This is a genomic window from Pseudomonas sp. KK4 (assembly GCF_001984065.1).
Lineage (GTDB): Bacteria > Pseudomonadota > Gammaproteobacteria > Pseudomonadales > Pseudomonadaceae > Aquipseudomonas.
The window spans coordinates 1-55859 of the sequence record NZ_LYVP01000005.1 but is presented as its reverse complement, the minus strand read 5'-3'; the positions used below and the strand labels follow the sequence as shown (position 1 = coordinate 55859).

The 55859-nt window shown below is 61.2% G+C and carries 56 protein-coding genes (1 of these 56 running past the window's edge); 23 read left to right on the top strand and 33 right to left on the bottom strand.

The features are described from left to right. Positions 1-847, top strand: the 3' portion of a protein-coding gene (locus tag B0W55_RS03310) for a DEAD/DEAH box helicase (RefSeq protein WP_077044603.1). The gene continues 827 nt to the left of window position 1, outside the view; the window shows 847 of its 1674 coding nt (coding positions 828-1674); its start codon lies off the left edge, out of view; the stop codon is at positions 845-847. Between the two features lie 83 nt (positions 848-930). Here the strand turns inward: B0W55_RS03310 and B0W55_RS03305 are convergent, their stop codons facing one another. Further along, positions 931-1698, bottom strand: coding sequence for a class III extradiol ring-cleavage dioxygenase (locus B0W55_RS03305; RefSeq protein WP_077044602.1), 768 nt, complete (start codon positions 1696-1698; stop codon positions 931-933). A 103-nt stretch (positions 1699-1801) separates the two neighbouring features. Between B0W55_RS03305 and B0W55_RS03300 the strand changes: the two genes are divergently transcribed. After that, positions 1802-2458, top strand: a complete 657-nt coding sequence (locus B0W55_RS03300; RefSeq protein ID WP_077044601.1) for a thiopurine S-methyltransferase — start codon at positions 1802-1804, stop codon at positions 2456-2458. Between the two features lie 175 nt (positions 2459-2633). Here the strand turns inward: B0W55_RS03300 and htpX are convergent, their stop codons facing one another. Next, positions 2634-3524, bottom strand: coding sequence for a protease HtpX (htpX, locus tag B0W55_RS03295; RefSeq protein ID WP_077044600.1), 891 nt, complete (start codon positions 3522-3524; stop codon positions 2634-2636). A gap of 318 nt (positions 3525-3842) precedes the next feature. Beyond that, entirely contained in the window at positions 3843-5054 is a 1212-nt protein-coding gene (locus B0W55_RS03290) for a pyridoxal phosphate-dependent aminotransferase (protein WP_075948173.1), read from the bottom strand. A gap of 226 nt (positions 5055-5280) precedes the next feature. Here B0W55_RS03290 and msrB point away from each other — a divergent pair, with 226 nt between their 5' ends. The 3 genes from msrB to B0W55_RS03275 all read left to right on the top strand — a co-directional run bounded on the left by msrB (position 5281) and on the right by B0W55_RS03275 (position 6763). Beyond that, positions 5281-5676 (top strand): peptide-methionine (R)-S-oxide reductase MsrB, encoded by a 396-nt coding sequence (msrB, locus tag B0W55_RS03285; RefSeq protein ID WP_077044681.1) that lies wholly within the window; start codon positions 5281-5283, stop codon positions 5674-5676. 143 nt (positions 5677-5819) lie between these two features. After that, complete coding sequence (locus B0W55_RS03280) at positions 5820-6305, top strand: glutathione peroxidase (protein WP_077044599.1); 486 nt, start codon at positions 5820-5822, stop codon at positions 6303-6305. After that, the gene (locus B0W55_RS03275; RefSeq protein WP_077044598.1) at positions 6302-6763 is read left to right on the top strand and encodes a MarR family winged helix-turn-helix transcriptional regulator; all 462 of its coding nucleotides are present in this window, start codon (positions 6302-6304) and stop codon (positions 6761-6763) included. The genes B0W55_RS03280 and B0W55_RS03275 overlap by 4 nt, the downstream gene beginning before the upstream one ends. Here the strand turns inward: B0W55_RS03275 and B0W55_RS03270 are convergent. Beyond that, the gene (locus tag B0W55_RS03270; protein ID WP_175645461.1) at positions 6747-9068 is read right to left on the bottom strand and encodes a response regulator; all 2322 of its coding nucleotides are present in this window, start codon (positions 9066-9068) and stop codon (positions 6747-6749) included. The genes B0W55_RS03275 and B0W55_RS03270 overlap by 17 nt on opposite strands. 178 nt (positions 9069-9246) lie before the next feature. Here B0W55_RS03270 and B0W55_RS03265 point away from each other — a divergent pair, with 178 nt between their 5' ends. Both B0W55_RS03265 and B0W55_RS03260 read left to right on the top strand, forming a co-directional pair. After that, positions 9247-10137, top strand: coding sequence for an ATP-binding protein (locus B0W55_RS03265; protein ID WP_077044596.1), 891 nt, complete (start codon positions 9247-9249; stop codon positions 10135-10137). Further along, on the top strand, positions 10134-10616 hold the full coding sequence (locus B0W55_RS03260) for a GAF domain-containing protein (protein WP_077044595.1): 483 nt from the start codon (positions 10134-10136) through the stop codon (positions 10614-10616). The genes B0W55_RS03265 and B0W55_RS03260 overlap by 4 nt, the downstream gene beginning before the upstream one ends. A gap of 8 nt (positions 10617-10624) precedes the next feature. On the opposite strand, the gene B0W55_RS03255 is transcribed toward B0W55_RS03260, so the two are convergent. The 9 genes from B0W55_RS03255 to B0W55_RS03215 all read right to left on the bottom strand — a co-directional run bounded on the left by B0W55_RS03255 (position 10625) and on the right by B0W55_RS03215 (position 22469). Further along, positions 10625-13576 (bottom strand): HD domain-containing phosphohydrolase, encoded by a 2952-nt coding sequence (locus B0W55_RS03255; RefSeq protein ID WP_077044594.1) that lies wholly within the window; start codon positions 13574-13576, stop codon positions 10625-10627. Between the two features lie 48 nt (positions 13577-13624). Beyond that, on the bottom strand, positions 13625-17266 hold the full coding sequence (locus B0W55_RS03250; RefSeq protein ID WP_077044593.1) for a transporter substrate-binding domain-containing protein: 3642 nt from the start codon (positions 17264-17266) through the stop codon (positions 13625-13627). A gap of 8 nt (positions 17267-17274) precedes the next feature. Then, entirely contained in the window at positions 17275-17901 is a 627-nt protein-coding gene (locus B0W55_RS03245; RefSeq protein ID WP_077044592.1) for a response regulator transcription factor, read from the bottom strand. Between the two features lie 230 nt (positions 17902-18131). Then, positions 18132-18536, bottom strand: coding sequence for a response regulator (locus tag B0W55_RS03240; RefSeq protein WP_077044591.1), 405 nt, complete (start codon positions 18534-18536; stop codon positions 18132-18134). 203 nt (positions 18537-18739) lie between these two features. Beyond that, positions 18740-20068 carry a deoxyguanosinetriphosphate triphosphohydrolase gene (locus B0W55_RS03235; protein WP_077044590.1) on the bottom strand — a complete coding sequence of 443 codons (1329 nt, stop codon included), beginning with the start codon at positions 20066-20068 and terminating at the stop codon, positions 18740-18742. A gap of 69 nt (positions 20069-20137) precedes the next feature. Next, positions 20138-21301 (bottom strand): EAL domain-containing protein, encoded by a 1164-nt coding sequence (locus tag B0W55_RS03230; RefSeq protein WP_077044589.1) that lies wholly within the window; start codon positions 21299-21301, stop codon positions 20138-20140. 126 nt (positions 21302-21427) lie between these two features. After that, positions 21428-21769: a hypothetical protein gene (locus B0W55_RS03225; protein ID WP_077044588.1), complete on the bottom strand. Its 342-nt coding sequence runs from the start codon at positions 21767-21769 to the stop codon at positions 21428-21430. After that, positions 21766-22152 (bottom strand): phage holin family protein, encoded by a 387-nt coding sequence (locus B0W55_RS03220; protein ID WP_077044587.1) that lies wholly within the window; start codon positions 22150-22152, stop codon positions 21766-21768. Before B0W55_RS03220 ends, B0W55_RS03225 begins: the two co-directional genes overlap by 4 nt. A 2-nt stretch (positions 22153-22154) precedes the next feature. Next, entirely contained in the window at positions 22155-22469 is a 315-nt protein-coding gene (locus B0W55_RS03215; RefSeq protein WP_077044586.1) for a YqjD family protein, read from the bottom strand. A gap of 324 nt (positions 22470-22793) precedes the next feature. Between B0W55_RS03215 and B0W55_RS03210 the strand changes: the two genes are divergently transcribed. The 5 genes from B0W55_RS03210 to B0W55_RS03190 all read left to right on the top strand — a co-directional run bounded on the left by B0W55_RS03210 (position 22794) and on the right by B0W55_RS03190 (position 26181). After that, complete coding sequence (locus B0W55_RS03210; RefSeq protein WP_077044585.1) at positions 22794-24002, top strand: ammonium transporter; 1209 nt, start codon at positions 22794-22796, stop codon at positions 24000-24002. Positions 24003-24080: 78 nt separating this feature from the next. After that, complete coding sequence (locus B0W55_RS03205; protein WP_077044584.1) at positions 24081-24317, top strand: glutaredoxin family protein; 237 nt, start codon at positions 24081-24083, stop codon at positions 24315-24317. A 166-nt stretch (positions 24318-24483) separates the two neighbouring features. Next, positions 24484-24801 (top strand): transcriptional regulator, encoded by a 318-nt coding sequence (locus B0W55_RS03200; RefSeq protein WP_077044583.1) that lies wholly within the window; start codon positions 24484-24486, stop codon positions 24799-24801. 70 nt (positions 24802-24871) lie between these two features. Continuing rightward, positions 24872-25762 (top strand): pseudouridine synthase, encoded by an 891-nt coding sequence (locus B0W55_RS03195; RefSeq protein ID WP_077044582.1) that lies wholly within the window; start codon positions 24872-24874, stop codon positions 25760-25762. Positions 25763-25902: 140 nt separating this feature from the next. Then, on the top strand, positions 25903-26181 hold the full coding sequence (locus B0W55_RS03190; protein WP_077044581.1) for a hypothetical protein: 279 nt from the start codon (positions 25903-25905) through the stop codon (positions 26179-26181). Positions 26182-26252: 71 nt separating this feature from the next. On the opposite strand, the gene B0W55_RS03185 is transcribed toward B0W55_RS03190, so the two are convergent. Further along, the gene (locus B0W55_RS03185) at positions 26253-26474 is read right to left on the bottom strand and encodes a YgdI/YgdR family lipoprotein (RefSeq protein ID WP_077044580.1); all 222 of its coding nucleotides are present in this window, start codon (positions 26472-26474) and stop codon (positions 26253-26255) included. 78 nt (positions 26475-26552) lie between these two features. Beyond that, positions 26553-27152 (bottom strand): molybdenum cofactor guanylyltransferase MobA, encoded by a 600-nt coding sequence (mobA, locus tag B0W55_RS03180; protein WP_077044579.1) that lies wholly within the window; start codon positions 27150-27152, stop codon positions 26553-26555. A 90-nt stretch (positions 27153-27242) separates the two neighbouring features. Here mobA and moaB point away from each other — a divergent pair, with 90 nt between their 5' ends. Both moaB and glp read left to right on the top strand, forming a co-directional pair. After that, positions 27243-27782 carry a molybdenum cofactor biosynthesis protein B gene (gene moaB / locus B0W55_RS03175; RefSeq protein ID WP_077044578.1) on the top strand — a complete coding sequence of 180 codons (540 nt, stop codon included), beginning with the start codon at positions 27243-27245 and terminating at the stop codon, positions 27780-27782. Between the two features lie 22 nt (positions 27783-27804). Continuing rightward, positions 27805-28992, top strand: a complete 1188-nt coding sequence (glp, locus tag B0W55_RS03170; RefSeq protein ID WP_175645463.1) for a gephyrin-like molybdotransferase Glp — start codon at positions 27805-27807, stop codon at positions 28990-28992. Between the two features lie 21 nt (positions 28993-29013). Here glp and B0W55_RS03165 read toward each other — a convergent pair whose 3' ends face one another. After that, positions 29014-29253, bottom strand: a complete 240-nt coding sequence (locus B0W55_RS03165; RefSeq protein ID WP_256576178.1) for a hypothetical protein — start codon at positions 29251-29253, stop codon at positions 29014-29016. Between the two features lie 225 nt (positions 29254-29478). Here B0W55_RS03165 and yegS point away from each other — a divergent pair, with 225 nt between their 5' ends. Then, positions 29479-30396, top strand: a complete 918-nt coding sequence (yegS, locus tag B0W55_RS03160) for a lipid kinase YegS (RefSeq protein WP_077044576.1) — start codon at positions 29479-29481, stop codon at positions 30394-30396. Here yegS and B0W55_RS03155 read toward each other — a convergent pair. From B0W55_RS03155 to B0W55_RS03145, 3 genes are all read right to left on the bottom strand, one after another. Next, on the bottom strand, positions 30380-31036 hold the full coding sequence (locus B0W55_RS03155) for a response regulator transcription factor (RefSeq protein ID WP_077044575.1): 657 nt from the start codon (positions 31034-31036) through the stop codon (positions 30380-30382). The genes yegS and B0W55_RS03155 overlap by 17 nt on opposite strands. After that, positions 31033-31926, bottom strand: a complete 894-nt coding sequence (locus B0W55_RS03150) for a sensor histidine kinase (protein WP_077044574.1) — start codon at positions 31924-31926, stop codon at positions 31033-31035. The genes B0W55_RS03155 and B0W55_RS03150 overlap by 4 nt, the downstream gene beginning before the upstream one ends. Before the next feature lie 498 nt (positions 31927-32424). After that, complete coding sequence (locus tag B0W55_RS03145) at positions 32425-32895, bottom strand: hypothetical protein (RefSeq protein ID WP_077044573.1); 471 nt, start codon at positions 32893-32895, stop codon at positions 32425-32427. A gap of 465 nt (positions 32896-33360) precedes the next feature. Here B0W55_RS03145 and B0W55_RS03140 point away from each other — a divergent pair, with 465 nt between their 5' ends. Further along, positions 33361-34296 carry a chemotaxis protein CheV gene (locus B0W55_RS03140; protein WP_077044572.1) on the top strand — a complete coding sequence of 312 codons (936 nt, stop codon included), beginning with the start codon at positions 33361-33363 and terminating at the stop codon, positions 34294-34296. 156 nt (positions 34297-34452) lie between these two features. Then, positions 34453-35259, top strand: a complete 807-nt coding sequence (locus B0W55_RS03135; RefSeq protein ID WP_077044571.1) for an MOSC domain-containing protein — start codon at positions 34453-34455, stop codon at positions 35257-35259. A gap of 68 nt (positions 35260-35327) precedes the next feature. Here B0W55_RS03135 and B0W55_RS03130 read toward each other — a convergent pair whose 3' ends face one another. The 8 genes from B0W55_RS03130 to B0W55_RS03095 form a co-directional block, all read right to left on the bottom strand. Next, positions 35328-35612, bottom strand: a complete 285-nt coding sequence (locus B0W55_RS03130; RefSeq protein WP_003183665.1) for a pyrimidine/purine nucleoside phosphorylase — start codon at positions 35610-35612, stop codon at positions 35328-35330. A 61-nt stretch (positions 35613-35673) separates the two neighbouring features. Then, positions 35674-36225, bottom strand: coding sequence for an exonuclease domain-containing protein (locus B0W55_RS03125; protein ID WP_077044570.1), 552 nt, complete (start codon positions 36223-36225; stop codon positions 35674-35676). Between the two features lie 70 nt (positions 36226-36295). Further along, entirely contained in the window at positions 36296-38251 is a 1956-nt protein-coding gene (locus tag B0W55_RS03120; RefSeq protein ID WP_077044569.1) for an acetyl/propionyl/methylcrotonyl-CoA carboxylase subunit alpha, read from the bottom strand. 111 nt (positions 38252-38362) lie between these two features. Continuing rightward, complete coding sequence (locus B0W55_RS03115) at positions 38363-39160, bottom strand: enoyl-CoA hydratase/isomerase family protein (RefSeq protein ID WP_077044568.1); 798 nt, start codon at positions 39158-39160, stop codon at positions 38363-38365. Further along, positions 39157-40314, bottom strand: a complete 1158-nt coding sequence (gene atuD / locus B0W55_RS03110; protein WP_077044567.1) for a citronellyl-CoA dehydrogenase — start codon at positions 40312-40314, stop codon at positions 39157-39159. Before atuD ends, B0W55_RS03115 begins: the two co-directional genes overlap by 4 nt. Positions 40315-40342: 28 nt before the next feature. After that, a complete protein-coding gene (gene atuC, locus B0W55_RS03105) occupies positions 40343-41959 on the bottom strand; it encodes a geranyl-CoA carboxylase subunit beta (protein ID WP_077044566.1) in 1617 nt (538 codons plus the stop codon). Positions 41960-41962: 3 nt separating this feature from the next. Beyond that, a complete protein-coding gene (locus B0W55_RS03100) occupies positions 41963-42832 on the bottom strand; it encodes an SDR family oxidoreductase (RefSeq protein WP_077044565.1) in 870 nt (289 codons plus the stop codon). A gap of 12 nt (positions 42833-42844) precedes the next feature. Next, entirely contained in the window at positions 42845-44641 is a 1797-nt protein-coding gene (locus B0W55_RS03095; protein ID WP_175645460.1) for an acyclic terpene utilization AtuA family protein, read from the bottom strand. Between the two features lie 185 nt (positions 44642-44826). Here B0W55_RS03095 and B0W55_RS03090 point away from each other — a divergent pair, with 185 nt between their 5' ends. The 3 genes from B0W55_RS03090 (at position 44827) to B0W55_RS03080 (ending at position 47302) form a co-directional block, all read left to right on the top strand. Continuing rightward, positions 44827-45453 carry a TetR/AcrR family transcriptional regulator gene (locus tag B0W55_RS03090; protein ID WP_077044564.1) on the top strand — a complete coding sequence of 209 codons (627 nt, stop codon included), beginning with the start codon at positions 44827-44829 and terminating at the stop codon, positions 45451-45453. A 91-nt stretch (positions 45454-45544) separates the two neighbouring features. Then, a complete protein-coding gene (locus tag B0W55_RS03085) occupies positions 45545-46357 on the top strand; it encodes an ABC transporter substrate-binding protein (protein ID WP_175645459.1) in 813 nt (270 codons plus the stop codon). A gap of 120 nt (positions 46358-46477) precedes the next feature. Then, entirely contained in the window at positions 46478-47302 is an 825-nt protein-coding gene (locus B0W55_RS03080; RefSeq protein WP_077044562.1) for an alpha/beta fold hydrolase, read from the top strand. Between the two features lie 104 nt (positions 47303-47406). Here the strand turns inward: B0W55_RS03080 and dsbG are convergent, their stop codons facing one another. The 3 genes from dsbG to dsbD are packed head-to-tail and all read right to left on the bottom strand — an operon-like array spanning position 47407 to position 50740. Continuing rightward, a complete protein-coding gene (gene dsbG, locus B0W55_RS03075; protein ID WP_077044561.1) occupies positions 47407-48174 on the bottom strand; it encodes a thiol:disulfide interchange protein DsbG in 768 nt (255 codons plus the stop codon). Further along, positions 48150-49004, bottom strand: coding sequence for a TlpA disulfide reductase family protein (locus tag B0W55_RS03070; protein ID WP_077044560.1), 855 nt, complete (start codon positions 49002-49004; stop codon positions 48150-48152). The genes dsbG and B0W55_RS03070 overlap by 25 nt, the downstream gene beginning before the upstream one ends. Further along, a complete protein-coding gene (gene dsbD, locus B0W55_RS03065; RefSeq protein WP_077044559.1) occupies positions 49004-50740 on the bottom strand; it encodes a protein-disulfide reductase DsbD in 1737 nt (578 codons plus the stop codon). Before dsbD ends, B0W55_RS03070 begins: the two co-directional genes overlap by 1 nt. A 154-nt stretch (positions 50741-50894) precedes the next feature. Between dsbD and B0W55_RS03060 the strand changes: the two genes are divergently transcribed. The 3 genes from B0W55_RS03060 to B0W55_RS03050 all read left to right on the top strand — a co-directional run bounded on the left by B0W55_RS03060 (position 50895) and on the right by B0W55_RS03050 (position 53468). Further along, the gene (locus B0W55_RS03060; RefSeq protein WP_077044558.1) at positions 50895-51575 is read left to right on the top strand and encodes a response regulator; all 681 of its coding nucleotides are present in this window, start codon (positions 50895-50897) and stop codon (positions 51573-51575) included. Then, a complete protein-coding gene (locus tag B0W55_RS03055) occupies positions 51572-52897 on the top strand; it encodes an ATP-binding protein (protein ID WP_077044557.1) in 1326 nt (441 codons plus the stop codon). Before B0W55_RS03060 ends, B0W55_RS03055 begins: the two co-directional genes overlap by 4 nt. A 91-nt stretch (positions 52898-52988) precedes the next feature. After that, positions 52989-53468, top strand: a complete 480-nt coding sequence (locus tag B0W55_RS03050; RefSeq protein ID WP_077044556.1) for a GNAT family N-acetyltransferase — start codon at positions 52989-52991, stop codon at positions 53466-53468. A gap of 67 nt (positions 53469-53535) precedes the next feature. Here the strand turns inward: B0W55_RS03050 and B0W55_RS03045 are convergent, their stop codons facing one another. From B0W55_RS03045 to B0W55_RS03035, 3 genes are read right to left on the bottom strand one after another with little or no spacing between them, the layout of a single operon-like run. Next, positions 53536-53865 carry a hypothetical protein gene (locus B0W55_RS03045; protein ID WP_077044555.1) on the bottom strand — a complete coding sequence of 110 codons (330 nt, stop codon included), beginning with the start codon at positions 53863-53865 and terminating at the stop codon, positions 53536-53538. After that, a complete protein-coding gene (locus B0W55_RS03040; RefSeq protein ID WP_077044554.1) occupies positions 53862-54404 on the bottom strand; it encodes a thiamine pyrophosphate-binding protein in 543 nt (180 codons plus the stop codon). The genes B0W55_RS03045 and B0W55_RS03040 overlap by 4 nt, the downstream gene beginning before the upstream one ends. After that, complete coding sequence (locus tag B0W55_RS03035) at positions 54401-55594, bottom strand: PepSY domain-containing protein (protein WP_077044553.1); 1194 nt, start codon at positions 55592-55594, stop codon at positions 54401-54403. Before B0W55_RS03035 ends, B0W55_RS03040 begins: the two co-directional genes overlap by 4 nt. Positions 55595-55859 lie beyond the last annotated feature (265 nt).

Below are 55859 nucleotides of genomic sequence, written 5' to 3'. Positions count from 1 at the left end.
CGGTGACATTGCCCAGAACCAGCGTGAGCGCGTGATCGACTCCCTCAAGGATGGCCGTCTGGACATCGTTGTGGCGACCGACGTTGCGGCGCGTGGCCTGGACGTTCCGCGCATCACTCACGTGTTCAACGTCGACATGCCGTACGATCCGGAATCCTACGTTCACCGTATCGGCCGTACCGGCCGTGCCGGTCGCGAAGGTCGTGCGCTGCTGCTGGTGACTCCTCGCGAGCGCCGCATGCTGCAAGTGATCGAGCGCGTAACCGGTCAGAAGGTTGCTGAAGTTCGCCTGCCGGACGCTCAAGCCGTTCTGGATGCACGCATCAAGAAACTGACCAATAGCCTGTCGCCGCTGGTCGCCGATGCCGAATCGACCCACGGTGAGTTGCTCGACCGTCTGACCGCCGACATCGGTTGCAGCCCGCGCGCCCTGGCCGCAGCCCTGCTGCGCAAGGCGACCAACGGTCAAGCGTTGAACCTGGCCGCTATCGAGAAAGAGCGCCCACTGGTGCCGAATAACGCACCGCGTGGCGATCGTCCAGAGCGTTCCGGTGATCGTCCTGAGCGTGGTGATCGCGAGCGTCGTGCTCCGATTCCATTGGCCGAAGGTCGTGCTCGTTGCCGTACCGCGCTGGGCGCGCGTGATGGCATCGCTGCCAAGAACTTGCTGGGCGCCATCCTCAATGAAGGTGGCCTGGCCCGTGAAGCCATCGGTCGCATCCAGGTGCGTGACAGCTTCAGCCTCGTCGAGCTGCCGGAAGACGGTCTTGAGAAGTTGCTGACCAAGCTGAAGGACACTCGCGTTGCCGGCAAGCAGTTGAAGCTGCGTCGCTACCGCGAAGATTGATCCGCTCTCGAGCTGATTGATCGAACATTAAAAATCCCCGACTGGTTCGGGGATTTTTTTTGCCTGCAATTCAGGGTGACCTTTCAGCCGAAGCGGTAGATGTCCATCCCCAGCGCGCCCATGGTGAAGCCTTTGTGGGCCACGCTGAACGCTCCGCCGGCACTGCGGGCAAAGTATAGCGGCAGCAAATGCTCGTCGCTGGGGTGGTTGCGCACGGCATTCGGTGCCTGTTGACGGTAATCGTGCAGCGCCGCCTCGTCGTCTGCTTCCAGTTTCTCGATCATCCAGTCACGAAACACCTGCGCCCAGGTTTCGACGCGCTCGGGCCCTGCATGCCAGTCCAGTTCCCTGAGGTTGTGGGTGATGCTGCCGGAGCCGATCAACAGTACATCCTTACCCCGCAGGCTGGCCAGGGCATGGCCGACGCGGGTTTGCAGGGCTGGGCCGCCGCGGGTTGGCAGGGAAACCTGGACAATCGGAATATCGGCTTGTGGATACATCAACGACAACGGCACCCAGACACCATGGTCGAAGGGGCGTTGGCTATCGATTCGTGCCGGCAGATCGGCGGCGTTCAATAACTCGACCACCTGCTCCGCCAACTGCGGATCGCCCGGGGCGGGGTATTGCACCTCGAACAACGCCTTGGGAAAACCGCCGAAGTCATGCCAGGTCTGCGGCCGTGGATTGGCGCTCACCAGCAGTTCATGGCTTTCCCAGTGCGCGGAGACGATCACGATGGCTTCGGGTTTGGGCATTTGAGCTGCCAGACGGGCCAGCGCCGGCCCGCTGGCCCCGGGTTCGAGGGCGAGCATCGGGGAGCCATGGGATATGTACAGGCTGGGGAACATGGATGAGCTCCAGAGGGTTAAGATGGCACCATCTTCAGTCAGATCATTGATCTAAATCTAATATAAGTTTTAGGGTGTTTTGATCGAATTTTCGGGGTTATTTATGCAGCCGGAGTTTTGGCACAAGAAGTGGGCGTCGAATCAGATCGGCTTTCACCTGCCGCAGGTGAACCCTTATCTGCAACGGTTCTGGCCGCAGCTGGAACTGGAGGAGAGTGCGCGGGTGCTGGTGCCGCTGTGTGGGAAAAGTCTGGATCTGCTGTGGCTGGCACACCGCGGGCATGAGGTGCTGGGTATCGAATTGTCGGAGAGGGCCGTCGAGGACTTCTTCAGTGAGCATGGCTTCGATCCCGTCATCAGCGAGCAAGGACCGTTCAAGGTTTATCGGGCGGGTTCCATCGAGATCTGGTGTGGCGATTTTTTTGCGTTGACCCCAGGCGATGCCGCTGATTGCTCCGCGATTTATGATCGTGCTGCGCTGATTGCATTGCCGCCACCGATGCGCGAGCAATACGCGACCCATCTGCACCGGGTTCTGCCCAAGGGTTCTCTGGGGTTGCTCATCACCCTGGATTACGATCAGACAGAAATGTCTGGCCCGCCCTTTGCCGTGCTCGATGATGAAGTGCAGCGGTTGTTCGGGGCTTCGTGGACCTTGAAGATCCTGGAGGACCAGGACGTGCTGAGCGAGAGCGGGAAGTTTCTGGAGGCTGGGGTTACGCGGCTTGAGGAACGGGTATATCGGGTTTCCACCCGGTAATTTGCAGCGACCATTACGGCCTCTTCGCGAGCAAGCCCGCTCCCACATTGAGCGGTGTACACCGGTCAATGTGGGAGCGGGCTTGCTCGCGAAGAGGCCCTGAAAATCACCGCCATATTCGAGTAGTAAAAAAGGCCCGCATCGCTGCGGGCCTTCCTGTTTACTTCGTAGCCTCTCAGCCCCGACGACGCGCCAGTGCGTCGATGCGCTCTTCCAGCGGCGGGTGGCTCATGAACATCCGGGCAAAGCCCTGTTTGAGGCCACCGTTGATGCCGAAGGCATTCAGGGTGTCGGGCATGTGCACCGGCAGGCCTTGTTCCGCGCGCAGGCGTTGCAGGGCACCGATCATCGCGGCGGTACCGGCCAGGTTCGCACCGGCTTCGTCCGCACGGAATTCCCGTTTGCGCGAGAACCACATGACGATGGCGCTGGCCAGGATGCCCAGGACCAGTTCGGCGAAGATGGTCGCCACGTAGTAGGCGATGCCCTGGCCTTCTTCATTCTTGAAGATCACCTTGTCGACGAAGTTGCCGATGATCCTCGCGAAGAACATCACGAAGGTGTTCACCACGCCCTGGATCAGCGCCAGCGTCACCATGTCGCCATTGGCCACGTGACCGATCTCGTGGGCCAGAACGGCTTTCACTTCATCCGGCGAGAAACGCTCGAGCAAGCCCTGGCTGACCGCGACCAGTGCGTCGTTCTTGTTCCAGCCAGTGGCGAAGGCGTTTGCCTCGTAGGCCGGGAAAATACCGACTTCGGGCATCTTGATCCCGGCTTCCCGGGACAGTTGCTCGACGGTTTGCAGCAGCCATTGCTCGTGACGAGTGCGCGGCTGGGTGATGATCTGGGTGCTGGTGCTCATCTTCGCCATCCACTTGGAGATGAACAGCGAGAACAGGGAACCGGCGAAACCAAAGACCGCACAGAAAATCAGCAGCTGATTGAGGTTCAGATCAACCCCGTTGGCCGCCATGAACCCGTTGAAGCCGAAAAGGCTCAGGGTGATGCTGGCAATCAGCACGACCGCCAGGTTAGTGGCCAAAAACAGCAGGATGCGCATCATGGTTGTAGAAATCTCCTTATGCTAAAGATGTAGCGTACTGCGAGGGTATATAAGGTGCAGCACCGGGGTATTCAACCGAGTGACTATTTCAAACTGTGTCCTACAGCAAAAGCTTAGCTGTTTGCAGGACATTTCCGATGTTCATCGGGGAAGTGTTTGTCGTCCGAAGCGCGCGTCGACCCCCGTCGTCGCTGGATGGAAACGGGCAGCGTGTTTCAGGTCGGCATCGGGTGCGACAGCGAGGGGTAGGGTGTAAGCAGGTGTTGCTGAATCAATCACCGTGCGACAGGCGCTGGCCGCCGCACGGTGACCGGTCACCTATTGGCGATAGGACTTGAGGAAGTTGCCGATGCGTCCGATGGCCATCTCCAGGTCATCGACCCGTGGCAGGGTCACGACGCGGAAGTGGTCAGGCCAAGGCCAGTTGAAGGCCGTGCCTTGCACCACCAGCAGCTTCTCGGACAGCAGCAGGTCGAGGACGAATTTTTCGTCATTGTGGATCGGGCAGACCTTCGGATCGATGCGGGGGAACGCGTACAGCGCACCCATCGGCTTGACGCAGCTGACGCCCGGGATGTCGTTGAGCAATTCCCAGGTGCGGTTGCGCTGTTCCAGCAGGCGTCCTGGCGGCAGCACCAGATCATTGATGCTCTGATAGCCACCCAGCGCCGTCTGGATCGCATGCTGGCTCGGCACATTGGCGCACAGGCGCATGTTGGCCAGCATGTCGATGCCTTCGATGTAGCTCTGGGCGTGGTGTTTCGGACCGGAAATGGCAATCCAGCCGGAACGGAAACCGGCGACGCGATAGGATTTGGACAGGCCGTTGAAGGTCAGGCACAGCAGGTCCGGCGCCAGGGAGGCGGTGCAGATGTGCACTGCATCGTCGTAGAGGATCTTGTCGTAGATCTCGTCGGAGAACACCACCAGGTTGTGCTGTCGCGCCAGTTCGAGCATGCCCAGCAGGACTTCTTTGGAATACACCGCGCCGGTGGGGTTGTTCGGGTTGATGATCACCAGCGCCTTGGTGTTGGGGGTGATCTTGGCCTTGATGTCGGCCAGGTCTGGCCACCAGTTGGCCTGCTCGTCGCACAGGTAGTGCACCGGGTTGCCGCCGGACAGGCTCACCGCCGCGGTCCACAGCGGGTAGTCGGGCGCCGGTACCAGCACTTCGTCACCGTTGTTGAGCAGGGCCTGCATCGACATCACGATCAGTTCGGACACGCCGTTGCCCAGGTAGATGTCTTCAATGCCGACACCCTCTACCTGCTTTTGCTGGTAGTACTGCATGACGGCCTTGCGTGCGCTGAACAGGCCCTTGGAATCGCTGTAGCCCTGGGCGGTCGGCAGGTTGCGGATCACGTCCTGGAGGATTTCGTCCGGCGCTTCGAAACCAAAGGGCGCCGGGTTGCCGATGTTCAGCTTGAGGATGCGATGGCCTTCCTCTTCCAGGCGTTTGGCGTGCTTGAGCACTGGGCCGCGAATGTCGTAGCAGACGTTGGCGAGCTTGTTCGATTTGCTGACCTGCATGGCGATGTGTTCCCGAAAATGAACGATCCAGGCGGCGTGTGAACAACCGTACTGGGAATCCTGCGTAATCACACAGGCCTGACGCCTTGAGAGGCAGCACCCATAAATCCGTTTGAATGCGCGTGGTCTGGCTGCCAGACTGGCGTTTGACGAGGCGCAATCATACGTGCCGCCCGATCCGTGGAAAAGGTACAGATCGGGCTTTTTCAGCCGCCGAGGTGTGATGATGGAAAAGTTGGAAAAAACCCTGGAAGAATGGAAAGCCATGCTCGACCCCGAGCAGTACAACGTGTGCCGCCTGAAGGGCACCGAGCGCCCGTTCTCCGGCAAATACAACGACAGCAAGGTCGATGGGATCTACCATTGCATCTGCTGCAACGAGCCGTTGTTCGACTCGAAAACCAAGTTCGATTCCGGCTGCGGCTGGCCGAGTTTCTACGCGCCGATCGGCGACAATGCCATGACCGAAATCCGCGATGTCAGCCACGGCATGATTCGCACCGAAGTGGTCTGCAGCAAATGCGATGCGCACCTGGGGCACGTATTCCCCGACGGCCCGCCGCCCACTGGCCTGCGCTACTGCATCAACTCGGTGTGTCTGGACCGGGTTCCCCGCGGGTAACGCTATACCGTTGGAGCAAGGCTTGCCGGACACCGTTTCGGGCAAGTCTTGCTCCTACGAAGCGATGGTTCCGATGATTTAAATTGCACACAATTCAATTGCACTCTATTTTGTATCATCTCCTATCCAACAGAGCGCACACCATGAGCGACAACCTGCTGAGCATCCCCTGCACCACCATCAAGGGTGAGCAAAAGACCCTGGCGGATTTCGCCGGCAAGGCCGTGCTGGTGGTCAATACCGCCAGCAAATGCGGTTTCACCCCGCAATACAAAGGCCTCGAACAGCTGTGGCAGACCTATAAGGACCAAGGCCTGGTGGTGTTGGGCTTTCCCTGCAACCAGTTCGGCAAGCAGGAGCCAGGCAATGAAGGCGCCATCAGCGAGTTCTGCGAGTTGAACTACGGCGTCAGTTTCCCGCTGTTCAAGAAGATCGACGTCAACGGCGCCGGTGCCCATCCGCTGTTCGTGCAGTTGAAAAAGCGCGCACCGGGCGTGCTCGGTTCCCAAGGCATCAAGTGGAACTTCACCAAGTTCCTGATCGGCAAGGACGGCCAGTTGGTCAAGCGCTTCGCCCCGGCGACCAAGCCGCAGGACCTGAGCCGCGAGATCGAAGCCCTGCTCAAATGAACACCTTGTCCGTCGATTCCCTGAGCCTGGACAACCAGCTGTGCTTCAAGCTGTACGCCGCTTCCCGAGCGGTGATCCGCGCCTACAAGCCGATGCTCGATCAACTGGGCCTGACCTACCCGCAATACCTGGCCATGCTGGTGTTATGGGAGTGGCAGGCCAGTGCGCCGGACCAACCCACTGTCAAGGCGCTGGGCGAGCGGCTGGCGCTGGACTCCGGCACGCTGACGCCGTTGCTCAAGCGCCTCGAGCAGTTGCAACTGGTTCAGCGCCAGCGTTCGGCCCGGGATGAGCGTGAGGTGCACCTGAGCCTGTCGCCGAGCGGACTGGCGTTGCGCGATCAGGTCGCGCCGCTGAAGGCTCGCCTGTTGTGCGACAGTGGGGTGGATCTGGATCGCCTCAATGAACTGCGCGATGGTCTGGATCACCTGCTGGGACAGATCAAGGCGCTGTCGTGACCGGGATCCAAGTATCCAGCAGGGCCGCCAGCTCCTCGCGACGGAAGGGTTTGGCCAGGTAGTCGTTCATGCCCGCCGCGCGGCAACGTTCGCGCTCTTCGGACATCGCATTGGCGGTCAGGGCGACGATGGGCAATTGCGGCCAGCGTCCACTGCGGCGGATCTGCCGACTGGCCTCATAACCGTCCATCACCGGCATGTTGCAATCCATCAACACCAGATCGAAAGCGCTGCTCTCCAATTGATCCAGCGCCTCGACACCGTGGGCGGCGACGATCACCTCGCAGCCAAGCTTGCCGAGCATGCCCTTGGCCACCAACTGATTGACCGGATTGTCCTCCACCAGCAACACCCGAGCGCGGCGTTGCGGTAAGTGGCGGTCAACCAGGGCTTCGCTGATCGTGGTCAGGTCCGGTTGCAGGACACGCCGCAGGTTCTGGTGCAGCGCATTGCGGGCCAGGGGCCGTGCCTGCTGTTGCAAGGGCGCGAGGGCGTTGACCTGTTCACTGGGCAGGAAGCTGCCATAGGCGGTCACCAGCAGTATCGGCGCGGTGATGGCGGGGCGCAGGTTGAACAGGCATTCAGGGCAATCGGTGATCAGTACATCAGGGTCCAGCCCGATCAACGGGTCATCGATCGAACGCTGCTGATACGCCAGCCCCCAGCCGGGCAACACGCCGGCCAGCAGTTCTGCCAGGCCGCTGCTGGCGGACGTAATGGCGATGACCTTGCCCTTCAGGGGGGGCGGAACCAGGGCGCGGGTATGCCGAGGCAGCGGCAACTCTGCACAGAACTGGCTGCCGAAGCCTGCCTCCGAGCTGATGGTCAGGCGGCCTTTCATGGCTTCGCAGAGGTTGTAAGTCAGCGCCAGGCCCAGCCCGGTGCCACCGAATTGCCGGGTGATGCCGGCGCCGGCCTGGGTGAAGGGCTGGAAGATCTTGACCTGAGCGTCCTGGGGAATGCCGATGCCGGTGTCGCAGACCTCGATCCTGACCCCTTCACCAAAGGTCGACAGGCGCACATCGACGCGGCCGAAACGGGTGAACTTGAGCGCGTTGGACAGCAGGTTGCTGACGATCTGCCGCACTCGGGTCGGGTCACCGAGCACCAGCGCCGGAAACTGCGGATCGATCAGGCAGGTCAACTCGACACTGGGCGCCGCGTTTTGCGACAACAGGTTGGCGGTGTCCTCGACCAGCGAACCGAGATCGAACGGAATGTGTTCGAGCTCCAGTTGCCCGGCATCGAATTTCGACAGGTCGAGAATATCGTTGAGCAATTCCACCAGCACCTTGCCCGAGTCGTGGGCGATCGACAGCTGTTGCTGTTGCTCGGCGGTCAAGGGGCCATCCAGCGACAGTGCGATCATGCCCAGCAGGCCATTGAGCGGTGTGCGGATTTCATGGCTCATGTTGGCCAGGAACACCGAACGCGCCTCGGCCATGTCCAGGGCGGTGCTGCGGGCGACTTCCAGTTCCTGATTGGACTGGCTGAGCCGGGCGTTGATGGCTTTGAGTTCAGCGGTGCGCGCCGAAACAATGTTTTCCAGTTCGCTGAGGTAATCGGTCAGGCGGTTTTCCGCGTTGCGGCGCTGCTGGATTTCCGTGGCGACATTTTCGAATTGCTGGTTGGCGACGGTCACCAGTACGCCAATCTCATCATTCTCGTGCCCGGGCGGACATTCCAGCGAGGTCGGTTCAGTGCTGCGCGAATCGCGGCCGCTGAGTTCACGGATCACCCGCACCAGTGGCTTGGTCAGCATCACGTAGAACAGCGCCAGCAGGATGCCGGTGAGGATCAGGCTGCGGGCGAAACCGTTGAGCAGGGTGACTTCGGCGCGACGCAGGAAGCGGTAACCGAAGGAATAGGTATCGACGTCCAGTTGCAGCATGCCCAGGGATTCGTTGGGCAGATGATCCAGATACAGGCGATCCTCGAACAGCCGGTTGGCGCCGAACAGCATATCGCTCAACACCCGATAACCGCTTTGCAGGCCCGGGCGCTTGACGTTGGCCAACACGTTGCCGTTGTTGTCGGTCAGTTTCGCGCCGATGATCGCCGGTGAGCGCAGCAGGCCCAGGGTCAGTTCCTGGGCGAGTTCGGCGTCGATGTTGTAAGCGATGCGCGAGGCCGGGTTGTGACTGATTTCCAGCAAAGACAGGATTTCACGGTTGATGGAGGCGTCTTCACTGGCATAATCGATGCCTATTTGCAGCAGGCTGAGCAGCGTGCCCAGAATGAAACCCACCAGCACGGTAAGCCGGGCTTGCTTGTAGGACAGCCGGTTGGTGAATTTGATGTCCATGGGGTGTTGAACCACTTCCGTTTCCCTTCGCTGCTCAAGCATAGTCGATCGTGCATGGATGCCGATGTTGTCGCGAGCCTTTGTATCAGGGCCGCTCTTGGGGATTTGCCTGGCCATCAGGCGCTTTGCTGCCTCGTTGTATCGTCATCATTACCCTGAACTTGTCCGAGGAGAAGACGTGGATTCCCGATTGAATGCTTTTCTTGAACGCGCCGATGCCGTTCTGGCCCGTATCGAACCGCTGCTGCCCACCCCTCGGCAAGCCATCGACTGGAACACCTGCCTGGCAGCGCGCTGGCAGCGCGAGGGGCGCAGCGGCTTCCTCCTGCCGCTGCAAGTGAGCCTGGACATGCGCCTGTCCGACCTGATCGGCGTCGACCGGCAAGTGGAGCAATTGGGGCGCAACACCCAGCAATTCATCGACGGCCTGCCCGCCAACCACGCCTTGCTGTGGGGCTCGCGCGGCACCGGTAAATCGTCGCTGGTCCGCGCCTTGCTGGCCGAGCATGCCCAGGCCGGCCTGCGCCTGATCGAGATCGAGCGCGACCACCTGGCCGACTTGCCACGGGTGGTGGAACAGATTGCCAAACTGCCCCAGCGGTTCGTGCTGTTTTGCGATGACCTGTCGTTCGAATCGGGTGAGGGCGACTATCGCGTGCTCAAGAGCGTGCTCGACGGTTCCCTCGAACAGGCCCCGGACAACGTGCTGCTGTACGCCACTTCCAACCGTCGCCACCTGGTGCCGGAAAAGGAAAGCGATAACGAAAACTGGAAACGGGTGGACGGCGAATTGCACCCCAGCGAGGCGGTGGAAGACAAGATCGCGCTGTCGGACCGTTTCGGTCTGTGGCTGTCGTTCTATCCGTTTACCCAGGAACACTTTCTCAACGTCGTCGAGCACTGGATCGGCCAACTGGCCGACAAGGCCGGCCTCAAGTGGCAACGCACCGAGGAGCTGGACATCCTCGCCGTGCGCTGGGCCACGGGGCGTGGCAATCGCAACGGACGTTGCGCCTATCAATTTGCCCGCTATTGGGTCGGGCTCAAACTCTTGGAGCACAAGGCATGATCGATTTACAACAGAGCGACCAGGGCCTGGAAGGCTACGGCATGCTGCACGCGCAGTTGGAGTCGCTGCTGGCGCACGAGCGGGATTTCATTGCCAACGCCGCGCAGTTTTCGGCATTCCTGTTCAATCAGCTCGACGACCTGAACTGGGCCGGTTTCTACCTCAATCGCAACGAAGAACTGGTGCTGGGTCCGTTCCAGGGGCAGATCGCCTGTGTGCGCATTCCCTTCGGTCGCGGTGTGTGTGGCACGGCGGCGGCGACCTTACAGACGCAATTGGTTGAAGACGTGCACGCGTTTCCCGGGCACATCGCCTGTGACAGCGCCTCGAACAGCGAACTGGTGGTGCCGCTGGTCAAGGACGGTCGCCTGATCGGCGTACTGGACCTCGACAGCCCGAAACTGGCGCGTTTCACTGCCGAGGATCAGGCCGGTATCGAGCAACTGGCGGCGATTTTCCTGCGTCTGACCGATTGCTGATGACCGATTCAAGATCCACTCGCCAGACCTGCCTTGATCAGCAAGCCTGAAGGATCTACCGCATCGATCTGCCCCGGGTCGAGGAAGCGCTCGGCGTACTGTCTGTAAATGTGCGCCTTGATGAACAACTCGAACAATGCCGGATCGATGTGGGCATCGCGGCACATGAACGCCATGATGCCCAGCGCCTCGCTCAACGACTTGGCTTTCTTGTAGGGCCGGTCGGCGGCGGTCAGCGCTTCGAAAATATCGGCGATCGCCATCATCCGTGCCGGCAGGCTCATCTCTTCACGTTTCAGGCGCTTGGGATAGCCGGTGCCGTCCATTTTTTCGTGATGGCCACCGGCGATTTCCGGAACGTTGCGCAGGTGGCTGGGGAAGGGCAACTGATCGAGCATCAGGATCGTCTGCACCATGTGGTGATTGATGATGTAGCGCTCTTCGCCGGTCAGGGTGCCGCGGGTGATGCTCAGGTTGTAGAGCTCGCCCCGGTTGTACTTGTAGCGCGGCACGTCCAGTTTGAAACCCCAGGGGTTGTCCGGCGGGATCAGTTCGGCATCGGCGCGTTCCAGCAGGTGCTCGGGCTTGTCCGCCAGCAGTGACTCGGTCACCGGCAGTGTCGGCGCCGGCGTGCGGTTCTGGCGTTGGTTCTCTTCCCAGGAAACCCCCAGTCGATCATCCAGGGTTCGCAGCCAGGTGCGCTGGCCGATGCTGCGCAGGCGCTGCAAATCGGTCTCGGCCATGGCTTCGCCGCCCAGATTGCAGCGGGCCACGAAGGCAAAATCATCGTCCAGTTGTTCCAGGGTGGCATCACGCTGCCGCGCCAGCGCTTGCTCGTCGCCACCCTGGGCGAGCCCTTGCCAGTAACCGATCCACGCATCGCGCTTGAGCACCTCGAAGCGGGTGCGGATCTCGTGGATGCGGTCGTTGAGGGTTTCGAGTTTGGTGGCTTTATCGACCACGTATTCCGGAGTGGTGACCTTGCCGCAGTCGTGCAGCCAGGCGGCGATGTGCAGCGCTTCCCATTCATCGTCGCTGGGTTGATAGCCGCTCAAAGCCGGGTCTTGGCTCGCCGCCGCCGCCTGGGCAAGCATCAGGGTCAGCACCGGTACCCGCTGACAATGGCCGCCGGTGTAGGGGCTCTTGGCGTCAATCGCGCCGGCCAGCAATTTGATGAAGGCGTCCAGCAGCTGTTTTTGGCGGGCTTGCAGGCGCTGACTTTCGATACTCACCGCCGCGGCGCCGGACACCGCTTGCAAAAACGCAATGCGATCGGGGCGCAGTTTTTCCAGATCGTCCTTGTTGCCGCTGTCAGCCAGCAGAAACACCAGCAGACCCACGGTGTCGTTGTGACGGTTGTGCAAGCGGATGCCGATCAGATGCACCCGGGGGCATTCCAGAGCAAGCAATACTTTCTGCAAATCCCCGGCCTGCTCGAAGCCCAGGTTGCTGACCACGTTGTCGGCGGTCGACAGTTGACGAATCCAGGCCGGGCTCTGCGGATCCTGGAGCGAGTGAGCTCCCAGGTCGAAGCACGACAGGGTTTGCGCCGCTTCCCTGATCACCAGCCCTTGGGGTTCCATGCGATCGCCGTCGCCCTCACGCAGGTAGATCAGGCCGGCTTCGGCCTGGCCGATTTTCACGGTTTCGAACAGCACCCGCTCGAGCAACGGGGCAAAACGTGTTTCCGCACTCAGGCTGTCGGTGATCTGGAAGAAGCTGGCCAGGGTGTCTTTCATGCGCCCCATCGACAGGCTCAACTGGTCGACTTCCAGCACCGGGGAGCGACGGGACAGTGGAACGTTGAAATCGAAGCTTCGTATGGCATCCGCCTCGCGCACCAGGGCGCGCAAGGGCTTGACCAGTATCCGTGAGGTCAGCCAGCCCAGCGGCACGCACAGCAGCAGCGTCGTCAGGGTGATCAACGCACCTTGCCAGCGCATGCGGTAGGCATCGACGAGCAATTCGTCTTCCGGTACCAGCATTGCCAGTTGCAGGCCATGGGGGCCGCCTTCCTCCATGTGGCTGCGGGCCACGATCCATTGGCGACCGCCCACCTCCAGGCGCTTGCCGTCAGGCGGGCTGTTGATCAATGCACCCAGGCTGGGGCTCAGGTCGGCGGCCTTGCTCAGGCGGGCGGTCTGATCGTCGATGATCAGGCGGCTGGCGTCGGGATAGGCCACCGCATTGCCTTGGGCATCGAACAGGGCGATTTCGGTAGCCGGGGTGACCACATGCTTGGCCAGGGTGGCGCTGAGTTCGGCCAGGGTCAGGTCGGCCCCCATCACCACTTGATCGCCACTGCGCCGGGCCAGGGTGGTGCCGACGTTATGGGTGGAGAAAAAAACATAGGGTTCGGTGGTGATCTGGTCCTGGTCGCGGCTGGCACTGTTGAACCAGGCGCGACTGCGCGGGTCGTAGCGGTCTTCGGCGTTGTCCTGGCGGCTGATGAAGGTCAGTTTCTGATCAAAGAACAGGGATTGAGAATGCGCCTGGCCGCTGCTGTCGTGTTCGATGCTCCATACTTGATAGGCCGCTGTCTGCGGCGCTTTGAGCAGGGTTTTCAGCGCGTCGGTTCGCATGGGGCGAACCATGAAAAAATCACCGTTGCCGTAACCGACGTAAAGCGAGGCCAGATCGGGGTTGTCGGTGAGCGACTGGCTGAACGGCTTGAGCAGCGCCAGGCGTTGCTGCAGGTCCGTGGCCTGGACCGCCGGGTTCACCACCTGCAGGCTCAGCAAGTGACGAATCGGCTCGTAGGTGGCGGCCAGGTCCAGGCGTACATCCTGCTCGATGCGATTGAACAGCTTCTCGCTGCTGGAGAGGATGATCTGGGTGGTCTGTCGATAATTGAAAATGCCCAACACCACCCCGGTCAGCATCAGCAGGATGGTGAACATCACGCTGATGTGAACATGCAGCGGAAATCGCCGCTGATCCAGGCGCAGTGGGTTGGGCATGCAGGTCGCTCCGTGATGGTTAACACACTGCTCAGCGACCAAGCATAGTTAAGCCTCTGGCTTTTTGCCGTCGTGGTGGTGGGCGATTTGTTGCAGCAATGCCTGGTCCAGCTCCAGCAAGGCGCGGTCCACGGCGCTGCAGCATTCGGCCAACAGGTCGGCCTGCAACGGTCCGCGGCAGGCGGTTTCCAGGGTTTCGCAGCTGTCGATCAGTCGCGAGGCCTGAACGATTCGTGCAGCGCCCTTGATTTTGTGAGCGATGTCGATAAATGCCTGCAGGTCGGTACACCCATGCAGGGCCTGCAACCCCTGGCGGTCATGGCGATTGCTGTTGAGCAGTTCAGCCAGCAGGCGCTGGTTCAACACCGGGTTGCCACCGGTCAACAGTCGCAAGCCTTCCATGCTGAAGGCCGGTGAACGGTCGGTTGGCGCCAGGCCCTCGACCCATTGGCTCAGGGCTGTCAGCGTCAGTGGTTTGAACAGGCAGTCGTCCATGCCGGCATGCTTGCAGCGCTGGACTTCCTCGGGCTGCGCATTGGCGGTGAACCCCAGGACGGTGCAGGGCGTCTGCTGCGTCTGTTGTTCGTGTTGGCGAATGGCCCGGGCCAGTTCGTAGCCATTCATGACCGGCATGTTGCAGTCAACGATCACCAGGTCGAACACGTCGGACTTCCATATTTCGAAGCCCTCCTTACCGTCCGATGCGCCGCTGAATCGATGGCCGAGAAACTCCAGTTGCTGGCACATCAGCAAGCGATTGGCCGCGTGATCATCCACCACCAGCACCTTCAACGCGGTGGTGGCGACATGGAGGAGGGGTTGGGGTTTTTCCACTTCAGGCTCCCGTGGCAGCGACGGTAAAAGTAGCGACAGGTGCACACGTGTGCCGATCCCTGGCTGACTGCTCAGTTGCAGGCTGCCGCCCATGGTTTCGCACAGACTGCGGCTGATCACCAGACCCAGTCCGGTGCCGCCGCGGGCCGTTTGCCCAGCGTTTTCGGCCTGGGCGAAGGGCTCGAACAAGCGGTGCTGATCCTCTGCACTGATGCCGATCCCGCTGTCCTCGACCAGGACCTGCATCTGTACCTGGTCAGGCTCGACACCCGGGTAAAGTTCGACGCTGATGCTCACTTGGCCCTGTTCAGTGAATTTGATCGCGTTGCTGACCAGGTTCGACAGCACCTGCTTGAAGCGCAGCGGATCGAGCAGAACGTCGACGCAGGGGTTGCTCGGATTGAAATCCAGCCGAAGCTCAAGGTCTTTCTGCCGTGCCAGACCGTCGAAAATCCGCACCACGGACGCCACGATTTCCCGCGGATTGACCCGTTCCGGGCTCAGGCTCATGTGGCCGGATTCGATGCGTGCGATGTCCAGAATATCGCCGATCAGTTCCAGCAGGTCTTTGGCCGAGTTGTAGGCCACATCGATGGCCGGGCGGTCCGGGTGTTGCCGTTCGATGCGCTTGAGCGTCAGTTCGAGCATGCCGATGATGGCATTCATGGGGGTACGGATCTCGTGACTCATGGTCGCCAGGAACGTGCTCTTGGCCCGGTTGGCCTGATCGGCGCGCTCCTTGGCGCAACGCAGGTCGTCGAACAGCTGTCGGCGCTCGCTGATGTCGATCCAGCCGCCGATGATGCCTTGGACTTCGCCGCTGGAGTCCCTGTAGGGGAGGATCCAGTGATAGATCGTCAGCCGGCGCCCGCCGATGTGCAGCGGACGGTCGAGAATCAGCGGTCGACCCTCGGACACCACCCGCTGGTAATCGGCCTGAAATTCCCGCGCTTCGAAAGCGTTGCTCAGGGTGCTTTCGATGACACTTTTACCGATGACTTCTTCGCGCCGGGCGCTGAAGGCATGCAGGTAACTGTCGTTGCAGCTTTGCAACAGGCCTTGGCGATCGCGTACGTAAATCGGGTGTGGCGTGCCGTTGACCAGCGAGCGCATGAACTCGTACTGATCACTCAGGGCACGTTCGGCGGCCTTGCGCTGATTGATCTGACGTCGCATGTAGGCGTTCCAGGCCACTGAAATCAGCAGCAGCACGCCGGCGCCGATGACGATCTGATAGAACAGCCGGTGATAGTTGCGCCAGGTGCTTTGCGACGACGCCGAATAGCCGCGCCAGCGACTGTTGATGATGCCCAGTTCTTCCGGCGAGATGCTCAGCAGGGCTTTGTTGAGGATGTCATGCAGTTCGCCGGCCTCGCGTTGGGTCGCCAGGGAGAACGCCGCTTGTTCGGTGCCGATGGTGGTGCTGATCTGCAGCGTGTGTTCGAACAGTCGCGATGAAATGAAGTAGTTGGCGATCACCAATGAATTGACCGCGCCTTGCGCCAGGCCTTCGGCGAGCATTTCCACGGCGCTGAAGGTGTCCGGGGTTTCGATAAGTTTGATCAGCGGGTATTCGCGCTTCAGGTATGCCGTCAAAGGGTGGCCTTGGGCGATGGCCAGGCGCTTGCCGTGCAACTGGCTCAGGTTGGCCGGGCTGTCTTCGGCCTTGCGGGTCAGCAGCACGTAGGAATTTTGCAGGTAGGGGCGGCTGAAATTCAGTTGGGTTTCGCGTTGCGCGCTGGGCAGCAGGGCGGCGATCAGGTCGGCCTGGCCGGCCTCGAGCTTTTGGATCATGTCGCTGTCGCTGCGGCTGCGCTGGATGTCGAAGCGCAGGCCGGTGCGCAGCCTGATGAGCTCCAGCAGATCTGCGGCAACCCCGCGGAAGTTGCCGGCGCTGTCGAAAAAGGTGAGGGGGGCGAAGGCTTCGTTGACCACCACCCGCACCACCGGATGCTGTGCCAGCCAGCGTTCTTCGCTGTAGCTGAGTTCCAGTTTGTGATCGGTGAGCAGGATGTCGCTGCCGGCGCTCCAGCGCTTGGCGATGTTTTCTCGAACGCTGGTGGGGATGGCCGCGAGTATGGCGTTGACGATGCCCAGCAGTTCTGGATTGTTCTGATGCACCGCGAAACTGAAACCGTGGGCTTCGTGTTTGCCGAAGTTGGCCATGCGGATGTTGTTCAAATAGCCCTTGTTGATCATGTAGTGGGTGGAAATGGTGTCGCCGAGGAAAACGTCAGCCTGGTCGAACGCCACGGCATTGATCGCATTCTGGTAGGACGGGTAAGCGGTGATGAGCGCTTTCGGATACAGGGCCTTGACCTCATCCAGCGGCAAGTAGTGATAGACCATGCTCAAGCGCATGCCGGACAGGCCATCGGTCAGCGACCGAGTCTCGCCTTCTCGGGTCACCAGCACCGGTTGGTCCACCGCGTAGGGCCTGGACAGGCTGATTGCGCTATTGCGCGCTTCGAATCCGTTGGCGGTACCGAGCAGGTCGACTTCACCGTTTTCCAGCGCCTCGATGGCGGCGCCTCGGGAAGCGAAGCGCTGAACCCTGACGGGCAAGTCGGTGACCTGACCGAGGATGCCCGCATAGTCGGCGGTGAAACCCTCGTAGTCGCGGCCGCTCAGGGTCAGGTCGAAAGGCGGATAGTCCGGTGCCGAAGTCCCCAGGATCAGTTCGTGTCTGTTCTTCAGCCAGCGCTTTTGTGCCGGGTCCAGTTGAAGGTCCAGGTGCCCGGCCGTCGAGCGACTCAGCAAGTCATAGTTTTCACTGTGCTGTGCCGCGAGCAATGGGCTGCTCAGGCAAAGGCCAACAGCAATCAACAGCAGATAATCCATCACACGACTGGGCATCCTGACTCTCACACCAATGCGTTGCGTTTTGCCATTTCGATCAGCTCGACCAACGACTTGGCCTTGAGTTTTTGCATCAGGCGTTTTTTGTAAGTGCTGACGGTCTTGTTGCTCAGGAACATGCCTTTGGCAATTTCCTTGTTGGTGCGACCCTGGGCAAAAAGTTGCAACACCATCAGTTCCCGATCGTTGACCGACTTGAACAATTCAAGTTCGGCACAACGCGCTTCGTCACCCTTGACCGGGCTCAATGCTTCGCTCGGGAAGTAGTTGTAACCCGACAACACGGCCTTGATGGCGCTGACCAGTTCGCTGAGGTCTTCCTGTTTGCACACATAGCCTGACGCGCCCGATTGCATGCAGCGAATACCGAAGAGTGTCGGGCACTGTGCCGTGAGTACCAGTGTCTTGAGGGGCGTACTCATAGCGTTGAAACGGGCCAGCACCTCCAGGCCGTCGAGCTTGGGAATGCTGATGTCGAGAATGACCAGGTCCGGCATGCACTCGCGAACCATCTGCATGGCATCGACCCCGTTGTCGGTTTCACCAACGACTTTGTAGCCTTCATGTTCAAGCAGCATACGAACGGCAAGCCGGATGACAGGGTGGTCGTCGACGATAAAAACGGAGTTCATAATAAAATCCCATGGGAACTGAAATAAAGCGCGCACCTTAGCTCAGATAGTTGAGGGGGCGTATGAACTGACTGACCTGTAGTGGCAAAATAGGAATGTTCCTACAGGCAAAAAAGAAAAGGACTACGCGATAACTAGCCTTGTTTACAGGTGGGTTTTAAATTGAAATTAGTTAGTTGTGGGTTTAATTTTCAGGGTTGAGCGTTATTTGTTGTTTTTACGTTTATCTTCTAGCAATGGTTTTCAAATAAACATGAGGTCAATAGTTGTATGAATTCGGATTTTTTCAGCGGTTTTATCAAATAACCCAGCAGTGGCAGATCATCAGCCACGGCCAAGTGTTCAAGCCCGTCCAGCTCAGCCGGCGTCAGGCTGCTCAGCAGGATTGCCCGTTTGATCATCCCTCGGTGGCTGGCAAACTTCACCAGATCGATACCCGAAAGGTCTGGCAAACATTGATCGCACAAAAGAATATCGAAAGGTTGATCGGCGCCCCGCATTTGCTGCAGGGCACCCTGGGCAGAATCGGACGTGGTCAATCGATTGAAGCCGTAACTCTCGAGTAGAATTTGATTGGCCTTGAGCTGAAACGGATGGTCTTCGACCAGCAAGATGCGCAGGTTTTCTTTGTTCATATTATTCATGCGTCTTTTATCGAGCAAAGGAGTCCCGATTGTTCCGCTTCCCGATCCGACAATCGATCAGTTCACGCGACTTGAGTTGTAGGGGGATTCGGTGAATGTTGAGTGCATTTGGATTGGCACATTCCCCTGCAGAATCGAGCATGCTCGCTCCTGCAGGGGAATGCGTTCACTTCAAAACTTGGCACATCACCCCATCAGTGACTTGAGCGCCCGGTCATTTCCAGCGCCATGTCACTGGCATAGCTGTCCGTCATACCCGCGATGAAGTCGATCATCCGCAGGAAGGAGGCATGAAGCGAACCGTGTGGATTCGGCGCATTGTTGCCCAGCAGATCGAGAATTCGCCGACTCTTGAACGAAGGTGTACGACCGTTGTGTTGCTCCACGGCGGCGCCGCAGAAGGCATTGAGCAGAATTTCCAGGGTGGTATAGGCGCCGATTTCGTGCAGGGTCTTGCGTTTGTCCTGAAAGATTTTCTTGCGCGCCATGTCCTTTGCATTGAGCACGCAACGTTTGGCCGGGCCGTGCATGTGCTCCACCAGATCCCCGGGCAGGGTGCCGGCCAGCAACGCGTCCTGCTGCTCGACGAACGCACGGGCGGCGGCGTTGGTCAGGTGCTCGATGGCTTTGCCGCGCAGGATCGCCAGTTTGCGTCGACGCGAATCCCCAGGGCCGAGCTGACGATAGGTTTCCGGCAGATCGTCGCCCACCAGGTCCAGCAGCAGCGATTCCACTTCGGCGTATTCGAGCAGCGACATCTCCAGGCCATCTTCGAGGTCGATCAACGCATAGCAAATATCATCGGCAGCCTCCATCAGATACACCAACGGGTGACGCGCCCAGCGCTGGTCCTCGATTTGCGGCAGGCCGAGTTTGTGGGCGATCTGTTCCAGCAAGGGCAGCTCGCTCTGGTAGCAGCCGAATTTGTGTTTCTTGTAGCCCAGCGAATCGGCGTGCCGAGCCGTCCAGGGGTATTTGAGATAGGTGCCGAGGGTGGCATAGGTCAGCCGGGTGCCGCCGTCGAACTGGTGGTACTCCAGCTGGGTCAGCACCCGGAAGCCTTGGGCGTTGCCTTCGAAATTGAGGAAGTCATTACGCTCGGCGTCGCTCATGGCTTCGAGCCAGCCACGGCCGGCGGCCTGCTGGAACCAGTGGCGAATCGCGTCCTCGCCGGAGTGACCGAACGGCGGGTTGCCGATGTCGTGGGCCAGGCAGGCCGACTGCACCACCATCCCCAGGTCGCTGGGTTCGCACCAGTCGGGCAGGGCACTGCGGATGGTTTCACCCACGCGCATGCCCAGCGAACGGCCCACACAGCTGACTTCCAGCGAATGGGTCAGGCGCGTGTGGATATGGTCGTTGCTGGAGACCGGGTGGACCTGTGTCTTGCGCCCCAGGCGCCGAAACGCGCCGGAGAAAATAATGCGGTCATGGTCTTTGTGAAAGGGGCTGCGACCGAGCTCTTGCGGGCTGTGCAGGGGTTTTCCGAGGCGTTCGCGGGTGAGCAGGGTAGGCCAATCCAAGGCGGGGTCTCTCCGTCAGGTGTCTGATGACCCTAGCTTCCCGGTTCGCACCGGGCCTCGCAAGGGGCATTACAACCCGACGGCATCGATATCGATCAGCAGCAGGCGTTCGCCATTATCGAAAAATTGCCCGGCGGTGAGGCAGTACTGGTTGCTGGTGGCGTCGCGATAAGTGTTGGAGAGCGTCAGGCGCCGTTCATCCCAGCCTTCGGCCAACAGATGATAAAAGTACGGGCGCCAGGACCAGTTGTGGCCCAGGTAGCGATTGTCGGCAACCCAACCGTTGTTGCGCCATTCCAGGTTCGGCGTCAGTTGCGTGCCGTGACGGTCGCATTGGTAGAAGCGCAGCAACCAGGGAAAGGCATCCAGTTGCGGCAGGGCGCTCAGCGGCGCGCGGGCCTGGGCCCAGGCTTGCAGGATCGCCATCAGCTCCGCCAGTTGCTGGCGCATGATCATCAGGCGCCCGCGCTCGGCCAGTTTCTGCTGGACATAACGCTGACGCAGCCGGGCGAATGGTTCGACGAAGGCGTCGGTGGCAAAGAAGTCTTCCTGAGCACCGGCGAACAGGTAACCCTGTACATAACGTGACCCGCACTCCAGGGCAAAGTTGAGCTGCGCGTCGGTTTCCACGCCCTCGGCAATGATCCAGCAGCCGGTTTTCTCCGCCATCTGCGCCAGGGCCTTGACCACGTCGCTGCTCGGGCCACCCAGCGCCGCGGCCTGGAACAGGCGCATGTCGAGCTTGAGAATGTCCGGTTGCAGTGCCAGTACGCGATCGAGTTGCGAATAGCCGGCACCGAAGTCATCGATCGCGATCCGTGCACCGGCGCTGCGGTAACGCGCGACCACTTGCGCCAGGCGCTGGATGTCACCCCCCAGTTCGGTGATTTCGAAAACGATGCGCTGCGGGTCGACGCCGTGACTGTTCAGTTGCTTGAGGCTGGGCAGCGGTTGGTCTGCGCGTAATCGGCTGATCCACCGCGGGGACATGTTCAGACTGAGAAACCAGTCGGCGGGGGCTTCATGCAGACGGCTCAGGGCGTTATCGCGCAATTGCCGATCCAGGCGGCGCAGGGCGATCGCGTTGGTGCGCGGGTCGGCGAACAAAGGTCCCACCGATGCCAGTTGACCATCGGCCTGACGAAGTCGGCCCAAGGCCTCTACCCCTGCGATACGGCCAGTCGCCGTATCGATGAACGGTTGAAAGCAGGCGAGCGGTTGCCCGTCGATCACAAAGCCTCCTTAGTTGATCTTGTTTTTGGATTGAGCCTTGGGGCCGGGCAGGCACACAGGGCCGAACCCCTCGCTGGAGAGGTTCATCCTGTCGTTATTGCAAGAATGCAGCCAGAAAGTGACAGCTCAGGGTTTGCGCGACGAGCCCTGCATCACCAGTTTGATCAGCGGCCCCAGCGTTGTGCCCAAGCGCACCAGCCGCGACAGGCTGCCGGTGCCGCCGCCTTTGGCACCCTTACCGGTCAGAAAGCCCAGCAGCGTGACCGCCGCTACGCCCCAAAGTGGCGCGTGCTTTATCCCCAGGCCGTCCTGCAGGTTTTGCGTCATCCCGCGAACGCGGTGCAGCGGTTGCAGCAGTTGTGCCGATTCGTGGCGGATTTCCTGGCGATGCATTTCCATGCGTAACCGAATCAGCGTCTTGCGCATGTCCGCGCGCGAGCTGTTGCGAGGCAGTTCAGGCAGGTTCATGGCAGCAGGCGCTCCCTGTCGTTGGCCAGTTCTTCCAGGGTGCCGTGGAAGGGTGAAGACTCATCGAAAATCGCCGCCCTCAGGCGAATGCCGCAAAAGATCGCCGCCAGGGTATAGAACACGCAAAGACCGATGATGGCCGCCAGGCGATAGGTGTCCCAGAAGAGAATCATCACCAGCGTCGACAGCCCTACCAGCAACAGCAGCGCAAACACCAGGGCCAACCCGGCAAATAACAGCAGGCTGACGGTTCGGGCTTTTTGCTCTTGCAGTTCGATGCCGAACAACTCGACATGACTGTGCAGCAATCCGAGAACGGCGGCGCCAAGGCGTCGCGATGAGGAGCTGGCGCCTGTGGACGCGCCGAAATCTTCGATCGCCATAATCAGCGCCGGGTGGCCAGCAGGCCGATCAGGAAGCCCACGCCGGCCGCGATCCCGACCGATTGCCAGGGGTTGGCTTGAACGTAGTCTTCGGTGGCGGTAACGGCGGCCTTGCCGCGCTCGCGCAATGAATCTTCGGTCAGCTTCAGTGTTTCCCGGGCACGCAGCAGGCTGTCGTGGATCTGCTCGCGCAATTCATCGGCCTGGTCGCCAGCCAGGGACGCGGTGTGTTCCAGCAACCGCTCAGTGTCGCTGACCAGTGTCTGAAAGTCGTTCATCAGGATTTCTTGAGCAGTCTTTGCCTTGATGCTGGCCATTGGTGATCTCCATAGGTGGCGTCTGAAACGTTCGAGTATGAGCCTTTGACGAAGGTTCAGTACAAATGACTGGTACAACTTTTGCTGTGTCCTGGTGCGTCAGCCTGCGCATTTGCGCTGTTGCTGGGCATGATTTGCGAAAACCCTGATTCAAACAATATGGAACCGCGCAAAAGTACCGGTTCTGACTGGCCGTGACGAACCCTGTGCGCCAAAGCGGTTCATCGGCCGTGGCGCTCCTGATCTCGGGCGTCACAACTTGGTGCATGGAATGCCCTCGCGAACTGCTTTGGTGCTTTTTTTGCCTTAAGGTCTGCCTCATCCATGGAAAACCTGCAAAGCGCTGTCGACAGCCTGGTCCATAGCTCCAATACCTTGTTCATTCTGATCGGTGCGGTCATGGTCCTGGCCATGCACGCCGGATTTGCCTTTCTGGAAGTCGGGACGGTTCGGCAAAAAAACCAGGTCAACGCCCTGTCCAAGATCCTCAGTGACTTCGCCGTTTCGACCCTTGCCTACTTCTTTATAGGCTATTGGATTTCCTATGGGGTGACCTTCCTGCAACCGGCAGCGGTCATCAACGCCGATCACGGTTACGGGCTGGTGAAGTTTTTCTTCCTGCTGACCTTTGCGGCGGCGATTCCGGCAATCATTTCCGGCGGCATCGCCGAGCGGGCGCGATTCGTTCCGCAGCTGTGCGCCACCGCCTTGATCGTGGCGTTCATCTATCCCTTTTTCGAAGGCATTGTCTGGAACGGCAACTTTGGCTTGCAGGCCTGGTTGCAGTCGCGCTTCGGTGCCGGTTTCCACGATTTTGCAGGCTCGGTGGTGGTGCATGCCATGGGTGGGTGGCTGGCGCTGTCGGCGGTGTTGTTGCTGGGGCCACGCAATGGCCGCTATCGCGAAGGGCGGCTGGTGGCGTTCGCGCCGTCGAGCATTCCGTTCCTGGCGTTGGGTTCGTGGATCCTGATCGTCGGCTGGTTCGGTTTCAACGTGATGAGCGCGCAAACCCTGCAGGGGGTCAGTGGGCTGGTGGCGGTGAACTCACTGATGGCCATGGTCGGCGGCACGTTCGCCGCGTTGATTGTGGGGCGCAATGACCCGGGCTTTCTGCACAACGGTCCGCTGGCCGGACTGGTGGCGATCTGTGCCGGTTCTGACCTGATGCATCCCGTGGGCGCCCTGGCGACCGGGGCGATCGCCGGGGCGCTGTTCGTCTGGTGCTTTACGGCCGCTCAAGGCAAATGGCACATCGACGATGTGCTGGGTGTGTGGCCGCTGCACGGCCTGTGTGGTGTATGGGGCGCAATCGCCTGCGGCATCTTTGGCCAGAGCGCGTTGGGTGGACTGGGCGGGGTCAGCCTGATCAGCCAATTGATCGGCACGGTGCTGGGCGTGGCCGTCGCGTTGGTCGGGGGCCTGGCGGTGTATGGCACGATCAAGGCGTTCCATGGCCTGCGCCTGAGTCAGGAGCAGGAGTATTACGGTGCGGACCTGTCGATACACAAGATCGGCGCGGTCAGCCAGGACTGAAAGGCCGCCCGCTGGCCGCTCGACGACGTTTCGGGGGCGGCCTAGAATACTCACTCAAATTTTGCTGGTTGAGCGCTCATGCCTCCTGAATGTCAGCTGTTCGGCACCTTGGGGTGCCACCTCTGTGAAGTGGCCGAAGCCATGCTGATGGAGTTCGTCGAGCGCGGCCTGCTGGTAGAACTGGTGGACATCGCAGACGATGAGACCTGGTTCGAAGCCTACAGCCTGCGTATCCCGGTGTTGCGTCGGGTGGATACCGGGGCGGAGCTCGGCTGGCCGTTCGGCTCCGACGATGTGGTGAATTTCCTGCGGTAAGCAGGCATCGGCATGAGCGGGTCCGCCGGTCGAACTTTACGATAGATCCCTTGGCGTAACCGGTGCGATTCGGATACTGTATGCGCATACAGTTATTTCGGGTTGTTGCTGCATTCTCTGCCTACAGCAGGCGAGCAGCGAAGTCCGGGCGTCAGAGGGATGAATCGTGGTCAATGTCGAACAGTTGAAAAGCAGCGTGAACCGGATGTCGGTGGACGTGGTACGCGAGGCCGTCCTCGAATTGCGTCTGGACGGTCTGGTCACGGAGGGCAAGACGCCCTTCAACAAGCTGCATTTCAATACCTGTTTCGCCGAAATCGAAGCCTTGTTCCAGCGTGCCGGTTTTCACCGGCAACTGGACGTCGTCGGCTATCAGGGACTGCTGTATGCCTTGTATGACCCGAGCCGCTGGGAGGCGGTCGACGTGCTGCGCTGGCTCAAGGAGTACACCGAGGCAGCGGCGCGGGCAGCGATTCCCGCCTGAGATTCTCCGCTAGGTTCATGTGCGGCGCTGTTGGATAATGTCGCTCTGCCTTGAGGTTTAGAGCTTTCGTATGTCCAGTCCATCTTTCAGCGCCGCCCACAGCCAGGCCAGCACCCTCTATTTACCGCCGGGTTCGTGGCAGACCGTCTTCGATTGCCTGTGCGAGCACTTCAGCGCCATCGGTCGTGATCAATGGCAGGACCGCATCGCCCGTGGCCGGGTGCTGGACGGTCAGGGTGCCCCCATCGCGCTCGACCTGCCGTACAAGGAAGGCCTGCGCATCCACTATTTCCGCGAGGTGCCGGACGAAAAGCCGATCCCGGTGGTGGAGTCGATCCTCTATGCGGACGAGCACTTGGTAGTCGCGGACAAACCGCACTTCCTGCCCGTCACCCCGGCGGGTGAATATGTCGAACAGACCCTGTTGCGGCGGCTGATTCGCCGCCTCGATAACCCTCATCTGGTTCCCTTGCATCGCATCGATCGGCACACCGCAGGGTTGGTGCTGTTTTCTGCCAATCCGCAAAGTCGCTCGGCGTACCAGTCGTTGTTCCCGACCCGGCAAATCGAAAAACGCTACGAAGCCATTGCTCGAGCGTTGCCTGAACAGTCGTTTCCCCGGGTGCATAAAAGTCGGCTCATCGATGGCGAGCCGTTTTTTCGCATGCAGGAAGCAGAGGGCACACCCAATACCGAAACGGCGATCGAGGTCAGGGAGAAGAACGGCGATCTGTGGCGCTACGGCCTCTACCCGGTTACAGGCAAGAAGCATCAGTTGCGAGTGCACATGGCAGCGTTGGGCGCCGGCATCTGCAACGATCCGTTTTATCCACAGGTACTCAAGGATGTGGAGGACGACTACGCTAATCCGTTGAAGCTGTTGGCGCAGGGACTCAAATTTGTCGACCCGGTCACCGGCCAGCATAGAACGTTCGAGAGCGCCATCACGCTGCAATGGTAAGCAAGGGACGTCGGACAGATCGAATTTATGATCATCTTTGCAGTCTTTTGAACAGGCCCCACGAACGTGGCGTTCAGAGAACTCGGGGCAGCAGCCAGAGCTGCCGGCGGCCCCGAGACCTTCCATGCAAGGAGATACCCATGAAACGTACCGTTTTCGCTGGAATGATCATTTGCGCGACAATGCTGGCCTCTCCCGTATTCGCCGCAGACCACGACCTTTGCACCATCAAACTCCAGGAACTGCGGGACAAGATCACCACGCTGCCGGCCACGTCTGAGAACACGACCATGGAAGTCAAGCGCATGCAAGCCAGCGCGGAAGCGGCCAATGCCGCGAACGATGACAAGAAATGCATCACAGAAGCGACCCAGGCGCTGGCTCGCGTAGACAGACTGGCGAAGGAACCGAATCCATAATTGATAATGCCCGGATAAAAAAATGCCCCGACAAGTCGGGGCATTTTTTTATCTGCAAGTCGCCGCGCAGATTACAACTCTTTAACGGTGCGAACCTGATCCTTGTTGATGCGGGTCTGCTTGCCATCCAGTTGCTCGAATTCGTAGAAGCCCGAATCCTTGTCAAAATTTGGCGTATCGACGGCCTGGATTTCGCGACCGTCATTCAAGGTAATCACGGTAGGCGATGCGCAACCGGCCAGGGTAGCGAGGCCCAGTGCGAGCATGAAAGTGGCCAGGGTCCGTTGAGTCATGAGTGTATCTCCGAAAATGAATTCTTTTGGTTACTGAGCTTCAGACGTATGCAGCGCGTGCAAGTTCCTCGGTGGCTGTCAGTCTGACACAGTGTTGTGAGCGCTTAACAGATCAGGCGTATTGAGATTGGCCAGACGTGGGTCGTTGTCAGGGCATTGCAAGGCGGTCGCGCCGAGCTGGCGCATCAGGCGTCCGGGGCTGCGTTCGCCGTTTTGCCAGGCGCTTTCGAACTCAGCGCCAAGTGCTACCGGAATGACGCAAAGCAAAGGCTCCCAATGATCGTCATGGCGCAGCATCAAGGGTTTGTCGGGGTGCAGGCGGGCGGTTTCGCGCATGCGGGTGATCAGCGCCGTATCGACACGCGGGACATCGCAAGGCAAGACCAGCATATGGGTATGCCGAGCCACTTTCAGGCCCGCTCGAATCCCGGCCAATGGCCCCGGAAAGTCACTTTCGTCGTCGTGAACCAATTGGTCGGCGTAAGGCGCGTACTGCTCCAGGTTGCGGTTGCAGGAAATGATCAGGTCATCGCTCAAAGGGCGTGCCTTGCGATGCAGATGAGCAATCAGCGGTTCACCGTGCCATATCACCAGCCCTTTATCCTGGCCGCCCATGCGTTGTCCGCGACCGCCTGCCAAGAGGAGAATGGAGCAGGGTGGCAACAGATTCGACGTCATGGCAAGGGTCCATCATACAGGTGGGGGCGGCGAGAAAATGGGGCACTGTGATATAACACCGGGCTGTTTCTCCTACAACTGGATGAGCCTATGAAAGCCAAGGCTGATGTACCTTTCGCGCCGCTCAACATCGCGGTGTTGACGGTCAGCGATACCCGAACCCTGGAAACCGACACCTCAGGCCAGGTCTTCGTCGACCGCCTGACGGCAGCGGGTCATAACCTGGCTTCCCGGGTTCTGCTAAAAGATGATCTTTATAAAATCCGTGCGCAAGTTGCCGCCTGGATTGCCGACGATGTGGTGCAGGTGGTCTTGATCACCGGCGGTACCGGTTTCACCGGCCGTGACAGTACGCCCGAAGCGGTGAGCTGCCTGCTCGACAAGCAAGTGGATGGATTTGGTGAACTGTTCCGGCAGATCTCCGTGGCGGACATCGGTACGTCGACGGTTCAGTCCCGCGCCCTGGCGGGTCTGGCCAACGGTACGCTGGTTTGCTGCCTGCCGGGTTCGACCAATGCCGTGCGCACCGGTTGGGATGGCATTCTGGCCGAACAACTGGATTCGCGGCATCGCCCGTGCAATTTTGTGACTCACCTGAAACAGGCGGCTCCCTGTGAATCCCGTGGGTAAGCCGGGCAAAACCGGCATCCTCATGCCGGTGGAAGTGGCGTTGGCCCGTTTGCTGGAAACAGCCGACGCCGCAAGGATTGTCGAGCGTGAGCGCTTGCCGTTGGCGCAAGCCCAAGGGCGTGTGCTGGCCGATGATCTGCTGTCGACGCTGGATCTGCCGCCGTGGCCCAACAGCGCCATGGACGGCTACGCCCTGCGCGTGGCCGATTGGACCGGCGAGCCGCTGAGCGTCAGCCAGAAGATTTTTGCCGGGCAGGCACCCGTGGCTCTGGAGCCAGGCACCTGCGCGCGAATCTTCACCGGCGCCCCTGTTCCCGCCGGTGCCGATTGTGTCGAGATGCAGGAAAACGCAGAAGTCCAGGCCGATGGGCGGGTGCGTTTCAGCGAAAAACTGTCTCCCGAACAAAACATTCGTCCACAAGGCCAGGAAACCACGGTCGGCGAATTGATTTTGCCGGCGGGTACTGTCCTGGGTCCGATTGAACTGGGTCTGGCTGCCTCGCTCGGTTGCGCCGAACTGGAGGTGATCCGCAAGGTGCGGGTGGCGGTGCTGTCCACTGGCGATGAATTGGTCGAGCCCGGCCAGGCCCTCGGGCCAGGTCAGATCTACAACAGCAATCGAGTGCTGCTCTGCAGTTGGTTGCAACGTTTGGGTTGTGAGGTGATCGACGCCGGCATTCTTCCGGATGATCTGGACGCCACCCGTGCGCGGCTTGGCGGGTTGAAGGATGTCGATCTGATTCTCTCCACCGGTGGCGTCTCGGTGGGTGAGGCTGATTTCCTCGGTATTGCCTTGCGTGAAGAAGGTGAGTTGAGTTTGTGGAAGCTGGCGATCAAGCCGGGCAAGCCGCTGACCTTCGGACATTTTCGCGGCGTCCCGGTGATCGGCTTGCCGGGCAACCCGGCCTCGACCCTGGTGACCTTTGCCTTATTGGCCAGGCCTTATCTGCTGCGTCTGCAAGGCGTCGAACAGGTAGAACCGTTGAAAATCCAAGTACCGGCAGGATTTGACTGGCCGGTAGCGGGCAATCGACGTGAATACCTGCGCGGTCGGCTCGAGAACGGGCGGGCAGTCATCTACAAGAATCAGAGCTCCGGCGTGCTGCGTAGCGCCGCCTGGGCCGATGGATTGGTTGAAGTGCTGGAAGATCGCACGCTGGTGGCCGGTGACGCCGTGTATTTCATTGCATTGAGTGAAGTGTTGGGCTGAGGCGGGTTCCTGCTGGCCCGGTCAATGGGCCAGCAGCAGCGTCACGAGCTGGTCGAAGCGGCTATTGGCGATCCAGCCCAACACGCCGAGCAGTACCGCCGTACCGCCTGCGCAATAGGCGAGGCGGTGTTTGATCGACCTGACTTCGCTTCGCACGTCCTCCATGTCCTGGCGGATGTCCTTGAGGTGTGATTGCAACTCGGCGACACGGGGTTCCATGGTCATTTCTGCGTTGTTGTGATTGAGGTCTTGGCGTTGCATGGCACATCCCTGTGATTGTCCTGCGGAAGACTGAAAAATCTGGACACCAAAGTGTACGAATCACCCCCGATGGTCAATTAAGCCGTTTCCTCACCTTTTGTAAGAAAAATCCCGTCTTGACCCCCGCAAGCCACCCCGGCTGAAAATAATTCGCTGTGCATCGACTTTTATCGGGCGATACGGGGTCACATTTGCCAAGCACTGTGCAAATCCGGGGGACTACACATGAGCGAACGAAAGGCACTGTTGATTCTGCATGGCAAGCAGGCGCTCAACGACGAGGTGCGTGCGGCCGTCGAAAGCCGGCGCGAACAGGGTTGGGAACTGGCCGTTCGGCTGACCTGGGAGGCGGGCGACGCTCAGCGTCTGGTCAATGAAGCGCTGGCGGCTGGCTATACACATATCATTGCCGGCGGCGGTGACGGTACGTTGCGCGATATCGCAGAAGCCTTGTCGTCGCAGTCGGACCAGGCCAGCCTGGTGCTGATGCCGTTGGGCACCGCCAACGATTTTGCCCGCGCTGCCGGCGTGCCCCTGGAGCCTGCCCAGGCGCTGGATCTGCTGGACGTGGCGCCCAGCGCGATCGATCTGGGTGAAGTCGGTGGGCAAGTGTTTCTGAACATGGCCACGGGCGGCTTCGGCAGCCAGGTCACGGCCAATACTTCCGAGGACCTGAAGAAGGTCCTGGGCGGCGCTGCTTACCTGTTCACCGGCCTGTCACGCTTCAGCGAGCTGCACGCGGCCTATGGTGAGTTGCAGGGGCCGGACTTTCACTGGCAGGGCGACTTGCTGGCACTGGGCATCGGCAATGGTCGGCAGGCGGGGGGAGGCCATGTGTTGTGCCCCGAGGCGCTGGCCGACGACGGATTGCTCGATATCAGTATTCTGCCGGCGCCGCAGGAACTGGTCGGGACCTTGAAAAACCTGCTGGCCGATGGCTTCGGAATCGACAATATGTTCGTGCGGGCCCGGCTGCCGTGGGTCGAGATCAAAGTCTCCGAAGGCCTCTACATCAACCTTGACGGCGAGCCGCTTGAAGGCGACAGCCTGCGCTTCTCGGCGAAGCCGGCGGCGCTTCGCGTGCACTTGCCAGAAAACTCGCCGCTGCTGAGTACCTTGGCAGCGGTCAGTCGTCCAGGCTGATGATCTGCTCGCGAACGGCGAACAGCACGAGGCCTGCGACATCGAAGATCTGCAGGCGCTTCATGACCTGCGAGCGGTGGGTTTCCACGGTCTTGACGCTCAGGCCGAGGCCGTTGGCAATCTCCCGGGTGGATTTGCCGCGAACGATCAGGCGCAGGATTTCCAGCTGACGGGCCGTCAGGTTGTGGGTGTCTGGCGGCACCGGTGTTTTCTGGTTTCGGGTCAGGGCCTGGGTGATGACGGTATGGGCAATGGCCGGGCTCAGGTAGCGCTCGTTGTTGCGCAAGGCTTGCAGTGCGTGTTCCAGCTCGGTGGGTGTGGTGTCCTTGAGCAGATAACCGTGCGCACCGGATTCCAGCGCCTGCATGATGAGGGCCGGGTCGGTGTGCATCGACAGGATCAGTACTTTGCTCTGCGGACGGATGCGCTTGAGTTGCGTCAACGCCTCAAGGCCGCCGGTCTGCTTCATGGAAATATCCAGCAGCACGATATCCGGTGACATGTGTTCGACCATGGCGAGCAGCTGCGAGCCGTCATTGGCTTCGCCAATGACCGCATAGCCAGGAAGATCCATCACCAGGGCGCGCACGCCAGCCCTGATCAGCGAGTGGTCATCCACCAGAAGTAAGTTACAAGTCAATGCATAACCTTATTCGTACTGGCCCGTTCGAGCGCTCGCGGCGCCCAGGGGAAGAGAGCTTCGATTTGAGTGCCTTTGCCAGGTTCGCTGGTGACCGTCAGTGTGCCGCCCAACTGGCTGATTCGCTCCGACATGCCGGCCATGCCGCGCTGCCCCTCCCGACCGGGGTCCTGGGCGGGTGCGAAGCCCTGGCCATCGTCACGGATCGACAGTGACAGGCCTTGAGGCAAACGCTGCAGGCACACCAGCAGGTTCTTCGCCTCGGCATGGCGCAGGATGTTGGTGACCGCTTCCTGAGTGATGCGAAACGCTGCGACGGCCATTTCTTCCGGTATCCCGGTCAAGCGCTGGTGGCATTCCAGGCTCCAGTGCACCGGGGTATTGGCCAGGGTCTTGAGCAGATGCGCCCGCAGACTGGCTTCCAGTCCAAGGCTGGTCAATTGCCGCGGATTGAGGATGGCCGACACATCGCGGACCTTCGCCAGGGTTTCTTCCAGGGTTTCGCACAGGACCACGCATTGCCCCTGGAGCTCTTCGGGCATCCGGCGTTGGAGCCAGGCGCTTTGCAACTTGGCGGCGGTCAACAGTTGGCCGATGTCGTCATGCAATTCGCGACTCAGCCGATGGCGTTCGTTTTCCTGGACCTGGAGCAGGCGGTCGGCCAGCTCCTGGGGTTGAAAGCCGATCGATTTTTGCGACAACCGATACTGCACCCAGACGCAACCCAAGGCTGCCACATTGAGCAGCAGCAGACCCAGCGGCAGGGGCATGGAAAGGCCATAGATCACCAGGCTGCCCAGCGTGGAGCAGGCACATAGCAAAACCGTGAGCCGTCGCGAGTTTTCGCGGGAGGGTGGCCACCGGGTGATTGATTTGAGGCTGGCGTACATAGCGGATGGAGCCAATGAATGTTCGCTGCGGACAGGCCGGTCATGATGACGGGCCTCTGTGTGTAATGTTGTACAACGACATCAACAGTGCAGGGTTTTTGTATAAGAAATTTGCAATAACTTATACAGCTGCAGCCGTGGCATACATATTGCCGTTATTTGACGTCAACTAATGGGCGGCATAATACCACTTAAGATACCGTTGGTCGCGCTCGTGATATATGTCCGTAAAGTCAGGAAACCGGGCGTCCGATGTCGAACTGCACACAGTGACAGTAGGGGTATGGGGGGCGGAAAAAGGCTCGATAACCCGGGGGTTATTGGCTCTGAATGCCAGGTAAAACCTGAGCTGGATCAGGCAACAAGTTGCCTGGAAGAGAAATGGTTTTTTGCTTCTGTCGTAATCAGGTACGCAACATTCAATTGCGACATTAGTGTCGTTAGCCAGCGTTGTACTTATGCCGTTGAAAATGTGAAATACGACACAGTTCTACGAAATCAGGCCTGACGCTCCATGTAGGGTACAAGTGCGAATGGCTTGGAATTGATCGGCAATTGAAACTGACTCTGACCGACCTGGAAGGCGAAGGCTTCGATAAGCGTCGTCTGTTCGGTTTCGTCCAGGCTTAATTGGCCGGTTTTCTGATCGATCAATTCAAGTTGCCAGGCAATAAGGGTCAGGCAATCCTTGAGCGCGTTCAGGGCCTCGTCGTGCAGGGCCATGTGGCTCTGAGCGTGATTGAGCAGGCCGTGGATGTGCAGGGAGAATTCGGAGACGGCTGCCAGTGCCAACGCATCGGCTTTGCAGGCCAGCTTGAGCAGCGTACTGAGCATGCAATCGATTGCGTCCCTGTCATTGCGAATGAGCTGCAGGTGGCTGAGGCATTCCTCGGTCTTGGCCAGCAGTGATTCGGCCTCGACCAGAAACTCCGGGACCCGCTTCGTCCATTCCTTACGATTGTCCGGCATGCTTATCTCCACAACGTCATGACTAATGAGGGGATGTCGTGTGTGTCGACGAGAACGATGGGCGTTCCTGCGTCTGCATTTTGTCGTGAGATCGCGTCCCGCCCGGCTTTATGCCAGGTGGCGCAACGGGTTGATGAGGTGGGAGGCCACTGACCTTCGATCGCACACAAAAGCCTGACTCCATTCATGCAATGAGAATGGCATCACATTAATGGCTATTGGAAATCGCGAATATCAGGTTGCAACTGATTGTGGATCGGGGAATCCCCTACGCAGCGGAACCTATCGAATAAGTAGCGGTCGCGCGCGCAGAATGCAGTCGATGAAAATTGCAACGCCAGTAAAGCATGATGTTAATGTGACATCAATGTTCCCGCATGGCATTTTGCACAGGGTCAAGGTCCTCAGAAAACAGCCGATAACCCCTTATTAGTGAATTCATCAGTACAAGCCCAGGAGTCATTGATGGCCGGCATTCTCGATACGGTAGACCAACGTACGCAATTGGTGGGTGAGAATCGCCTGGAAATTCTCATGTTCCGGCTGGCCGGACGGCAATTGTTCGCCATCAACGTGTTCAAGGTGCAGGAAGTCCTGCAACTGCCAAAACTGACCTTGATGCCCCAGCGTCACCCGTTCGTTTGTGGTGTGGTCAACCTGCGGGGGCAGACACTGCCGGTGATCGACCTGTCCCAGGCGATCGGCATGCGCCCGCTGGTGCCAGGCCCGAACAGCACGATCATCGTGACCGAATACAACCGCTCCGTGCAGGCATTCCTGGTCGGTGGCGTGGACCGCATCGTCAACATGAACTGGGAAGCGATCCTGCCGCCACCGACCAGCGCGGGTCGTCAGCATTACCTGACGGCCATCAGCAAGGTCGACGACCAGTTGGTGGAAATCATCGACGTGGAGAAAGTCCTGGCGGAAATCGTGCCCTACAGCGCCAAGGTCTCCCGGGAAAAACTGGCCGACCCGGTACTGGAACGGGCCCGTGGCCGTGAAGTGCTGTTGGTGGATGACTCCAATGTCGCCCTGGCGCAGTTGCGCGACACCCTGGGTCAGTTGGGCGTGAAAATGCACATCGCCAGTGATGGCCTGAAGGCGCTGAACATGCTCAAGGCCTGGGCCGACAGCGGCGTGGACATGACCGACAAACTGCTGATGGTATTCACCGATGCGGAAATGCCGGAAATGGATGGATATCGCCTGACTACCGAGATCCGCAACGACCCGCGGCTGCGTGGCCTGTATGTGGTGCTGCACACCTCCCTGTCCGGCAGTTTCAACGACTCGATGGTCAAAAAGGTCGGCTGCGACAACTTCCTGTCCAAGTTCCAGCCGGACAAATTGGTCGATGTGGTGCGTGAGCGCTTGATGCTCGACGCCGTGCCTGCCTGAAACCTGCCTGCGCCTCAAAAAACCTGTAGGAGCGAGCTTGCTCGCGATGGTCGTCAACGATGACGCGGGAAAATCTGGTTCACCTCTGCACCGTGCGCTTTGATTCAAAGACCCGGGTCGTATAGGGTGGCATTTTTGTTTCCTGGGGAGCTGGCCATGCTGCGTCTGAGCGCGCTTTATCGTTATCCGTTGAAATCCGGCAAGGGCGAGACTTTGCAACAGATCGGCCTCGACAAGCTGGGGCTGGACGGTGATCGACGCTGGATGCTGGTGGACGAGGCCAGCGGGCGTTTTCTGACCCAGCGGGCGGTGGCGCAGATGAGCCAGTTGTCGGCGTTGTGGAATGCCGAAGGCGGCCTGACCCTGGCGGCCCCCGGGTTCTCGGCGATCGATGTCGCTTTGCCCGGCAGCGATGCCGAACTGCGGGGCGTGACCATCTGGCGCGATACCCTGCGTGTGCCGGATGCCGGCGACGCGGCGGCGGCCTGGGTCAGTGAGTTCATTGGCAAGCCGACGCGCCTGGTGCACGTGCCGGTGGAGCGCGCGCGCATGACCGAGTCCGGCTACGGCAGCGATGACGATCAAGTGGCGTTCGCCGATGGCTACCCGTTGCTACTGATCGGTCAGGCATCGCTGGATGACTTGGTACAGCGGGTCGGCCGCCCGCTGGAAATGCTGCGCTTTCGACCGAACCTGGTGATCGAAGGCAGCGACGCGTATGCCGAAGACAGCTGGAAGCGCCTGCGCATCGGTGATGTCGAGTTCCGCGTGGTCAAGTCCTGCTCGCGCTGCATCCTGACCACCATCGACCCGCGAACCGGCGAACGCAGCGCCGATCGCGAACCCTTGGCCACCTTGCAGAAATACCGTGCCCAGGCCGATGGCGCGATGTTCGGGCAGAACCTGGTCAACGACAGTAACGGCACGCTGCAGGTCGGCATGCCGGTGACGATCCTGGAGTAAACCAAACCCAAAAAAATGCCCGTGTCCCAGGACACGGGCATTTTTTTCCGCGGTGAAAATCCGGGCTTTTAGCCGCGGTATTCGCACAGGTAAGCGGTGTCGACGGCTACCTTGAGCTGGAACTTGCTGTTGGCAGGCACGTTGAACTGGCTGCCGGCGGCAAAGGTTTCCCAGTCGGTGCTGTCTGGCAGCTTGACGGTCAGGGCGCCGGAGACCACGTGCATGATTTCACGTTGGGCGGTGCCGAATTCATATTCGCCCGGAGCCATGACGCCAATGGTCGCCGGACCTTCAGCGGTGCCAAAGGCGATCGACTTGACGGTGCCGTCGAAGTACTCGTTGACTTTAAACATGGGCGATTCCTCGAAAAGGGCTAAAAAGGGCCGGCCAGTATGCACAAGGGGGCCGGTGTCGTCACCTCTCCAGAGGGGGGAGAATCTGCGGCAGCAGGCGCGCCGTATTGCGCGCATCTTCCAGCGCCCGGTGTTGTTGTCCGGTAAATTGCAGGCCGGCCAGTTGCAACGCGCTGTTGAGGCCCAGTGGACGATCCAGGCGCCGGGCCTTGGCGAAACGCTGTTTGAGGTTGATGTGCGGGGTGCGGCTCAGCACGCTATCGATGTGCAGTCGTTGCCATTCCTGGATGAATTGCTGGCGATCGTAATCACCCCAACTGACCCAGGCTTCCAGCGGGGAAGGATGTTGCCCCAGCCATTGCTCGAAAGATGGCCAGACTTCGCTCAGCGTTCTGGCGCCGTCGACATCGGCCTGGGTGATGTGCGTCAGTTCCCGGCAAAACGGTGTCAACAGCGGGCGCCGCAGAGGCCGTACGAAGCACTGGAAGTGATCCACTTCACGACCTTTGCGGTCCACCAGGGTGGCGCCGATTTCGATGATTTCCATTTCCGTGACAGGCCAGCCACCCTCATCGGTGGTGGCTTCCAGATCTATGACCAGCCAGTGGGGCATTGCAGGGTTCCTGGTATCCGCGTCCTGATAGGCTTGAGCGTAGCCAAACCCGGCGGATCCGCCCAGCGGCTTATTCGACCTCGAGCAAAACCTGGCGGTTCTTGACCTGATCGCCGACCCGCACCTGCAAGCGCTTGAGCACCCCGTCGATGCCGGCCTTGAGCGGATGCTCCATCTTCATGGCCTCAAGCACCACCAGCAATTGACCCTTGCTGACCTTGCTGCCCTGCGTGACCAATACATCGACGATCGCCCCGTCCATCGGCGCCTTGAGCGTGCCGCAACTGACACTGGCCTGGCCGCTGACCAGGGCCTGGGTGCGGTCTTCGATGACGAGGCTGCCCGGTCGGGTAAACAGACTCAGTTGCCCCGCGTGAAGGTGGTAGGCATGACGTTGGCGGACGCCGTCGATTTCCAGGGTGGCCCAGCGTCCATCGCAGTCGATGACCTGCAGTGCCAGGCTACGGTCGGCAACCTGAATCCGATACGCGCCCCCCGGTACCGCATCCAGCGCCACCGACCATTGCTGCTCGTCCAGTCCCAGATTGAAGTGCAACGGCACGCTGGCGTTGTTGCGCCAACCGGCCAGCGGCTGGCGATAGGCCTGTGCGCGGGCCTGATAGAACAGGGCCGCGGCGATCGCCAGTTCTTCCGCGCAGGGCACATGCGGGTGCAGGCACGGGTGTTCGGCGAAGTGTTGCGAGATGAACGCGGTGCTGAACTGGCCGCTGATGAATGACGGATGCTGCAACAGCCCGGCGAGCAGGCGCTGATTGCTTCGCACCCCCAGCAGCACGGTGTCCTGCACCGCCCGCAGCAGCTTGCGCCGGGCCTCCTCGCGGGTCGCGCCGTGGGCGATGAGCTTGCCCAGCATCGGGTCGTAAAAAGGGCTGACGGTCGTGCCTTCCAACAGGCCATGATCGATTCGCACACCGAGCGCCGGTTGCCAGGTGTCGATACGCCCGGTCTGAGGCAAAAAAACCTGGGTCGGGTCTTCGGCATACAGGCGCACTTCCATGGCATGGCCGTTGAGCTGCACCTGATCCTGACGCAGTGGCAACACTTGTCCTTCGGCGATGTTCAGTTGCCAGGCCACCAGATCCAGGCCGGTGATCAATTCCGTCACCGGGTGCTCCACCTGCAGGCGGGTGTTCATTTCCAGAAAATAAAACTGCCCGCGGGCATCGAGCAGGAACTCGACGGTACCGACGCCCACATAATTGACGGCCCGACCGGCCTTGAGCGCCGCTTCACCCATGGCCTGGCGCAACGACTCGGTCATGACCGGGCAGGGCGCTTCTTCGACGACTTTCTGATGACGACGCTGGATCGAACAATCGCGCTCGCCTAGGTAGATCAGGTTGCCGTGCTGATCGCCGAACAGCTGCACCTCCACATGCCGGGGTTCGATCAAGGCCTGCTCCAGGATCAGTTCGTCGCTGCCAAAACCATTGAGGGCTTCGGAGCGAGCGGTGCGGATCTGTTCCAGCAAATCACCGGGCTCGTGCACCAGGCGCATGCCGCGCCCGCCACCGCCGGCACTGGCCTTGATCATCAAGGGATAACCGATGCGTTGGGCTTCGCGGCTCAACGTGGCGTCGTCTTGCTCGGCGCCCTGATAGCCCTGGATGCAGGGCACGCCGGCGTCGATCATGGCGAGTTTCGACAGGCGTTTGCTGCCCATCAATTCGATGGCGTCGGCGCTGGGGCCGATGAAGGTGATACCGGCGTCCTGGCAGGCGCGGGCGAAATCGGCGTTTTCCGAGAGGAAGCCATAGCCCGGATGGATCGCATCCACGCCGGTGCGGCGCGCCGCCTCGATGATCGCCGGGATGTTCAGGTAAGACTGTTGTACCGCCGCCGGGCCGATGCGCACAGACTGGTCGGCCATTTGCACATGCAGGGCATCGGCATCGGCGTCGCTGAACACGGCGACAGTGCGATAGCCCAGGGCCTGGGCGGTGCGCTGGATGCGGCAGGCGATTTCACCGCGGTTGGCGATGAGGATTTTTGTGAGGGCGGGCATTGAGTGGTTCCTCTGGTATTTGTGTTGCCTGTCAGGCCGTCTTCGCGAGCAAGCCCGCTCCCACCGTTTGAAATGCATTCCCCTGTGGGAGCGGGCTTGCTCGCGAAGCTTTCAAAGGGCCCACCCCGGTTTACGTTTTTGCACGAAGGCCATCGTCCCCTCGACGCCTTCCGCACCGACCACCGCCTCGCTGAACCACTGCGCGGCCTCATCCAACAGCTCACCCGAAGGCTGCACGGCACTTTTCAACAACAACTGCTTGGTCGCCGCATTCGCCCCCGGCGCGCAGCACAGCACATGAGCCAACACCTCATCGAGGCGCTCGGCCAGGGCTTGCGGATCCTGTTCGACAAAATGCACCAGGCCCATGCGCCGGGCCTGCGCGCCATCGAAGCGGGCCGCCGTCAACGCCAGGCGCCTGGCCTGGGTCAGGCCGATGCGCTGGACCACGAACGGCGCGATCTGTGCCGGCAACAGGCCGAGGCTGGTTTCCGGCAGGCCGAATTGCGCCTGATGATCGGCCAGGGCCACGTCGCTGACGCAGGCCAGGCCGAAACCGCCACCGAGCACCGCGCCCTGCAGCACGGTGATCACCACTTGCGGGGCGTGCTGGGTTTCTTCCAGCAGGGCACCGAACGCACGGTTGAGTTCGCGGTAAGCCGTCGCGCCCTGGGCACGGGCATCGGCCATGTCCTTGATGTCACCTCCGGCGCTGAAATGCCCACCGGCACCGCCGATGACCAGTGCGCGAACAGTGCGGTCATCGCGCACCGCCGCCAGCACCGCGCGCAGTTCGCTGACCATCTGCAGGCTCATGGCGTTGCGGCTTTGCGGGCGATTGAGGGTGATGTGCAGCACGCCGTTGTGCAGTTCGAGCAGCAAGGTCTCGCAAAGCGGCAGGCGGCTCATTTCTTTTTTCCCGGCAAAATGCCCATCAGTTTGCAGATGATCCCCAGCATGATCTCGTCGGCGCCGCCGCCGATCGACACCAGCCGCACATCGCGGTAGGCGCGGGCCACCGGGTTGTCCCACATGAAGCCCATGCCGCCCCAGTATTGCAGGCAACTGTCAGTGACTTCGCGGCCCAGCCGACCGGCCTTGAGCTTGGCCATGGACGCCAGCCGCGTGACGTCCTGGCCCTTGATGTATTGCTCGGTGGCCTGGTAGACCAAGGCGCGCAGGCATTCGATTTCGGTCTGCAATTCCGCCAGGCGAAAGTGAATGACCTGGTTGTCGATCAGCGCACTGCCAAAGGTCTTGCGCTCCTTGCAGTATTCGATGGTGCTGTCGACGCAATACTCCAGGCCCTTGATCATGTTCGCCGCGCCGAACAGGCGTTCCTCCTGGAACTGCAGCATCTGCATCATGAACCCCGCGCCTTCGTGGCCGATGCGGTTGCGCTGGGGCACGCGCACGTTATCGAAAAACACCTGGGCGGTTTCCGAGCTGCGCATGCCGAGCTTGTCCAGGTGCGAACTCAGGCTGATGCCGGGGATGTTCATCGGCACCATGATCAACGACTTGTTGATGTGCGGCTTGTCGTCCGACGTATTGGCCAGCAGGCAGATGAAGTCGGCGCTGGGCGAGTTGGTGATCCACATCTTGCTGCCGTTGATCACGTAGTCGTCGCCGTCCTTGCGCGCCGTGGTTTTCAAGCCTGCCACGTCGGAGCCGGCGCCCACTTCCGAGACGCCAATGCAGCCGACCTGCTCGCCGCTGATGGCCGGGCGCAGGAACTCGTCGCGCAGTTCATCGGAGCCGAATCTCGCCAGGGCCGGGGTACACATGTCGGTCTGCACCCCGATGGACATCGGAATACCGCCGCAATGAATGGTGCCGAACGCTTCGGCGGCGACGATCGAGTAGCTGTAGTCCAGCCCCATGCCACCGAATTTTTCCGGTTTGGAAATGCCCAGCAAACCCAGGTCGCCGGCCTTGCGAAAGATCTCGTGAATCGGAAAACGCCCGGCCTTTTCCCATGCTTCGACGTGGGGATTGATCTCGTGATCGACGAATTGGCGGACGGTGCGGCGCAGTGCTTCGTGTTCCTGGGTGAAGATCATTTTTATTGTTCTCCATTCAATCGCCAGCCTAGAAGCGGGCGATACCAAAACTGTTGGCTTGCAACGGCCGCACGTGGGCCTCGTGGCAGATATCCAGCAAATAGCCGAGCAAGGTCCGGGTGTCACGGGGGTCGATCAAGCCGTCGTCCCATAAATTGGCGCTGCCGTAGAGTGCCGTGGACTGGCTGTCGAGTTTCTGCGCGGTGACCTGTTCGAGCATGTCGAGCATCTTCGGGTCGGGCACCAGGCCGTCCTTGGCCTGCTTGGCCTCGGTGACGATGCGCAGCACCTTGCCGGCCTGGGCGCCGCCCATCACCGCCGTGCGGCTGTTGGGCCAGGCGAAGATGAAGCGCGGGTCGAGGCCGCGGCCGCACATGGCATAGTTGCCGGCGCCGTAGGAGCCGCCGACCACGATCGTGAGTTTGGGCACCCGGGCGTTGGCCACCGCCTGGATCATCTTCGCACCGTGCTTGATCACCCCTTGCTGCTCCGATTCGGTGCCGACCATGAACCCGGTGGTGTTGTGGAAAAACAGCAACGGGGTCTGGCTCTGGTCGCACAGCTGAATGAACTGCGCTGCCTTGCTTGCGCCCTTGGGCGTGATCGGGCCGTTGTTGCCGATGAAGCCGCAGGTGCGTCCCTGGATTTTCAGATGGCCGCAAACTGTCTGCTGGTCGAACTCGGCCTTGAACTCGAGAAAGTTCGAGGCGTCGGCGATCCGGGCGATGATCTCGCGCACGTCATAGGGTTTTTTCGGGTCGTCCGGAATCAGCCCCAGCAGCTCGTCGATGGGGTAGAGCGGTGCTTCGTATCGCGGTTCGGGCAACCACGGCAATTGATCGTTCCAGGCCAGCAGGCTGACGATCTCGCGCACCTGGCGTATGCCGTCGGCATCGTTTTGCGCCAGGTATTCGGCGGTGCCGGCCACCTGCGCGTGCATCTCGGCGCCGCCCAGTTCCTCATCGGTGGCGATCTCGCCCGTGGCGGCCTTGAGCAACGGCGGCCCGGCGAGAAACAGCTTGGCCTTGCCGCGCACCACCACCACGTAGTCCGATAGCCCCGGCTGATAAGCGCCGCCCGCCGTGGCCGAGCCGTGCACCACGGTGATCTGCGGCAGGCCCATGGCCGACATCCGCGCCTGATTGGCAAAGCTGCGGGCGCCCTCGACGAAAATCTCTGCCGCATAGTTGAGATTGGCGCCGCCGCTTTCGGCGAGGGTGATGACCGGCAGTTTGTTTTCCAGGGCGATCTGTTGCAGGCGCAGGGATTTTTTCAAGCCGCTGGGGGAGATGGTCCCGCCCTTGATCGCGCTGTTGTTCGCCACCACCAGTGCCCGTACGCCGGACACATAGCCGATCCCGGCGATCAGGCCGCCACCGGCCGAACTGCCGTCCTTGTCATCGTGCAGCTTGTAGCCGGCCAGGCTGGCCAGTTCGAGGAACGGCGCGCCGGGGTCGAGCAACAGATTGAGGCGATCGCGGGGCAGCAATTGCCCGCGTTTGTCGAACTTCGCTTTGGCTTCGGCCGCTTTGTTCAGCAGGTTCTGTTCGAGCTGACGGACTTGTTCGATGGCGGCCAGCATCGCGGCACGGTTCTGCGCGAACGCTTCACTGAGCGGGTCGAGTTGGGACTCAATCACCGGCATGGCTTATTCCTTGTCCTTGAGCACATCGGGCAAATCGGCGCGGTGAAAACCGTTGTACGACTCGCTGTTGGTCGCCTTGTGGATAGGCCACGCGCGCCCTCCGAGGCTGGCGGCGCCATCGATGCGCAGGGTGCTGCCACTGACGAACGCCGCCGCCGGGCTCAACAGGAACACGATCGCCGTGCTGACTTCCGATTCGGTGCCGATGCGCTTGAGTGGCACGTGTTCGCGCAAGGTCGGGATCACTGCTCTGAAAGCGCCGTCGTAAGTGTCCATGCCGCTGGAGGCAATCCAGCCCGGCGCCACGGCGTTGACCCGAACTCCGGCATAACCCCATTCGAAGGCGGCGGTCTTGGTCAGGTTGTCCATGCCTGAGCGCGCCGCCCCGGAATGACCCATGCCGGGCATGCCGCCCCACATGTCGGCGAGCATGTTGACGATGGCCCCGCCGTGCTTGCTCATGGACTGGTTGAACACTTCCCGGGCCATCAGGAAGCCGCCCACCAGATTGGTGCGCATCACCGTTTCGAAACCCTTCTGGTTGATCGAGGCCAGCGGCGAGGGGTACTGGCCGCCGGCATTGTTGACCAGCCCGTGGATCGGCCCGTGCTTGCGGATCAGTTCGCTGACCAGGTGCGCCACCGCTTCCTCCTCGCGAATGTCGCAGGCCATCCAGTCGGCCTTGCCACCGTCCTGGGCAATCTCGGCGGCGACGGCCTTGAGTTTGTCGGCCTTGCGCCCCACCAGCAGCACGTGGGCGCCGAGGGCCGCCAGTTCGTGGGCGGTGCAGCGGCCGATACCACTGCCGCCACCGGTGACGATGATGTTTTGCCCGGCAAACAAGTCGGCTTTGAAAATCGAATCGTAGGCCATGACGACAGTCCTCTAATTGACCTGGTCGGCGATGCGCTGGGGCACCGGAATCTGGATTTCCAGCAATTGCTGGGCGAAGGCCTTGCCTTGCGGGTCGATGCGCAGGCTGGCGATACCGCCACCGCCCAGGGCGTTTTCCAACAGGAAGTTCAGGCTGTGGGTGGCGGGCAGGTACCAGCGTTCGACACGGCCGAGCACCGGATCGAGGACGTGGCTCATCCAGTCGACGACCACTTCCGGGGTCAAGGCTTCAGCGATCCACGGCAGGTACTCGGGCTCGCGAGCCATGACCCCGATGTTGCTGTGGTTGCCCTTGTCGCCGGAGCGGGCCACGGCGAGTTTGATCAGCGCCACGCTGGCGTCGGCCCGTTCGCTCGGTTTCGGCGGGTCGAAGGGCGCGGGCAAGTCGTCGGGGGCGAGGACATCGACGGCGGGCAGGGCACAGGGCAAGCACTCGCCGCTGAGTTCAATCTCCAGCGTGCAGGCGCTTTTGTCGATGAGAAAGGAAAACAGGCGGATCAGCGGATACACCGTGGGCCGACCGCCAACAATGCCGGTCAGCCCCGGCGCCATGCCGGTGGCGGCTTGGGCGATCTCTCGCGAAAACAGGATCAGCGCCTGCTTGTTCGGATGGCGCACCGCGAGCTTGATCACCACTTCGCGGCTGTCCTGGCGCTGCCCGTGAGGGCCGTAGGTGGCTTCGCTGCCGAGCAGTTCGATGTTCACGTCGCTGTAGGGCGCCCAGCCGCGCCGGGTGAAAATCTCCGAGGTCTTGTCGATGATCGCCTGGCTGACGCGGCGGGCCTTGGCCACCGCGTCGATACCGGCGATCAGGCAACTGGCGGTGCAGCGGAAACCGTCGGGGTAGGTGGCGCTGACCTTGTACTGATCGGTAGGCGGCAAGCCTTTGGCGCCGTGGACCCGAACGGCGTTCTTGCCTTGTTGCACCAGTTTGACCTGGGTGAAATCGCAGACCACGTCCGGCAGCAGGTAGGCCCGTGGATCGCCGATTTCGTACAGCATCTGCTCGCCCACGGTCAGTTCGGTGACCAGGCCACCGGAGCCTTCGGGTTTGCTGACGATGAACTGGCCGTCGGTGCTGACTTCGACGATGGGAAAGCCGATGTGTTCGTAGTCGGGCACATCGCGCCAATCGGTGAAATTGCCCCCGGTGCATTGGGCGCCGCATTCGATGATATGGCCGGCCAGGGCGGCCTGGGCCAGTTTGTCGTAGTCCTGCCACGACCAGCCGAACTCATGCACCAGCGCCGCGCTGACCACCGCGCTGTCGACCACGCGCCCGGTGATGACAATGTCGGCACCCAGGCGCAGGGCTTCGACGATGCCGGGGGCGCCGAGGTAGGCGTTGGTCGAGACGCACAGGGGCGGCAACGGCGCGCCGCTGAACATTTCATGTAGACCGCGTGTGCTCAGTTGCCGGAACTGCGGTTGCAGGTCGTCGCCCAGCAGCACGGCGATCTTCAAGGGCACCCCGGCCTTGTCACAGACAGCCTGCAGGGCGGCGGCGCAAGCCTTTGGGTTGACCCCGCCGGCATTGCTGATGATGCGAATGTTCTGTTCGGCCAGTTGCGTGAGTAAGGGGCTCAGGACTTCGACGAAGTCGCTGGCATACCCGGCCTGGGGATCTTTCATCCGTGCCCCTGCCATGATCGACAGGGTGATCTCGGCCAGGTAATCGAACACCAGATAGTCCAGGCGTCCGCCGTCCACCAGTTGCGCAGCGGCAGTCGAGGTGTCCCCCCAGAACGCGCTGGCGCAGCCGATGCGAATGGTTTTGGGCGCAGTCAATTGAGTAACCCCCTCCGACAGATGTGTTTCGAGACTACCAAGCAAGCGCTTGGTTTGTAAACGGCTCAAATATCTTCCGCCCGAGCGCTTGCTTGGTTGCCATGGCCAGCTTAAATTGCCGGCGCAAGGCCGCTGAATTTTGCTGTGATGGGCGGTGGTGATTGATCGACTGTAGGAGAGAACGGGTGGACGAGCAAAAAGCCCTGAGGGTCATGCGCGAATTGGTCGATAACGGCCAGTTGACCGATCCGGACAGCGCCCGTGGCAAGCTGCTGCAAGTGGCGGCCCACCTGTTTCGCAACAAAGGTTTCGAGCGCACCACGGTGCGCGATCTGGCCGGTGCCGTGGGCATCCAGTCAGGGAGCATTTTTCATCACTTCAAGAGCAAGGATGAAATCCTGCGGGCGGTGATGGAAGAGACCATCCGCTATAACACCGCATTGATGCGGGCAGCCATCGCCGAGGCGGGCAGCGTACGCGAGCGGGTGCTGGCGCTGATCCGCTGTGAGTTACAGTCGATCATGGGCGGCAGCGGCGAGGCCATGGCGGTGTTGGTCTATGAATGGCGTTCGCTGTCCGAAGACGGCCAGGCTCAGGTACTGGCGTTGCGCGACATTTATGAGGATATTTGGCTGCAGGTACTGGGCGAGGCCAAGCGTGCCGGTTTCATCCGCGGTGATGTGTTCATCACCCGGCGTTTCCTCACCGGTGCGCTGTCCTGGACCACCACCTGGTTTCGCGCCGGTGGCAGCATGAGCCTGGATCAGTTGGCCGACGAGGCGTTGATCCTGGTGCTGGAGGAGAAACAATAAGTGCGTATCGTGCAGCAGGAAACTGGCTAACTGGGCGAAACCGCCTAGCTTGAATGCATTGATGCGGTCTTTCGGGGAGTAGGTTGTTTTGATGTCTTCGCCAAATCGGACGGCTTCGCGGATTTTCATGGGAGCGCTGACAGCGTTTGCGGCGTTGTGGGCCATGCCATCCCAGGCGGCGCAGCTGGTGCGCATCGGTGCCGCGCACTTTCCACCCTATACCATCCGCCCGGAAAACGGCGCCGACACCGGCCTGCTGCCGCAGCTGGTCGAAGCGCTCAATGCGCTGCAGACCCACTATCAGTTCGTGTTGGTGCCCACCTCCATTCCCCGGCGTTTCGGCGATTTCAAGCAAGGCCGGATCGACATGGCGATCTTCGAAAACCCGGCCTGGGGCTGGGAAGACATTCCCCACACGGATGTCGACATGGGTCTGGAAGACGCCGAGATTTTCGTCGCGCAACGCCAGCCGGAAAACCGCCCGGCGCGTCAGCAGGAGTATTTTGACGACCTCAAGGGCAAGCGCCTGGCACTGTTCAGCGGTTACCACTACGAATTCGCCAACTTCAATGCCGACCCCAAATACCTGGCCACTACCTACAACGCCACACTGACCTACTCCCATGACAGCAACCTGCTGATGGTCCTGCGCGGCCGCGCCGATATCGCCCTGGTCACGCGCTCGTACCTGAGCGACTATTTCCTGCGCAATCTGAAGGTCGCCGATCAACTGCTGGTCTCCGACCGCATCGCTCAGGTGTATCACCACTACGCCATCCTGCGCCCCGCTGCGCCGATCTCGGGCGAGGCGTTCAGCCATTTGCTGCAAGGGTTGCGGGACAACGGTCAGATGCTGAAGATTTTCGACCCGTACAAGATTGCGATCGTACCGGTACCGCGCTGAGCAGGCCGGAACATAACCTGCCTGCAAAAGAGCCGGCTCAGATCCATACATGGGTACGATTGACTACACACCGCGAGCCGCTCAGTCTTTGCGCTCCATTTTTACAAGCGGAAACATCCGATGCCCTTCGTAACCCTGGACGGACAACCCCTTCATTACATTGATCAAGGCACTGGCCCGGCCGTGCTGCTGGCCGGCAGTTACCTGTGGGACCAGGCCATGTGGGCGCCGCAGATAGCCGCGTTGTCGCAACACTATCGGGTGATCGCCCTGGACCTTTGGGGCCACGGTGAGTCCGGACCGCTGCCCGCAGGCACCACCTCACTGGACGACGTGGCGCGTCAGGCCCTGGCGTTGCTCGATCATCTGGACATCGACCGCGTGACCCTGGTCGGGCTGTCGGTCGGCGGCATGTGGGGCGTGCGCCTGGCGTTGTCGGCACCGCAACGGCTCAACGGGCTGGTGCTGATGGACACCTATGTCGGCGTCGAACCGGAGCCGACTCGCCAGTACTACTTCTCGCTGTTCAAGATGATCGAAGAAACCGGCGTGATCGCTCCGCAGTTGCTGGACATCGTGGTGCCGATCTTCTTCCGTCCGGGCATCGATCCGCAGTCGGCGCTGTATCAGGATTTTCGCGCCAAGCTGGCGGCATTGCCCGCTGAACGCCTGCGTGAAAGCATCGTGCCGATGGGGCGCATCACCTTTGGTCGCGACGATCTGTTGCCGCGTCTCGGTGAACTGGATGCGGCGAGCACGCTGGTGATCTGTGGCGATCAGGACAAGCCGCGGCCGCCGTCGGAGGCGCAGGAAATGGCGCAGTTGATTGGCTGCCCGTGCGTGCTGGTGCCGGAGGCGGGGCATATTTCCAATCTGGAGAACCCGGCGTTTGTGACCGAAACGCTACTGAAGTTCCTCGGCGAGAGGTCCCTCAAGACCGCGTAGTCGTTCTTCGCGAGCAAGCTTCGCTCCTACAGGGGATCGCATGGACCTGTAGGAGCGAGGCTTGCCCGCGATGGCGTCAGTGAGCGCACCAACGATTCAGAAAACTACTTCGGCCCGAGAATCTTCACCAACTTGTCCGGCGACGGCGCGCCTTGCTGTTGTTGCAGCTCACCCTTGTCATCCAGGTAGAAAATCGCCGGGGTGGCCTGCAACTCCAGGTCTTCCATCAACTGCATGTTGGCGGCGAGTTTGGCCTGGATCGCCGGCGGCACTTCCTTCAGTGCCTTGAGCGAGCTGCCCTTGCCGGCGGCTTCGTGCTCTTGCAGGGCTTTTTGCGGGTCCTTGGCGGCCAGCAGCGCGGCGGATTTGCCGGGGCTGTCTTCGCGGATGATGCCGACCATGATGTGGCGCAACTGCACCTTGCCGGCCTTGACCCAGGGCCGCGCCTGTTCCCAGAACATGTTGCAGTACGGGCAGTTCGGATCGCTGAACAGGTAGACGACACGCGGCGCATCCTTGTTGCCGTCGCCGATCCAGTTGCTCGCTTCCATCTTGCCCCAGACCTCCTTGGACATCGGCGCGTACACCAGTTTCTGCAATGGCGCGCTGCTCAGGTCATTGCCCTCGGCGTCGTACAGATTGCCCAGCAGCACATGCTTGCCGTCCGGCGTCAGGTACAGCGCCATGCCGCGGTTCTGGTATTGCGCGGCGTAACCGCGCAGGCCGTCCGGGGCGTCGAACTGGCCAACGATTTTCGCGCCCTTGGCTTCGATTTTCTTGATCGCATCGGGCAACTCTTCGGCCTGCACCGACGGCAGGTGCAACAGGGCGGCACCCAGGGTCAGGGTCAGCAGGTGGCGGAGGCGGGGCATGGCAGTTTCCTTGAAGAGGTGGCGGGTGCGGAGTCGAAGTTTTCCAGGGCGCGGGCCAGGCTGGCTTGCGACAGTTCGCCCAGATGGCTGCCCAGCAGGCGACCGTCAGGGCTATAGAACAGCGTAGTCGGCAACGCCATGGAACCCACGGCCTGGCCCAGGCGCCCGCTGCCGTCGAACAGCACGTTGGACAGACTCAGGCCCTGGGTTTCCAGAAAGGTGGCGACGCTTTGCATGCTTTCGGCCTGGTTGACGAACAGGAACGTCAGGTCCGGGCGCTGTTGCTGGGCGTTTTCCAGCACCGGCATTTCCCGGCGGCAAGGCGGGCACCAGGTGGCCCACAGGTTGATCACCAGCGGGCCGCCCTTGTAGTCCGCCAGTTGCACGGTTTCGCCAGCGGCGTTGCGCAGGGCGATGTCCGGCAGGCGGGTGCCTTGTTCATAAAGGGTCAGCGAATAGGTCGCCAGCAGCCAGAACGCCAGGCCGCTGACCACGCCAAATCCCAACGGGCGGCGCAAGCCCGGACGGCGCCAGCCGCGGTACAGCGTGGCCAGCACCAGCGCGATCACCCCCGGCCAGGCGAGAAAACCGCCGTCGCGCAGGTCGATCATCTGCCACGGATCGTTGCGGTAATGCGCCCAGTACATGGCGACGAAACCGATCCGCGCCGCCAGCATGCCGATCAGGAACAGGCCGAACAGCACCGACTCAGGATTCTCGCCGCCGCGCTTGGCCACTCGCCAGCCGATGAAGGTCGCCAGTGCCAACGCACTGATCAGCAGCAGGTGATTCAGCGCGATGGCGAAGGTGCCGAGGGTGAAGGTCAGCATTAACGGGCGTCCCGGGTGGTGGCCCAACGTTGCAGGAAGGTCTCGGCATCGACCTCGCCGGTGATGCGCTGGCTGCGACGCTCAGCGCCATCGGCACCGATCCACAGCAGGCTCGGCGGCCCCGGCACCTTGTATCGGCCGAGCAGTTCGCGGCTGGCGGCGTTGTCGGCAGTGACGTCCAGGCGCAGCAAACGCACGTCGCGCAAGGCCTGCATCACCTCGGTTTTGCCAAACACCTGTTTTTCCATGACCTTGCACGACACGCACCAGTCGGCGTAGTAGTCCAGCAGTACCCACTGGCCCTGGGCTTGCGCCGCGTCGAGCTCGCGCTGCAGGGCCGCCGGGTCCTTGAGGGTAGTGAAGGCGTCATGCCCGGTGGGAAGGGCTGTAACGGCGGAGCTTGATGCGCGGAATACCTGTAGCGGCTTGAACAGGTCATCGCTGCCACCAGCCGCGCCGATCACCAGCAGGCTGCCCCACAAACCGAGCAGTAACGAGCTGGCACCGAACAGATGGGCAACACGACCGAAACCTTCCGACTGCTTCCAGGCGCTGTAGGCCGCGATCAGCAGCAACGCGCCGCACAGGCCGACCCACAAGGATTCATCCAGCACCGGGCGCAGCATCAGCAGCGCGGTGGCCAGGAACAGGAAGCCGAAGATGCCCTTGAGCAGGTTCATCCAGGCGCCGGGCTTGGGCAGGAAACGATTGCCCACTGTCACCAACAACAGCAATGGCACCCCGATGCCGATGCCCAGGGCGAACAGGATCAGCCCGCCGTGCACCGCATTGCCGCTTTGCGCGATGTACAGCAGGGCGCCAGCCAGCGGCGCGGTCATGCAGGGGCCGACCAGCAGACCGGACAAGGCCCCCAGCACACCGGCGCCGACCAGGCTGCCGCCGCGCTGGTTGCGCGAGACATTTTCCAGACGATCACGCACGGCCACTGGCAGTTGCAGCTCGAAGAAACCGAACATCGGCAACGCCAGCACCACGAAAATCGCTGCGAATGCGCCCAGCAGCCACGGGTTTTGCAGCAGCGCCTGCAGGTTTGCGCCCAGCAACGCCGCCAGTACGCCCATCGCCGCATACACCAGCGCCATGCTCACCACATAGCTGCCCGCCAGGGCGAAACCGCGCTTGGGCGATGCGCCGCTGCCGACGATCAGCCCGGCCAGAATCGGCAACATGGGCAATGAACACGGGGTAAAGGCCAACAGCAGGCCGAGGCCGAAGAACACCAGCAGGCTCCAGCCCAGCGCCCGTTGTTGCAGGCTGCTGGCCAGGGCCTGGTCCGCCGCCTGGCCGGCCGCGGGCACATCAGCCTGGCCGCCGAGATCGACCACTTGAGTCTGCGGTGGATAACACAGACCGGCATCGGCGCAGCCCTGGAAGCCGACCTTGATCTGGCCGGTCGCACCTGCCGGGATCTTCAGTTCCAGGCCCTGGCGATAGACCTGCTGTTCGCCGAAGAATTCGTCGCTGTGGGCCTCGCCCTCCGGCAGCACCGGCTGCTTGTCGGCGGGCAGACCGTCGAATTTCAGGCGTTTCTGATAAAGGTAGTAACCGTCGGTGATCTGCCAATAGAGCTGGGTTTCACCCGACTCAAGGCGCTCGGAGGTGAAGACAAAGGCTTTTTCCACTGGCAGGAAGTCAGGCTTGGTTTCAAACGGATTGGTCCCTGCCTGGGCCACACCCGAGATCAAGAGAACAAAAAATAAAAACAGTCGACGCATGGGTAACCCTTATCCCTTTGCAAGTGATGTGCACATTGGGCTGTGACGATTAACCGATGATTAACCGCCACAGCCTTGTGGCAGTGGCGGTTGCGGCATAATGTCCGCTTAATCGGTCTATGGCCTGATCAGCAATATTTACACGAGGCTCCCCATGCACGTACTGGTTTGTGAAGACGATGAGTTGATCGCCAGCGGCATCGTCGCCGGCCTGACCGCCCAGGGACTGACCGTCGAACACGTGGCCACGGCGTCCGCGGCCCGGGCGATGCTCAAGGTGGCGGAGTTCGACGTGATGGTACTCGACCTCGGCCTGCCCGATGAAGACGGCCTGAAGCTGCTTCAGCAACTGCGCAACAATGGTCTGGAACTGCCGGTGCTGATCCTCACGGCCCGGGATTCGGTCACCGACCGCGTCGACGGCCTGCAGGCCGGCGCCGACGATTACCTGCTCAAGCCCTTCGACCTGCGTGAATTGGCCGCTCGCCTGCACACCCTGTTGCGACGGGTGGCAGGGCGCAGCGTCAACCTGATCGAGCACGGTGCCCTGACCTACGACCCGAGCAGTCGCGAAACCACCCTGGGCGGGCAACCGGTGGACTTGTCCCGTCGTGAGCAGTCGCTGTTGCAGGCCCTGCTGCATAACCGCGGCCGGGTGCTGTCCACCGAGCAGCTCAAGGACAGCGTCTACGGGTTCAACGACGAACTGGAGAGCAACGCCCTCAACGTCCATATCCATCACCTGCGACGCAAGCTCGGCAATGGCATCGTCGAGACCGTGCGCGGCCTGGGTTACCGCCTGGGCCCGGCCGATGGCGGAGACCAATCGAAGTGATGAGCCTGCGTTTGCGCCTGAGCCTGACGCTCGGCGGCGCCTTTGCCCTGATCTGGGCCCTGGCGGCAGCCTGGATGCTCAGCGACCTGCGCAACCAGATGATGTTTTCCCTCGACCAGCGCCTGGTGGCTTCGGCGCGGATGGTCGCCGGGTTGATGGAGCAATTGCCACCCTTGCCGAACAAGGGTGAGGGCACGCATTTCAGCGCTGAACAGCTGAATATTCCCGGGGGCATGGCCTGTCAGGTCAGCTCGTTGCGCGGGGAGATCCTGGCCCGCAGTCACACCGATCCGGGGCAAACCCTGGAAGCGGAGAAAATGGGTTTCCACGATCAGATGATCGACGGCGCGCCGTGGCGCAGTTTCACGTTGGCCCGGGGGGATTTGCGTATTACCACGGCGGATCGGCAGATCGAGCGCGAGGCCCTGAACCTGTCGATCCTGCTGGCGGCTTCGGTGCCGGTGGGCGTGGCGTTGCTCGGTTGCCTGTGTCTGTTGTGGTTGGGGATCGGTCAGGGCCTGGCGCCGCTCAACCGCATGCGCGATGCCTTGATGCGCCGCAGCCCTGACTCTCTGGAACCTTTGCAGGTACAGCCGTTGCCCAGCGAACTGCAGCCGCTGCTCGAGACTCAGAACCAGCTGTTCCAGCGCATTGGCAAGACCATCGAACGCGAGCGCCGGCTGACCGGTGATGCCGCCCATGAACTGCGCAGCCCGCTGACCGCGATCAAGACCCACCTGCAAGTGGCGCGCATGACCGACGGCGCGGCCCGGGATCAATCCCTGGCTCGGGCCGAGGAGGGTGCCGATCGTCTGCATCGCACGCTTGAGCAGTTGCTGCTGCTGGCGCGGGTCGAGGGCAGCCTGTCTTTCGATGACGGCGTGCAGTGCAGCGCCGAACAGGTGGCGAAATTGGCGATCCAGGACACCGCCGGCGGCGATCGCCAGCGTATCCGTTTGAACGTGGCGTCCAGGCTGTCACCGGCCCCGGTGAAAATGCCTGCGGTGCTGTCGATTGCCGCGCTGCGCAATTTGCTGGACAACGCCCTGCGCCATACCCCGGGTGACGGTGCCGTGGAATTGAGCCTGCAAACCACCGGCAACCGCGTGCAATTCGTGGTCCGTGACCATGGGCCGGGCATTGCCGCGGACGACCTGCAGCACCTGACCCAGCGCTTCTGGCGCAACGGCCAGAGCACCGGCTGTGGCCTGGGGCTGGCGATCGTTCAGGCCATCGTTCAGCGCTGCGGCTGCACCCTGCATTTCGACAGCCGCCCGGATGGCTTGCGGGTTGAACTGACCATGCCGTTGCAGCTCGTCTGAACAACACATCAAATGTAACGCCTCTCCATTGGCTGGCCGGGATTCGCGCAACTATCGTTCCCGGCTCTCAATGGATTGAGGTAACTGTGCCATGGCATCACCGATTCACACCTGCAAGGCCACCCCCGCCGACGCCGGCATCATCTGCCGCATCATCGAGCGTTCCATCCGTATCGGTTGTGCCCGTGACCACCGCAACCACCCGGCAACCATTGCCGCCTGGACCCACAACAAAACCATCGAACATATCCAGCCCTGGCTGAAGGACCCGCGGCTGTACCTCAATATCGCCCTGCTGCAGGACAAACCGATCGGCGTCGCCATGGCTTCGATCAGTGGACGGGTGGCGTTCTGCTACGTGCAACCGGAGTGGTTTCGCCGCGGCGCCGGGCAGGCACTGGTGCAGGATCTTGAAGGTTGGTTGATCGACCGGGGCCGGCGACAGGCCTGGCTCAACAGTACCCGCACCAGCGAGGCGTTCTACCGGCACTTGGGATATCAGCCCAGAGCCCGGGCCTTCCTGTTTGCCGGGCTTGAGGCCATCCCCATGCAAAAGGGCCTGACGCCCTGAAACGAGGGGCTGTTTTCGGCGCGCAAAAACCATTGGGTGTGAAGCGCAAAACCTGCGCGCGGGCTGTTCATGGGGATTGAATATCCGCTTGATCAATCTCGACGACATGGCCGGGGCCGACGTCGAACAGCACATAGAACGCGGTGTCGGGTTTCTTGAAGGTCAGGGTCGAGTCGGCGCCGAGCTTGCCCGGCAGCAGAATGCTTTCGTCGTAGCCGATCACATCGAGGGTCACCCCCGGTGCGCCGCTGCCATCGGAAAAACCGCCGGTGCACCGGATCTGCTCGGCGTCGATGGCCTTGCATTCGCACATCGGGTTATGGGCCAGGGCGCTGGCGCCGAAACCGGCGCAGAGCACCAGCAGTAAGGCTTTCAAAGAATGAATCGGCTGGGTCATGGCTTGCCTCCCTGGGCGTTCAGCCAGGCGATGGTGGCGGGGGAGGCCTGGGCCAGAGGAACGGATGCCTGATGCATGGAGCCGTCCCAGCCCTCCATGGTTATCCACAGTTCGGCGTCGGTTCGGGTCTTCAGCGGGATCGGCAGCATGGCGCCCATGCGGTAGGGCGTGCCGAAGAAAATCACCCCGGCGGCGCGCAGGCTGCGCGGTTTGCCGATGCGCAGGTACGTGGCCTTGACCTGCTCGCGGCAGCTGTCGCACAGCGCCGCGTTGAAGCTCTTCATGTAACCGGCCGGGCCATCGAGCTCCGGTGCCTCGTTGTGCAACTCGGCCAGGCGCAGGCTCCACGGCCCGACCTGTACTTCGCCGACCTCCCGCTCACCCAGCCCGATATCACCACGCAACAGCGCGGCGTCGGCGAAATACCTGGGCATGAAGCCCAGCGGGATCAACAGCAGCAGGACGTTGAGATGCCAACGCCATTTGTGCCACAGACGGCTGAGTGTCGACGGCGGCTTATCGATGGCGCCCCGGCTCATTGGCTGACCTTCGGTGTGTGCATGGATGTGGCGGCCTGGGCGCTGGGCGCTTTGTGGCTGCGTTTGAGCGCATTGGCCGTGGCCAGTGCCGTGCGCTTGGTCCAGATCAACAGGCCGCTGAGCACCATCATGCTCAGCAGCAGTCCGAAGAAGAACCAGATCAACTTGATCCAGATTCCGCCGAAATCACCGGTGTGCAGCGGGCGCATGGACTCGGTCACGAACTCCAGGGCCGAGCGGTCCGACAGCAGGCGCGTGGCCGCGACTTCACCGGTGTAGGGGTTGATGTTGGCGGTCTGGAACATCAGCGGATACCCACTGCGCCCGCCCACCGACAGGTAGCTGTAGGCGTTGTCCGGCAGGCTCACAAAACTTTCCTCGAGGCCGGGGATGCTGTCCCTGGCCCGCTGGATCGCCGCGTCCAGGCTGATCCTCGGTGCCGGCGAACCGTCGGCGGTCAGCGGTACGCTTGCACGGGGGACCACGGCTTCGACCGGTTCGGTGGAGATGGAGATCTGGTTATCGAACAGGAAGGCTTCGATCAGGAACCACACGGCAGTGATGGAAATCACCGCAATGAACCAGATCGACCAGATGCCGCTGAGCCGGTGCAAATCCCCCCAGAAAATCCGTGCGCCGTGGCGGATGCGCAGGGTCGGGCGCAAAAAACCTTTCCAGAAGCGCTTGTAGACCACCAGCCCGGTCACCAGTGAGGCCAGCATCGGTAGGCTGAGGAATGACACCAGGTACCAGCCCCAGCTATAGCCGTTGGTGAACGGCACCAGCCACCAGCCATGCAGGGCACGGGTGAAGGCCTGGAAATTGAACGGCGGGGCGGAGCCTTGGATGGCACCGGTGTAGGGATTGACGTACACCGTCACCGCACGTCCGTCGGGGTAGGTGACGCCGGCATCCAGGGCAAAGTGCGACTCGTCGGGGCGGTTGAGGCTGTCGACGATGAGGTCGGGCTCGGCCTTGTGCATCGCGGCGACGATCTGGTCGTAGTTCAGCCGTGGCGCGTCGTCCGAGGGCTGGCTGGCGCGCATCTGCGGGTTGGCCAGCCACACGATTTCCTGGCTGACCACCGCCAGGGTGCCGGTCACGCAGACGATCAGGACAAAAAACCAGATTGGCAGCGCCAGCCAGCCATGGACCAGGAACCAGAGTTTGGAGCGGGATTTCTTCGACATGATCAAGGGGTCTTATATCGATGAAAAGGCCTCGGCTACGGTCTTCGCAGCGATGAGGTCGATAAAGGTCCGGCCGTGGCTTTTGCCGACGCGACAGGACTGCATCTAGATAGGACGGATGAGCGAGGGAAATCCCGAAGGGGGGATATGAAAGAAAATGTTTCGTGTTCTGCACAGCTCTGAGGAGCGCTCTGCAAAAAAGCTTGTCGTGGCGAGCGAGCTTGCTGTGGCAAGGGAGCTTGCTTTGGAGTGGGAGCTTGCTGTG

Coding starts and splice junctions, on each gene's coding strand:
- mobA (WP_077044579.1), bottom strand. CDS start 27,152: ATGACGTCGAATCTGTTGCCACCCTGCTCCATTCTCCTCTTGGCAGGC.
- B0W55_RS03240 (WP_077044591.1), bottom strand. CDS start 18,536: ATGAACAAAGAAAACCTGCGCATCTTGCTGGTCGAAGACCATCCGTTT.
- B0W55_RS03190 (WP_077044581.1), top strand. CDS start 25,903: ATGAAACGTACCGTTTTCGCTGGAATGATCATTTGCGCGACAATGCTG.
- B0W55_RS03115 (WP_077044568.1), bottom strand. CDS start 39,160: ATGAGCCGCCTGCCGCTTTGCGAGACCTTGCTGCTCGAACTGCACAAC.
- B0W55_RS03245 (WP_077044592.1), bottom strand. CDS start 17,901: ATGAACTCCGTTTTTATCGTCGACGACCACCCTGTCATCCGGCTTGCC.
- B0W55_RS03150 (WP_077044574.1), bottom strand. CDS start 31,926: ATGTACGCCAGCCTCAAATCAATCACCCGGTGGCCACCCTCCCGCGAA.
- B0W55_RS03195 (WP_077044582.1), top strand. CDS start 24,872: ATGTCCAGTCCATCTTTCAGCGCCGCCCACAGCCAGGCCAGCACCCTC.
- atuC (WP_077044566.1), bottom strand. CDS start 41,959: ATGCCGGTGATTGAGTCCCAACTCGACCCGCTCAGTGAAGCGTTCGCG.
- B0W55_RS03215 (WP_077044586.1), bottom strand. CDS start 22,469: ATGGCCAGCATCAAGGCAAAGACTGCTCAAGAAATCCTGATGAACGAC.
- B0W55_RS03270 (WP_175645461.1), bottom strand. CDS start 9,068: ATGGACATCAAATTCACCAACCGGCTGTCCTACAAGCAAGCCCGGCTT.
- htpX (WP_077044600.1), bottom strand. CDS start 3,524: ATGATGCGCATCCTGCTGTTTTTGGCCACTAACCTGGCGGTCGTGCTG.
- B0W55_RS03050 (WP_077044556.1), top strand. CDS start 52,989: ATGGCATCACCGATTCACACCTGCAAGGCCACCCCCGCCGACGCCGGC.
- B0W55_RS03205 (WP_077044584.1), top strand. CDS start 24,081: ATGCCTCCTGAATGTCAGCTGTTCGGCACCTTGGGGTGCCACCTCTGT.
- B0W55_RS03070 (WP_077044560.1), bottom strand. CDS start 49,004: ATGCTGACCTTCACCCTCGGCACCTTCGCCATCGCGCTGAATCACCTG.
- B0W55_RS03250 (WP_077044593.1), bottom strand. CDS start 17,266: ATGCCCAGTCGTGTGATGGATTATCTGCTGTTGATTGCTGTTGGCCTT.
- B0W55_RS03040 (WP_077044554.1), bottom strand. CDS start 54,404: ATGAGCCGGGGCGCCATCGATAAGCCGCCGTCGACACTCAGCCGTCTG.
- B0W55_RS03130 (WP_003183665.1), bottom strand. CDS start 35,612: ATGTTTAAAGTCAACGAGTACTTCGACGGCACCGTCAAGTCGATCGCC.
- B0W55_RS03085 (WP_175645459.1), top strand. CDS start 45,545: ATGTCTTCGCCAAATCGGACGGCTTCGCGGATTTTCATGGGAGCGCTG.
- yegS (WP_077044576.1), top strand. CDS start 29,479: ATGAGCGAACGAAAGGCACTGTTGATTCTGCATGGCAAGCAGGCGCTC.
- B0W55_RS03165 (WP_256576178.1), bottom strand. CDS start 29,253: ATGCAACGCCAAGACCTCAATCACAACAACGCAGAAATGACCATGGAA.
- B0W55_RS03260 (WP_077044595.1), top strand. CDS start 10,134: ATGATCGATTTACAACAGAGCGACCAGGGCCTGGAAGGCTACGGCATG.
- B0W55_RS03220 (WP_077044587.1), bottom strand. CDS start 22,152: ATGGCGATCGAAGATTTCGGCGCGTCCACAGGCGCCAGCTCCTCATCG.
- atuD (WP_077044567.1), bottom strand. CDS start 40,314: ATGATCTTCACCCAGGAACACGAAGCACTGCGCCGCACCGTCCGCCAA.
- B0W55_RS03125 (WP_077044570.1), bottom strand. CDS start 36,225: ATGCCCCACTGGCTGGTCATAGATCTGGAAGCCACCACCGATGAGGGT.
- B0W55_RS03300 (WP_077044601.1), top strand. CDS start 1,802: ATGCAGCCGGAGTTTTGGCACAAGAAGTGGGCGTCGAATCAGATCGGC.
- B0W55_RS03080 (WP_077044562.1), top strand. CDS start 46,478: ATGCCCTTCGTAACCCTGGACGGACAACCCCTTCATTACATTGATCAA.
- B0W55_RS03145 (WP_077044573.1), bottom strand. CDS start 32,895: ATGCCGGACAATCGTAAGGAATGGACGAAGCGGGTCCCGGAGTTTCTG.
- B0W55_RS03275 (WP_077044598.1), top strand. CDS start 6,302: ATGAACACCTTGTCCGTCGATTCCCTGAGCCTGGACAACCAGCTGTGC.
- B0W55_RS03060 (WP_077044558.1), top strand. CDS start 50,895: ATGCACGTACTGGTTTGTGAAGACGATGAGTTGATCGCCAGCGGCATC.
- moaB (WP_077044578.1), top strand. CDS start 27,243: ATGAAAGCCAAGGCTGATGTACCTTTCGCGCCGCTCAACATCGCGGTG.
- B0W55_RS03225 (WP_077044588.1), bottom strand. CDS start 21,769: ATGAACCTGCCTGAACTGCCTCGCAACAGCTCGCGCGCGGACATGCGC.
- B0W55_RS03290 (WP_075948173.1), bottom strand. CDS start 5,054: ATGCAGGTCAGCAAATCGAACAAGCTCGCCAACGTCTGCTACGACATT.
- B0W55_RS03280 (WP_077044599.1), top strand. CDS start 5,820: ATGAGCGACAACCTGCTGAGCATCCCCTGCACCACCATCAAGGGTGAG.
- B0W55_RS03045 (WP_077044555.1), bottom strand. CDS start 53,865: ATGACCCAGCCGATTCATTCTTTGAAAGCCTTACTGCTGGTGCTCTGC.
- dsbD (WP_077044559.1), bottom strand. CDS start 50,740: ATGCGTCGACTGTTTTTATTTTTTGTTCTCTTGATCTCGGGTGTGGCC.
- B0W55_RS03135 (WP_077044571.1), top strand. CDS start 34,453: ATGCTGCGTCTGAGCGCGCTTTATCGTTATCCGTTGAAATCCGGCAAG.
- B0W55_RS03120 (WP_077044569.1), bottom strand. CDS start 38,251: ATGCCCGCCCTCACAAAAATCCTCATCGCCAACCGCGGTGAAATCGCC.
- msrB (WP_077044681.1), top strand. CDS start 5,281: ATGGAAAAGTTGGAAAAAACCCTGGAAGAATGGAAAGCCATGCTCGAC.
- B0W55_RS03035 (WP_077044553.1), bottom strand. CDS start 55,594: ATGTCGAAGAAATCCCGCTCCAAACTCTGGTTCCTGGTCCATGGCTGG.
- glp (WP_175645463.1), top strand. CDS start 27,805: ATGCCGGTGGAAGTGGCGTTGGCCCGTTTGCTGGAAACAGCCGACGCC.
- B0W55_RS03210 (WP_077044585.1), top strand. CDS start 22,794: ATGGAAAACCTGCAAAGCGCTGTCGACAGCCTGGTCCATAGCTCCAAT.
- B0W55_RS03140 (WP_077044572.1), top strand. CDS start 33,361: ATGGCCGGCATTCTCGATACGGTAGACCAACGTACGCAATTGGTGGGT.
- B0W55_RS03255 (WP_077044594.1), bottom strand. CDS start 13,576: ATGCCCAACCCACTGCGCCTGGATCAGCGGCGATTTCCGCTGCATGTT.
- B0W55_RS03305 (WP_077044602.1), bottom strand. CDS start 1,698: ATGTTCCCCAGCCTGTACATATCCCATGGCTCCCCGATGCTCGCCCTC.
- B0W55_RS03100 (WP_077044565.1), bottom strand. CDS start 42,832: ATGGCCTACGATTCGATTTTCAAAGCCGACTTGTTTGCCGGGCAAAAC.
- B0W55_RS03185 (WP_077044580.1), bottom strand. CDS start 26,474: ATGACTCAACGGACCCTGGCCACTTTCATGCTCGCACTGGGCCTCGCT.
- dsbG (WP_077044561.1), bottom strand. CDS start 48,174: ATGCCCCGCCTCCGCCACCTGCTGACCCTGACCCTGGGTGCCGCCCTG.